The 40,374-nt window shown below is 51.6% G+C and carries 39 protein-coding genes and 1 tRNA gene; 38 read left to right on the forward strand and 2 right to left on the reverse strand.

Annotated features, from left to right (window positions below; all coding sequences use genetic code 11):
- The first annotated feature begins 757 nt into the window (after window positions 1-757).
- The 20 genes from NFR90_RS08840 (at window position 758) to hflX (ending at window position 18,955) form a co-directional block, all read left to right on the forward strand.
- On the forward strand, window positions 758-1,534 hold the full coding sequence (locus tag NFR90_RS08840; protein ID WP_160335684.1) for a radical SAM protein: 777 nt from the start codon (window positions 758-760) through the stop codon (window positions 1,532-1,534).
- Between the two features lie 74 nt (window positions 1,535-1,608).
- Complete coding sequence (locus NFR90_RS08845; RefSeq protein ID WP_202074597.1) at window positions 1,609-1,755, forward strand: hypothetical protein; 147 nt, start codon at window positions 1,609-1,611, stop codon at window positions 1,753-1,755.
- A gap of 192 nt (window positions 1,756-1,947) precedes the next feature.
- Complete coding sequence (leuC, locus tag NFR90_RS08850; protein ID WP_251452340.1) at window positions 1,948-3,354, forward strand: 3-isopropylmalate dehydratase large subunit; 1,407 nt, start codon at window positions 1,948-1,950, stop codon at window positions 3,352-3,354.
- Window positions 3,355-3,356: 2 nt separating this feature from the next.
- Entirely contained in the window at window positions 3,357-3,974 is a 618-nt protein-coding gene (leuD, locus tag NFR90_RS08855; RefSeq protein WP_160335686.1) for a 3-isopropylmalate dehydratase small subunit, read from the forward strand.
- Window positions 3,975-3,980: 6 nt separating this feature from the next.
- Window positions 3,981-4,733 (forward strand): 5'/3'-nucleotidase SurE, encoded by a 753-nt coding sequence (surE, locus tag NFR90_RS08860; RefSeq protein ID WP_160335687.1) that lies wholly within the window; start codon window positions 3,981-3,983, stop codon window positions 4,731-4,733.
- Window positions 4,734-4,813: 80 nt separating this feature from the next.
- Window positions 4,814-5,587 (forward strand): peptidoglycan DD-metalloendopeptidase family protein, encoded by a 774-nt coding sequence (locus tag NFR90_RS08865; protein ID WP_251452342.1) that lies wholly within the window; start codon window positions 4,814-4,816, stop codon window positions 5,585-5,587.
- A 24-nt stretch (window positions 5,588-5,611) separates the two neighbouring features.
- A complete protein-coding gene (gene rlmD / locus NFR90_RS08870; protein ID WP_251452344.1) occupies window positions 5,612-7,060 on the forward strand; it encodes a 23S rRNA (uracil(1939)-C(5))-methyltransferase RlmD in 1,449 nt (482 codons plus the stop codon).
- Between the two features lie 5 nt (window positions 7,061-7,065).
- Entirely contained in the window at window positions 7,066-7,623 is a 558-nt protein-coding gene (locus tag NFR90_RS08875) for a hypothetical protein (RefSeq protein ID WP_251452346.1), read from the forward strand.
- A 73-nt stretch (window positions 7,624-7,696) separates the two neighbouring features.
- Window positions 7,697-8,227 carry a hypothetical protein gene (locus NFR90_RS08880; RefSeq protein ID WP_251452348.1) on the forward strand — a complete coding sequence of 177 codons (531 nt, stop codon included), beginning with the start codon at window positions 7,697-7,699 and terminating at the stop codon, window positions 8,225-8,227.
- 5 nt (window positions 8,228-8,232) lie between these two features.
- Complete coding sequence (locus NFR90_RS08885; protein ID WP_251452350.1) at window positions 8,233-8,748, forward strand: hypothetical protein; 516 nt, start codon at window positions 8,233-8,235, stop codon at window positions 8,746-8,748.
- 146 nt (window positions 8,749-8,894) lie between these two features.
- Window positions 8,895-9,323 carry a nucleoside-diphosphate kinase gene (gene ndk, locus NFR90_RS08890; RefSeq protein WP_160335693.1) on the forward strand — a complete coding sequence of 143 codons (429 nt, stop codon included), beginning with the start codon at window positions 8,895-8,897 and terminating at the stop codon, window positions 9,321-9,323.
- 26 nt (window positions 9,324-9,349) lie between these two features.
- Window positions 9,350-10,531 carry a dual-specificity RNA methyltransferase RlmN gene (gene rlmN, locus NFR90_RS08895; RefSeq protein WP_251452352.1) on the forward strand — a complete coding sequence of 394 codons (1,182 nt, stop codon included), beginning with the start codon at window positions 9,350-9,352 and terminating at the stop codon, window positions 10,529-10,531.
- Window positions 10,488-11,591 carry a helix-turn-helix domain-containing protein gene (locus NFR90_RS08900; RefSeq protein WP_251452354.1) on the forward strand — a complete coding sequence of 368 codons (1,104 nt, stop codon included), beginning with the start codon at window positions 10,488-10,490 and terminating at the stop codon, window positions 11,589-11,591. The genes rlmN and NFR90_RS08900 overlap by 44 nt, the downstream gene beginning before the upstream one ends.
- 4 nt (window positions 11,592-11,595) lie before the next feature.
- The gene (ispG, locus tag NFR90_RS08905) at window positions 11,596-12,819 is read left to right on the forward strand and encodes a flavodoxin-dependent (E)-4-hydroxy-3-methylbut-2-enyl-diphosphate synthase (protein WP_251452356.1); all 1,224 of its coding nucleotides are present in this window, start codon (window positions 11,596-11,598) and stop codon (window positions 12,817-12,819) included.
- A gap of 2 nt (window positions 12,820-12,821) precedes the next feature.
- Window positions 12,822-14,099 carry a histidine--tRNA ligase gene (hisS, locus tag NFR90_RS08910; RefSeq protein WP_251452358.1) on the forward strand — a complete coding sequence of 426 codons (1,278 nt, stop codon included), beginning with the start codon at window positions 12,822-12,824 and terminating at the stop codon, window positions 14,097-14,099.
- An 82-nt stretch (window positions 14,100-14,181) separates the two neighbouring features.
- Window positions 14,182-14,823, forward strand: coding sequence for a YfgM family protein (locus NFR90_RS08915; RefSeq protein WP_251452360.1), 642 nt, complete (start codon window positions 14,182-14,184; stop codon window positions 14,821-14,823).
- Window positions 14,824-14,825: 2 nt separating this feature from the next.
- Window positions 14,826-15,944, forward strand: a complete 1,119-nt coding sequence (bamB, locus tag NFR90_RS08920; RefSeq protein ID WP_251452362.1) for an outer membrane protein assembly factor BamB — start codon at window positions 14,826-14,828, stop codon at window positions 15,942-15,944.
- 6 nt (window positions 15,945-15,950) lie between these two features.
- Entirely contained in the window at window positions 15,951-17,282 is a 1,332-nt protein-coding gene (der, locus tag NFR90_RS08925) for a ribosome biogenesis GTPase Der (protein WP_160335699.1), read from the forward strand.
- A 251-nt stretch (window positions 17,283-17,533) separates the two neighbouring features.
- Window positions 17,534-17,782 carry an RNA chaperone Hfq gene (hfq, locus tag NFR90_RS08930; protein ID WP_251452376.1) on the forward strand — a complete coding sequence of 83 codons (249 nt, stop codon included), beginning with the start codon at window positions 17,534-17,536 and terminating at the stop codon, window positions 17,780-17,782.
- Window positions 17,783-18,955 carry a GTPase HflX gene (gene hflX / locus NFR90_RS08935; RefSeq protein ID WP_251452364.1) on the forward strand — a complete coding sequence of 391 codons (1,173 nt, stop codon included), beginning with the start codon at window positions 17,783-17,785 and terminating at the stop codon, window positions 18,953-18,955.
- A gap of 93 nt (window positions 18,956-19,048) precedes the next feature.
- Here hflX and NFR90_RS08940 read toward each other — a convergent pair whose 3' ends face one another.
- Window positions 19,049-19,426 carry a lysozyme inhibitor LprI family protein gene (locus NFR90_RS08940; RefSeq protein WP_251452365.1) on the reverse strand — a complete coding sequence of 126 codons (378 nt, stop codon included), beginning with the start codon at window positions 19,424-19,426 and terminating at the stop codon, window positions 19,049-19,051.
- A gap of 206 nt (window positions 19,427-19,632) precedes the next feature.
- Here NFR90_RS08940 and rnr point away from each other — a divergent pair, with 206 nt between their 5' ends.
- The 17 genes from rnr (at window position 19,633) to NFR90_RS09025 (ending at window position 38,647) form a co-directional block, all read left to right on the forward strand.
- Complete coding sequence (gene rnr / locus NFR90_RS08945; RefSeq protein WP_277612805.1) at window positions 19,633-21,987, forward strand: ribonuclease R; 2,355 nt, start codon at window positions 19,633-19,635, stop codon at window positions 21,985-21,987.
- Complete coding sequence (rlmB, locus tag NFR90_RS08950; protein WP_277612806.1) at window positions 21,984-22,727, forward strand: 23S rRNA (guanosine(2251)-2'-O)-methyltransferase RlmB; 744 nt, start codon at window positions 21,984-21,986, stop codon at window positions 22,725-22,727. Before rnr ends, rlmB begins: the two co-directional genes overlap by 4 nt.
- 139 nt (window positions 22,728-22,866) lie before the next feature.
- A complete protein-coding gene (rpsF, locus tag NFR90_RS08955) occupies window positions 22,867-23,277 on the forward strand; it encodes a 30S ribosomal protein S6 (RefSeq protein WP_160335704.1) in 411 nt (136 codons plus the stop codon).
- 12 nt (window positions 23,278-23,289) lie between these two features.
- Window positions 23,290-23,577: a single stranded DNA-binding domain-containing protein gene (locus tag NFR90_RS08960; protein ID WP_251452366.1), complete on the forward strand. Its 288-nt coding sequence runs from the start codon at window positions 23,290-23,292 to the stop codon at window positions 23,575-23,577.
- A gap of 11 nt (window positions 23,578-23,588) precedes the next feature.
- Window positions 23,589-23,861, forward strand: a complete 273-nt coding sequence (gene rpsR, locus NFR90_RS08965) for a 30S ribosomal protein S18 (protein ID WP_251452367.1) — start codon at window positions 23,589-23,591, stop codon at window positions 23,859-23,861.
- A gap of 14 nt (window positions 23,862-23,875) precedes the next feature.
- Window positions 23,876-24,325 carry a 50S ribosomal protein L9 gene (gene rplI / locus NFR90_RS08970; RefSeq protein WP_160335706.1) on the forward strand — a complete coding sequence of 150 codons (450 nt, stop codon included), beginning with the start codon at window positions 23,876-23,878 and terminating at the stop codon, window positions 24,323-24,325.
- A 126-nt stretch (window positions 24,326-24,451) separates the two neighbouring features.
- Window positions 24,452-25,900 (forward strand): replicative DNA helicase, encoded by a 1,449-nt coding sequence (gene dnaB / locus NFR90_RS08975; protein ID WP_160335707.1) that lies wholly within the window; start codon window positions 24,452-24,454, stop codon window positions 25,898-25,900.
- A gap of 4 nt (window positions 25,901-25,904) precedes the next feature.
- A complete protein-coding gene (locus NFR90_RS08980; protein WP_160335708.1) occupies window positions 25,905-26,387 on the forward strand; it encodes a DUF456 domain-containing protein in 483 nt (160 codons plus the stop codon).
- Between the two features lie 45 nt (window positions 26,388-26,432).
- Window positions 26,433-28,100: a PhoH family protein gene (locus NFR90_RS08985; RefSeq protein WP_251452368.1), complete on the forward strand. Its 1,668-nt coding sequence runs from the start codon at window positions 26,433-26,435 to the stop codon at window positions 28,098-28,100.
- Between the two features lie 168 nt (window positions 28,101-28,268).
- On the forward strand, window positions 28,269-29,618 hold the full coding sequence (gene alaC / locus NFR90_RS08990; RefSeq protein ID WP_160335710.1) for an alanine transaminase: 1,350 nt from the start codon (window positions 28,269-28,271) through the stop codon (window positions 29,616-29,618).
- Between the two features lie 18 nt (window positions 29,619-29,636).
- Window positions 29,637-30,947 (forward strand): homoserine dehydrogenase, encoded by a 1,311-nt coding sequence (locus NFR90_RS08995; protein WP_251452369.1) that lies wholly within the window; start codon window positions 29,637-29,639, stop codon window positions 30,945-30,947.
- On the forward strand, window positions 30,947-32,383 hold the full coding sequence (gene thrC, locus NFR90_RS09000; RefSeq protein WP_160335712.1) for a threonine synthase: 1,437 nt from the start codon (window positions 30,947-30,949) through the stop codon (window positions 32,381-32,383). Before NFR90_RS08995 ends, thrC begins: the two co-directional genes overlap by 1 nt.
- Window positions 32,384-32,427: 44 nt before the next feature.
- Window positions 32,428-32,949, forward strand: coding sequence for a molybdopterin-guanine dinucleotide biosynthesis protein B (gene mobB, locus NFR90_RS09005; protein WP_251452370.1), 522 nt, complete (start codon window positions 32,428-32,430; stop codon window positions 32,947-32,949).
- On the forward strand, window positions 32,943-34,136 hold the full coding sequence (locus tag NFR90_RS09010; RefSeq protein WP_251452371.1) for a molybdopterin molybdotransferase MoeA: 1,194 nt from the start codon (window positions 32,943-32,945) through the stop codon (window positions 34,134-34,136). Before mobB ends, NFR90_RS09010 begins: the two co-directional genes overlap by 7 nt.
- Before the next feature lie 8 nt (window positions 34,137-34,144).
- Complete coding sequence (gene moaE, locus NFR90_RS09015; protein WP_251452373.1) at window positions 34,145-34,591, forward strand: molybdopterin synthase catalytic subunit MoaE; 447 nt, start codon at window positions 34,145-34,147, stop codon at window positions 34,589-34,591.
- Window positions 34,592-34,714: 123 nt separating this feature from the next.
- Window positions 34,715-37,312: an ATP-dependent chaperone ClpB gene (gene clpB, locus NFR90_RS09020; RefSeq protein WP_160335716.1), complete on the forward strand. Its 2,598-nt coding sequence runs from the start codon at window positions 34,715-34,717 to the stop codon at window positions 37,310-37,312.
- 99 nt (window positions 37,313-37,411) lie between these two features.
- On the forward strand, window positions 37,412-38,647 hold the full coding sequence (locus NFR90_RS09025; protein ID WP_251452374.1) for an MFS transporter: 1,236 nt from the start codon (window positions 37,412-37,414) through the stop codon (window positions 38,645-38,647).
- On the opposite strand, the gene dinB is transcribed toward NFR90_RS09025, so the two are convergent.
- Complete coding sequence (gene dinB / locus NFR90_RS09030; protein WP_160335718.1) at window positions 38,644-39,744, reverse strand: DNA polymerase IV; 1,101 nt, start codon at window positions 39,742-39,744, stop codon at window positions 38,644-38,646. The genes NFR90_RS09025 and dinB overlap by 4 nt on opposite strands.
- A 184-nt stretch (window positions 39,745-39,928) precedes the next feature.
- Between dinB and NFR90_RS09035 the strand changes: the two genes are divergently transcribed.
- Window positions 39,929-40,013 (forward strand) — tRNA-Leu (locus NFR90_RS09035).
- Window positions 40,014-40,374: the final 361 nt, after the last annotated feature.

A 40,374-nucleotide genomic window follows, 5' to 3' on the forward strand; every position in this document is an offset into this window, starting at 1 on the left:
TGGGAACTTTAAATTTATCGAAGATTCGGCATCTTTGCATCTAGACGTTCCGAAAAAATTTATTTTGGACAGTAGTGAAATAAATTAGTTTCTGCGAACCTAATCGAAAAGGTATATTCGGGGGTTGGCAGGCGTCCGTCTGTCTATAGATTCCCCGCTTTGCTTAAATTGTTATCTTAAAATCTAAATTCGTCTTCATTTAAATCCTCGGAAAAATCCAAGGCTTTGCCTTTTCTGGCCGTCCACACAGTGGCTTTTTTATTTCAGGACGCAGCTAAAATTAGAGGTAGAGATTAACGGGTCAGAAGAGCTGATTTCGAGAACTTCCGGCTAGGCGTGCCCGACGGAAACCCTCAGCTGAAGGCCGAGTGCACTTAGAACCGTGAAAGGTGTTGCTATCATGGCGTCTATTGAAAGTTAAAACTTACACGAAAAGAAATTAGAATGTTCAGTGCTCCGCTCAGCGGATCAAAAAATTCAAATGTGCCAATAAATGTACCAATTTGATTTATGCGTACATTAACCTATTGATTTATTAGTGTCGTTCGAAGCCTGCCGCCCGAGCACTTTTTAAATTAGCTCGTTAAACGATCTTTTTAGTGCCAACATTTTTATAAATTATTTAAAATCAGATGGATAAATTGTTCTATCTTTCTGATTTCAAAATTTTCTCCAGAGTTGTTTCCCAAAGCAACGCTCATAACTGAAATACTCGGCCCGGAACGTGCTAGCCTCAAGCATCGTTTTGGAGGTATTCATGTCCTGCATTCTTTTCCCGTCGCCGATTTTTGGGCCGATTCATTCTAGAAGACTCGGACTGTCTTTAGGCGTTAATCTTCTTCCGCCGTCGGCAAAGGTCTGTTCCTTTGACTGTGTGTACTGCGAGTGCGGTTTAAACGCTAAGAATGAGACCAAGCCGAAGCTTCCGACCAGGGAAGAGGTCAAGACTGCGCTTGAAAAGAAACTGGCTGCACTCTTGTCAAAAAACATGATCCCGGATGTCATTACATTTGCCGGAAACGGTGAGCCGACCTCGCATCCGAAGTTCCTCGAGATCATCAGCGATACGATTGAACTCAGAGACAAATATGTACCGAACGCCAAAATATCGGTCCTATCGAATTCCACCTTTGTGAATCGCCCTTCGGTTATGGAGGCGCTTCAATTGGTCGACAATCCGATTATGAAGCTCGATACTGTGAATGAGGATTTCATTCATCTGGTGGATCGGCCTAATGCGAAGTATGACGTCGAGGAGATCATTCGATGCTTGGAAAACTTCAAAGGGGATGTGATCGTTCAGACCATGTTCCTCAAAGGCAGTGTCGACGGAAAAGAAATCAACAACACGACGGATGAATATGTTCAGCCGTGGCTGAAGGTTTTGGATCAAATCAAACCCCGCGAGGTGATGATCTATACGATCGATCGTGAGACACCGCTGAAAACTTTGAAAAAAGCTTCTCCGCAGGAGCTGGATCGGATTAAAGATATTTTGGAGTCAAAAGGTTACAAGACGTTGGTGGCCTATTAGCGTTTATGCTAAATGTCATAAAGCTGTCATAAAGCAAGTTTAAATTACCCTCATAGAATTTTTATGAGGTGTTTATGTCTGAATCGCTTCCAATTAAGACGAGACTCTTATTGGCGGGAGCTTCTTTGCAGCTGATCTCTCTGGCTAAAAAAGCCGAGAAATCGAAAAAAGAACAGGTCAAGCCGGCTATGTCGACAAATATGAAGCTCGCGAAAGCATAAAAGAAAGCGTTCAATACGCTGTTTCGATAAGTAAGCCGTAAGGTGTTGTTCCTTGCGGTTTGTTTTTTTCTGCGCACAAAAACACGGCTTCCGTATTGCGCCTAATAGAAATAAAGTGTTTTAGCGGTTAAAGTTATTCGAATGTGCGCCCCACAGGCGGACCGCAGCAATAATAAAATTCCGGGAGTATCCATGAATCCGCGAACGCTATACGAGAAACTGCTCGATACACACACTATCCGCAAATACGACGAAGACGGCAGCGAACGTCTGCTGTTTATCGATCGGACAGTGGTCAATGAATACACATCCCCTCAGGCCTTTACGTTGCTTCGGGAGAACAAACTTAAAGTTCGTCGGCCCTCTGCGACACTCGGCACGATTGATCACGTGAATCCTTCCGCTGCGGATCGCCCGATTTATCCGACCGAAGAAAACGCGAGAAAACAAGTACAGTACCTCGAGGAAAACGGTCAGACATTTGGCCTCGAGGTTTACAACAACGACAGTCCGAATCAGGGGATTGAGCACGTCGTCATGGTTGAGCAGGGCAGAGTACAGCCCGGCATGGTCATCGGCGCCGGCGACAGCCACACCGCGATGTACGGCGCGTTCGGATGTCTGGGCTTCGGCATCGGCACATCCGACATTTACCATTACCTTGCGACGTCCGCTCTGAATTACAAATGTCTAAAAAATATGCGCGTGCATCTGGTCGGTAAAAAGCCCTCAGATATCAGTGCCAAGGATTTGATCATTCATGTCGTGCGCGAACTCGGTGCGGGAGGATGCGGCGGCTGCTGTGTGGAATTCACCGGCGAGGCGGTCCGTGAATTGAGTCCCGAAGGACGTCTGACGTTCTGCAATATGGCGGTTGAATGCGGAGCACGCTCTTCTTTGATCGCGCCCGATGAAAAGATTTTTGAATATCTTAAAGGTCGTCCGTACGCGCCAAAAGGCGAGAATTGGGACAAGGCGGTTGAATACTGGCGGACCTTGAAGTCTGACGAAGGCGCGGTGTTCGATAAAGAGGCTGTGATCGATGTCTCCGGCGCAAAACCGATGGTGACATGGGGAACCAGCCCTGATCAGGCTGTCTCGATCGACGAAGTGATCCCGGATCCGATGCTTGAACAAAATCCGGACAGAAGAGCCGATATGCAGCGAGCGCTCTCCTACATGGGACTGAAAGCCGGAGAAAAAATTGCCGGCATCCCGATCACCCACGCGTTTATCGGTTCCTGCACGAATTCCCGAATCGAAGATCTTCGCGCAGCGGCCTCCGTACTCAAAGGCAGAAAGGTACACCCCGGTGTCACCGCCGCGGTTGTGCCGGGTTCGATGCAGATTCGAAAGCAGGCCGAAGAAGAGGGCTTGGACCAAATCTTTAAAGACGCGGGATGGCAGTGGAGGAAATCCGGCTGTTCGCTCTGCCTGGCGATGAACGGCGATATCCTTCAGGCAAACGATCGCTGCGTGTCGGCGACCAACCGTAATTTTGAGGGCCGCCAGGGCGTCGGTACGCGTACGCACCTTGCCTCGCCTCAAATTGTGGCGAGCTCAAGTATTAACGGCTGCATCGCGGATTTCAGGAGCTAACCATGGATAAATTTATACAGCTGACGGCCGCGGCGGCTCCTATGCCTACGGCAAATATCGATACAGATGTGATAATGCCGAAGGCTTTTCTCAAAAGAATTGATAAGGACGGCGTCCTTGAAGGACTCTTTCATGACGTTCGTCTGAATCCTGACGGAACGGAAAATCCGGATTTTGTACTGAATCAGACTCCGTATCGACAGGCCGAAATTATCGTCACGGGACCGAACTTCGGATGCGGATCTTCTCGTGAACACGCGGTTTGGGGACTGAGAAAACGCGGCATCCGTGCGCTGATCGGCTCCTCTTTTGCCGGAATTTTCTTTGACAACTGCGCAAATAACGGACTGCTGTGCGTGGTGCTTCCGCAGGCGCAGGTCGATGAACTTCTGCGGGTTTTGGAAAACTCGGATAATAAGACGGTCTCAATCGATTTGGTTCATCAGACCGTGACGACTCCGGGCGGGAAAAATCTGAGTTTCGAGATAGAACCGCTTCGAAAAGATAAACTATTGAACGGATTGGACGCTGCGGCTGAAACGCTCAGACGCGAGAATGAAATTGAAGCGTTCGAAAAACAGTATTACAGCAGCTTCCCGTGGCTTGCAGAATCGGAGTAATTGCGAATGAACATTTTGATATCGAATGATGACGGATACTTGGCGCCGGGCATCCAGGAACTTGCCCGTCACATGAAACGCTTCGGACATGTGACGGTCGTGGCCCCGGAACAGAATCACAGCGGCGCAAGCAACTCTCTGACGCTAACCCGTCCTCTTTCGATTCGGCAGGTTCAGGACGATGTCTATTTCATTAACGGTACGCCAAGCGACTGCGTACATATTGCACTGACGGGGCTTTTGAAAGAAAAACCGGACCTGGTGCTGAGCGGCATTAACTGCGGTCAGAATATGGGCGACGATGTCCTGTACTCGGGAACTGTGGCCGCAGCCATGGAAGGTTATCTGTTCGGCTGCCCCTCGTTCGCGTTTTCTCAGGTGAAATCCGGCTGGTCTTACTTGGATTCGGCCGCTCAGACGGTAGAGCGGATTATTGAGAATTATCTGGATAATCCGCTTCCTGCGCCTTTCCTTTTGAATGTGAATATTCCCAACACGACGATTGATCGCTTAAACGGTGTTGTCGTAACGAGACTCGGACGCCGCCATTCGGCGCAGTCTGTGATTGAACAGATTAACCCGAGAGGAGAAAAAATCTATTGGCTCGGGGCGGCAGGAGATGCTAAGGATGACGCGCAGGGGACGGATTTCTGGGCGACGTCACACGGTTATATCAGTATGACGCCCCTGCAGGTCGATATGACAAATTATGCGACTTTAGACAGCGTTAAAAATTGGTGGAACAAATTCCCGGCGTAATGAAGGTAAACAGATCGCGCATTTGCGTTTAAACTTTATCCTTTTGCGGCGTGCATTAGAAGTTGGTTAATGGAGGAAGAATGAGTTGGTTGAAAGTTTTAGCCCCGGCTGCTGTAGCTCTTATTGCGGCGGGATGTTCCTTTACCGGGGGAAACGCTCCGATTTCAAACGGACCGACGACGACAACTGTATATACCGTAAAGCCCGGTGACACGCTCTACGCGGTGGCTCGCCGCTACTCTTTGGACCCGGTCGCGGTGGCCCGTGAAAATGGTCTGTCAGACCCAAGCAAACTGAGAGTGGGTCAGCAGATCAAACTCTCGATTTCTTCTGGCGTGCGGCAGGATATCGAAAGAATTCAGGCGCATCAGCAGGAAAAAACTTCCGCTTCGGCCTCAGCCGCGGCAGCGGCCTCCGCAGCAGCTAAACCTGTGACAGCTCAGAAGACAGAAACTCAAACGTCTTCTAATTCTTCAGCTGCGGAATCTTCCTCCTCATCTGCGTTTATCTGGCCGGTCAAGGGCAGAATCGTCCAGCCGTTCAGTATGCTTAATAAAGGCATCGATATTGCAGCCTCTGCCGGCACTCCGGTGAAAGCAGCCGCGGACGGCGATGTGGTCTTTGTCGGCAACGTCAAGGGCTACGGCAATCTCGTGATCCTTCGCCATACCAAAGAGCTCGTGACTGCATACGGACGCAACGGTACCATTACTGTGAAACAGGGTCAGAAAGTGACTAAGGGACAAAAGATTGCGGACGTGGGAGCATCTGATGACAAAGAGTCTCGTGTCCACTTCGAAGTACGTCGCAACGGAAAATCTCTGGATCCCACTACAATCCTCCCTAAACAGTAATTCGTCATTGGAAAGGATTGTCTGATGGTCCGCGCAAGAAAAGAAAGAGAAAAATTTACCGTCATTGTTGAAACACTCGATCAGGAAGGCAGAGGTGTTTCCCATCGCGACGGCAAGGTCGTTTTTATCGAGGGAGCCCTTCCGGGCGAAGAAGTGACTTACGAGCGGTATCGCAATAAGCCTTCTTTTGAACTCAGTCTCGCAACGGATCTTTTGACCGAGTCTCCGCTCAGAGTTACACCCAAGTGCCCTTATTTCGGCGTCAAGGACGGCAGCTGCGGCGGATGCGCTATGCAGCACATCGAGCCGCGCGCGCAAGTTGCGGTGAAACAGAAAGTTTTAATGGATGCGCTTTGGCATATCGGTCGAGTACGCCCTGAACAGGTGATCCCGCCGATCTTCGGACTGACCTGGCATTATCGACACCGCGCAAGACTCTCAGTGCGTGACGTCGCGAAAAAAGGTACGGTGCTCGTCGGGTTTCATGAAAAACGCTCCAGCTATATCGCGGATATGAAAAGCTGTGAGATCCTGCCGAAAAAAGTCAGTGATCTCCTTGTTCCTCTTCGTGATCTGATCGCCTCTTTAACCATTCGTCAGAAACTCGCGCAGATTGAGGTCGCCTGCACGGAAGACTGTACCGCTTTTGTGTTCCGTATTCTGGAGCAGCCAAGCGCGGAGGACGAGGCAAAAATCAAAGCCTTTGAAAAAGAGCACGACGTCGTTGTTTGGTATCAGCCTAAGGGCCCGGACAGTATTTATCCGCTTGAGCTGGAAAATGCGGATCGACTCAAGCTTCGCCACCGCGAAACGAATGTTGCCATTACATTCAAACCGACAGACTTCACTCAGGTGAATCACGTCCTCAACGAACTGATGGTTTCCCGTGCGCTGAGAATGCTGAAGCTGGATCATGACTGCAAGGTTGTCGATTTCTTCTGCGGACTGGGCAATTTCACACTGCCGATCGCGACAAAAGTCAAACAAGTCATCGGTATTGAAGGCAGTCAGGCGCTCGTTGATCGGGCTAAAGAAGGTGCTGAGCAAAACGGCCTCGCTGATAAGACAGACTTTGCCGCAAGAAACCTCTTTGACTGGAAGGACGAAGACTGGGACGCAATTTGGAAGTCTATAGGCGGAATTGATCGGGTGCTGATTGATCCGCCGCGAGAAGGCGCAATGGCAGTCTGTCAGTCCTTTGCTAATACCGAGCAGAGACCGAAACGTCTGGTCTACGTTTCCTGCAACCCCGCGACGCTTGCAAGAGATGCCGCGATCCTCGTCAGAGAGGGCGGATGGCATTTGAGAAGCGCTGGCGTCATGAATATGTTCCCGCATACGGCGCATGTAGAAAGCATTGCAGTCTTTGAACCCGGTCCTAAACCGGTACAGCAGGATCCCATCGAAGAAATGGAACTGCAGGAGATCAGCGAAGGAGCTCAGGCTGAAGACGCTCAGACCAACGGAAGTTGATCGGAATGTCTTTGTCGCTGTTTCTCTTACTGTTATGGCCGCTTATAAAGGCGATTCTGATTCTGCTCGCATGTGTTTTCACTATCGCTTGGCTGCTTAAGATCTCGAGCAAAGATCTGACATGGGGAATCAGCGCTGTAGTAACGGTTACGCTGATGCTTCTGCCGATTTGGTCCTACAGCATGAATCGGGATACAACCGAGATTCTGAAGCTTACGTTTTCAGGATGGTCGGTCCCGGGTATTCCTGTCTTTACGCAGATCAGCTGGGCTCTGACGGGCGGAGCAATCGCATCCTCACTGTTTGTGAGTCTGATGCTGTATTTTCTGCGTGACAGAACTGTTAAGCCGCTCTCGGTCCTGTTTCTTTGGATCGGTCTGGGACTGAATCTGCTTGCGCAGGCGGCTCTTCCGGTCCTCATATTCGGCTCCTACGGCTACACGATGATTTCGGACGCTTTTGTACCGCTTCTCATGCAGCTGGTTATGACGATTGCCTGCACGATCGCACTGTGTTTCGATGAATCGATGAATCGCATCTACACTAAAACGCCACCCAAATAAAATGGAAGAAAGCAGTTTTTTTAATTATTGGTTTACATTTTTCTTTGCGCTCGGATTTTGTTTCTGGTTCCCAATGTACGTGGTTAAGACACGCGGAAAAGGATTGCCCGACTGGGGACTGGCCTGCTGTATCGTTCTGCTTTTTCTTTTCCTGCCGCTGCTCTCGCTGAGTTTTATCCGTGATGTGTTCCCGGCTTTATGGCTTGGAGTGGAAAACGGCGGCTTGGACGCCGTTAATACGGATATGCTCTCTGAGTCGCTTTCTCAAATGAGCACCCTTGAACAAACCTTTATCGGTCTATCCGTTCTCGGCATCATCGGTTCAATGATTCTCAACGGGTTTTCGGCTTGGATGCTTTATATCCGAAGAGTCCGCCGCGGGCTCCTGACCGCGTTCCGACTGATGTGGATTTCCGCGCTGGTAATTGTTGTCTCAGTCGGGGTGCTTCCGCTTATTCTTCTCGGCGCTCAGGGCTTCGATTTGGTCCGTCAGAGTGCCCTTGCGCTTGCCGGATACTTTGTCCTCTTATTGGGTATCACTGCCTACTTAAAAACGAATAAAAATATAGCCTCTTACTATCCGTTGGAAAGAGACGATAAGTAGACGACATGGAATATTTTCTCAGTATGCGGGGCGCGGCCGCATTTCTATTATTGGGTCTTTTCAGCCTGTGGCTGGCGAGGACGCTGAAGATCAGAAGACCCGGAATGCCATCATGGGTCGCACTGGTGCTGGCTTTTATTCTGCTTTTTGAACCTTCGCAGCTTGCCTTTATCCTCTGGGACGTGCATGAGAAACTCATGGAAAACGGAGCGCTGATGATTAAGGCCTATACGTTCCTGAAGGCCGGCGCTCTTTTATACGTCCTCTTTATTGTCACGTCGATATTCTTTTCGTGGCAGTTCTACCTGAGACCAAGCCCTCTGACGCTGCGCTCTCTTCGATTCGGACTTTTTCTTCCTATCGCCTTTGCGGCAGTCACCTTCCTTGAAGCGCCGAAAATGATTTGGGGAGAACGCGCTTACTTGGTGGTTCTGGAGACGGATTGGATTGTTATCTGGGTAGCGGTTCTGAATTTAATTGTCCTGGCGCTCACTTTTATTCAGCCCGGAAAAAGTAAGTAAGAAGCCGTTTCCGTGAAAAATGCGGACTCGGTGGAAACTTTGAGCATGATAAAATTAAAAGATTGCCGTAAGGCAGAGACGGAGGGGAGGCGGATTGGTCCGCTTTTCCTTGTTTTATTTTTTTTATAACTCTTTAAGAGATTGAAATGGCAGTTGAACGCACACTTTCTATTATCAAACCCGACGCAGTTGCGAAAAATGTAATCGGACAGATTTACAGCCGCTTTGAATCCAACAATCTGAAGATCGTTGCTTCCAAGATGAAATGGCTCTCCCGTCAGGAAGCCGAAGCTTTCTACGCTGTTCACCGCGAACGCCCCTTCTTCAAAGACCTCGTTGACTTCATGGTTTCCGGTCCTGTCCAGATTCAGGTTCTTGAAGGCGAAAACGCCATTATGAAAAACCGCGAACTGATGGGCGCAACCGATCCGAAGAAGGCTGCTAAGGGCACAATCCGCGCTGACTTCGCTCAGTCCATCGACGCCAACGCCGTTCACGGTTCCGACAGCCCCGAAACAGCCGCTGTTGAAATCGCGTTCTTCTTCCCGCAGATGGACATCTACGCAGGACGCTAATCCAAATGACAGTTTCGGAAAAGGATATGCAAAAGGTTAATCTGCTCAACTTTGATGCTGAGGGATTAAAGAAATTCTGCGAGGATTTGGGCGAAAAACCCTTCCGCGCAAAACAGCTCGAGCGATGGATTCATCGCCGGGGCGCCTCTGACTTTTCCGAAATGACGGACCTCGCAAAATCTTTTCGGGCAAAGCTCGAGAAGGTCGCCGAGGTCCGCGGCCCTGAAATCATCCGGGATAAAACGGCTTCTGACGGAACGCGCAAGTGGCTGCTTTCGGTCGGAAACGGCAATGCGGTGGAAATGGTGTACATCCCGCAGGACAATCGCGGAACGCTTTGTGTTTCTTCACAGGCCGGATGCGCGATGAACTGCCTCTTTTGTTCAACCGGAAAACAGGGTTTTAATCGTAATCTGAAAACGTCGGAAATCATTGGTCAGCTCTGGCACGCAGAACATACGCTGCGCAGAGATCTGGGAATTACCGATGAAAACGAACGAGTGATTTCCAACGTTGTCATGATGGGCATGGGAGAGCCGCTTCAGAATTTGGACGCGGTGATTCCGTCGCTGCGCCTGATGCTCGACGATAACGCCTACGGCTTGTCCCGCAGAAGAGTAACCGTTTCTACATCAGGCCTTGTCCGTCAAATCGACAAACTCGGCGAACTTTGTCCTGTCGCACTGGCTGTCAGCCTGCATGCGCCTAACGACGTGCTGCGCGACAAAATTATGCCGATCAATAGAAAACATAATATTGAATCTCTTCTGGAGGCTTGCAAGCGCTACTTAAAGGTCGCGCCAAGAGACTTTATAACGTTCGAGTACATCCTGATCGGCGGCGTTAACGATTCCGTCGCGCAGGCTAAAGAACTGATTACTCTGGTGCAGGATGTCCCGTGCAAGTTTAATCTGATCCCTTTCAATCCGTTCCCAGGGTCCGGACTGAAACGCAGTGAGCCGGAGGCGGTGCAGGCCTTTGCCGATCGATTGAACGGCGCCGGCATTGTCACAACCGTGAGAAAGGTGCGCGGAGACGATATCGACGCAGCCTGCGGACAGCTCGCCGGTGAGATTAAAGACCGCACAAGACTCGCCGAAAAGAGGGCAAACAGAGAGATAATTATCAAAGAGATTTCGCAAGAAAAGGAAAAAGAGGAGCATCATGCCCGAAGGAATCCAAAATCAGGAAACGAACGTCGGGAGTGATCTCCCTCCCGAAGCGACGACTTACGGCGGACTGCTGAGAATTGCCCGTGAGGGAAAAGGACTCACGGTTGATCAGGTCGCCTCTCAGCTTCGCATCTCTCCGGCTCAGATCGAAGGGCTGGAGGCAGATGACTATAAAGTTTTTCCGACCCCTGTTTATGCTCGGGCCCATTTGAGAAGCTATGCCCGCCTGCTCGGCGTAGATGACAATAAAGTCATCGATATGTTTAATGTTGCGTTGCGCCCGGAAGATCGTGATCCCCGCACGTTTATTCGTAAAACGACCCAGGATTTGGCGCCGTATCAGGACGCTCAGCCGAAAAATGTCGGCGGTAAGGTGGTCGCGGGACTTCTTTTCCTCGCCGTGCTGATCGCGGCGGGCTATTTCGGTTATCAGTACATCCCGTCCATGCTGGCCAACTCAGACTCGGAAACTCAGACAGCCGCGGCTCCTGCAGCTTCTGCGCCTGCGGCGCCCGAGGCCAAGGAGCAGGAGGTGCCGGCTGCAAAACAGGAAGTTAAGACAGAACCTGAAGCTGAAAAGAAGGCTGAAGTCGCTGCGCCGTCTTCCGAAGCTGCTGCGGCAGCCGCTGCTGAAGAAGCAAAAGCAAAGCAGGAAGCTGAGCTGAAAGAGCGTCTGCAGAAGGAAGCTGAAGAAAAAGCAAAACAGAAGGCTGAAGAAGAACGCAAGGCTGCTGAAGCTAAAGCTGCTGAAGAGAAGGAAGCCGCTGCTCAGACAGTTGACACTTCCGAGCCGATGAGACTTGAGTACCACAAGACGGAAGATCGCTGGGAACTTCCGTACTCCGCTAAGGGCGAAGTTAAGATTAAGCTCGAAGGCAAAAACGGCGAATGCTGGTTTGGTATTTATAAAGACAATAAGCTGGAATTCAACACTCAGCTCAAAGCCGGACAGAGCAGAGAGTACTCCGTTGCGCTTCCCTTTAAGGTCTCTGTAGGCAACCGCCAGAACGGCGCAGTGCATTTGGACGGCCGTGCGGTTAACCTCGATGCAAGACCGAACAGTACTTCTACTGTGTTTACGGCTTACCAGAAGTAATTAAATGAATACGGAAGCAAAAGAACCGATGAAGGTTCAGTGGCTCGGCAATGTCGTGGAAATCGGCGCCGGCCGCCCAGTCGTCGTTCAGTCTATGACCAACACGGATACGGCCGATGTTGAGCGTTCCGTCGCGCAGGTTCTGGAATTGGCCTGGGCCGGAAGTGAACTTGTCCGTCTGACGGTCAACACTCCGGCTGCCGCGAAGGCAATTCCCGAAATTCGCAGGCGTTTGGATGCGGCCGGATGCTTTGTTCCGCTTGTCGGTGATTTTCATTACAACGGACATAAGCTGCTGAGCGAATACCCCGAATGCGCTCAGGCCCTTTCGAAATACCGTATTAACCCGGGAAATGTCGGTAAAGGGGAGAAGCACGCTGAGAATTTCGAGACCATGATCCGGCTCGCGCTGAAGTATGATAAACCGATACGCATCGGCGTGAATTGGGGCTCTTTGGATCAGGATCTGCTCGCGCGCATGATGAGCGAAAACCAGAAATTGGAAAATCCTCTAAGCGCAAAGGCGGTTCTGCGTGAAGCGCTGGTTCAGAGTGCTGTTCAGAGCGCGGATGCTGCTGTGGCCCTCGGTATGAAACCGAGCCAAATCGCGATTTCTGCTAAAGTCAGCGGTGTCACGGATCTGATCGCGGTTTACCGCGAACTTAAAAAACGCTGCGGCTATATTCTGCACCTTGGCTTGACCGAGGCAGGAATGGGACTGAAGGGTACGGTCAGCAGTACCTCCGCGCTTTCCGTTCTTTTGCTTGAAGGTATCGGAGACACGATCAGAGTTTCTCTGACGCCGGAACCGGATCAGCCCCGAAGCGCTGAGGTTGAACTCGCCTGTGAAATTCTGCAGGCGCTCGGAATGCGCAGCTTCACGCCCCAGGTCGTTTCATGTCCCGGCTGCGGACGCACCAGCAGCTGTCTGTTTCAGGAACTTGCTAAACAGACTCAGACTTATATCAAGTCCCGTCTTCCGCAGTGGCGCAAGTCTTATCCGGGCGTAGAAAACATGACGGTTGCAGTAATGGGATGCGTGGTGAACGGCCCCGGCGAAAGCAGGCATGCCAATATCGGTATTTCGCTGCCGGGCGCAGGCGAGAGCCCTGTCTCGCCCGTCTATATGGACGGTAAGAAGTGGGGCTCGCTCAAAGGTCCGACGCTTTCTTCGGATTTCCACGCACTTCTGGAAGATTACGTTAAAAGAACTTACGGAAAAGAATAGAAATGGCACAAGAGAAAATTCAAGCGATCCGCGGTATGAGCGATATGCTCCCTTCGGACGCGCCGCTTTGGCACTTCTTTGAGAAAAAAGCGATCGGACTGGCTAATCTCTACGGTTATCAGCAGATCCGCACTCCGATTGTTGAACAGACTCGTCTGTTTAAACGCGGTATCGGCGAAGTGACCGATATCGTAGAAAAAGAGATGTATTCCTTTGTGGACTCTCTGAACGGAGATAACCTTTCGCTTCGTCCTGAGAACACCGCGTCCGTCGTGCGCGCCTGTATCGAACACAACCTGCTTTACGATGCACCGCGTCGTCTCTGGTACATGGGGCCGATGTTCCGTCACGAAAGACCTCAGAGAGGCCGCTATCGCCAGTTCCACCAGCTCGGTATGGAAGCGATGGGCTTTAAGGGTCCGGATACAGACGCTGAACAGCTTCTGATGCTGAACCGGCTTTGGAAAGAACTCGGTATCGCGCCGGTACGTCTTGAACTGAACTGCTTGGGTCAGCTTGAAGAAAGAAAGGCCTATCGTGAAATCCTGATTCGCTACTTTGAAGAACACAAGGAAATTCTTGACGAAGACGCGCAGCGCCGTCTTTACAGCAATCCGCTCAGAATTCTCGATACAAAGAATCCGGATATGCAGGATTTGGTCAATAACGCTCCGAAACTTTATGATTCGCTCGGCGAAGAATCCAAAGCGTTCCTTTCTTCTCTTGAAGATATTCTGAAAGCAGAAGGCGTGGATTACACAATTAATCCGCGCTTAGTCAGAGGTCTTGATTACTACAATCTGACCGTGTTCGAATGGGTAACCGATAAACTGGGCGCTCAGGGAACCATCTGCGGCGGCGGCCGTTACGACCCGCTGATCGGCATGCTTGGCGGCAGAGATGCGCCCGCCTGCGGCTTTGCGATGGGCATTGAACGCGTGCTCGAACTGATGAAAGAGTGCGGCGTACATCCCGAAGAAAGAGAATGCGATGTCTACATAGTTTGGGACAAGGCCCTCTATCTGAACGCGATCGGTGCAGCTGAAAAACTCAGAGACGCCGGAATCCGCGTGATCGTCCACTCGGGCAGCATGAAGTTTGCCAACCAGTTGAAGAGAGCTGACGCTTCAGGCGCGCTCTATGCGCTTGTCATCGGCAGCGACGAAGCCGCTGCCGGTAAGGTCGGCCTTAAAGCTTTGCGTGAAGGTATTGCCGGCTACGGTGAACAGAAAACGCTGACCATTGAAGAAGCTTTGGAATTTGTCAGCAAAAACATATAATTGCGTTGTTCTTCCGAATTCTTGTATTTGAGGGTTCGGAAGATTCGTATTGAAAATTAATAGACCCGGAGATACATCGATAATGGCCTATGATTTAGAAGAACAAGAGTCCCTTGCCGAGATTAAAGCGTGGTGGGATAAGTGGGGAACGCTGATCCTTTCAGTGGTTACCGCGGTTTGCTTAGCGGCTGCTGCGATGCAGGGCTGGAGATGGTATCAGGCCAAGGAATCGGCTGATGCCGGGACACTTTATGCCCAGATGATTCAGGCGGTGAACGCAAAGGACAACGGAAGAGCTCAGGCAATTAATGAGCGTCTTCATACGGACTACGCCTCCACGGCTTATGCCGGAATGGGCGCACTTCTTGCCGCCCGCTCCGCCGAAGAAGTCGGCAAGAAAGACGAAGCCGTTAAATCTCTGACTTGGATCACGGATTCCGATAAGTATCCCGAACTTAAGACGATTGCAGCGGTTCGTTTAGCCGGTGTTTACCTTGATGAAGGTAAATACGACGAAGGAATTAAGCTGCTTGACAGCCTGAAAGACCTGAAGGATGAAGCAGCGCTTGTTGCAGATCGTAAGGGAGATCTTCTGCTGGCAAAAGGCGATATCGCCGCGGCTCGTCAGAGCTGGGAAGACGGCCTCAAAAAGACAGCCGCTACAAATCCTCTCGTCAACGTTATTCAAACAAAACTTAGCGCTACGCTTCAGCCCAAAGAGTAATCATGGTCAGTAAATTAACAAAGTTTTTTGTTCTCACAGCAGCGGCGGCAGCCCTGGCAGGCTGTTCAACTTCAAAACATGAACCGATGCCGCTCGTGAAAATCACGCAGGCAATCTCCGCCGACACCGTTTGGTCTAAGAGTCTCTCTTCTGCGGACGGCTTCTTGGTTCCGGCCGTCTATGACGATGTCGTTTTTGCGGCAGGCGGCAAGACGCTTTCGCGTATGAATGCGCGCAGCGGCGAAGTGGAATGGTCCGTTTCTTTTGATTCTCCGATTACGGCAGGCGTCGGCAGCGACGGCTATGTCACCGCGGTGGGCCTTGAAGACGGAACACTTCAGGTCGTTGACGCTGAGGGCAAAGTGAGCTGGAGCAAGAAACTCACAACTGATTTGGCTTCTCCTCCGGTTGTCGCGCAAGGTCTCGTGATCGTCAGAACGCTCGATACGCGAGTTTCCGCATTTGAAGCGTCCAGCGGAGATGAAGAGTGGATTTATCAGAAGAATCAGCCCGCTTTGACAGTCAGACTGCCCACAGGCATGCTCGCGCATGATACGGTTCTTTTTGTCGGACAGCCTAACGGTCATGTCGTGATTCTGGATATTCCGACCGGTAAAGCGGTATTTGAATTCTCTATCGCTCAGTCCAAAGGCATTACGGAGGTCGAACGTTTGGTTGACGTAGTCGGATATCCGGCATTCAGCCAGGATCTGGTGTGCGCGGCGGCTTATCAGGGCGCAGTGACCTGCATCGACAGTCAGAACGGACAGACCCGCTGGTCTCAGCCGCTTGATGCGGTTGCAGGACCAGCCATTGACGAAGACAATGTTTATGGAGTCGCGGTCAACGGCGAAGTCAAAGCGTTCTATCGCGAAAGCGGAGAGGAGCGCTGGACGAATAAGGAAATGCTCTACCGCGGACTTTCTGCCCCGGTCGTTGTGCCGGGTGCGGTTGCCGTCGGTGACGCCGAAGGCTATGTGCACTTGCTTTCTCCGAGAACCGGAGAAGAGATCGGAAGACTTCGTCTGAGCGGTCCGGTGGTTACCGCGGCGCAGCCGTTCAGCTCTGGCGCGATTTTCCAGACAAGTAAAGGAGATGTGGCGTATATCGCTACACGATAAAAGAATATGGTTCCAGTCATTGCTTTAGTTGGCAGACCGAATGTCGGCAAGTCAACATTATTTAACCGATTAACCCGTTCTCGTGACGCGTTGGTCGCGGATTTCCCCGGCCTGACGAGAGATCGGCACTACGGAGACGGCCGTATCGGAGATAAACCTTATCTGGTCATTGATACCGGCGGTTTTGAGCCGATCAGAACCGAGGGCATCGTTAAGGCGATGACTGGACAGGCTCAGCTTGCGATTACCGAAGCCGATGCCGTCCTCTTTCTGGTGGACGGCCGCACCGGTCTGACGCCTCAGGACAGCCGAATCGCGCAAAGTCTGCGAGAGTCCGGAAAAACGGTTTATTTGGTCGTGAATAAGGCCGAAGGCCTCTCTGAATCCATGAAGGCGGAGTTCTACGAACTTGCGCTCGGAGAGCCTTATCCGATTTCCGCTGCGCACGGCGAGGGGGTTCGCCCGCTCATGAACCTCGTTCTAGAACCTTTCCCGACCGAAGAAGAGATCGACGAAGAAGAGGATTTCCAGCATAAGATCAAAGTCGCGATCGTCGGACGCCCGAATGCCGGCAAGAGCACGCTGATCAATGCGCTGATCGGTGAAGACCGTTTGATCGCATACGATATGCCCGGTACAACGCGCGACGCGATTGAGGTTGAGTTCAATTACAAAGACCGCGAGTACACGCTTATCGATACCGCCGGCCTGCGCAGAAAAGGCAAGGTGTTTGAAGCGATCGAGAAATTCTCGGTCGTTAAGACGCTGCAGGCGATTGAAAGCTCGAACGTTGTAGTGCTCCTTTTGGATGCGCATGCGGGAATTGCCGAACAGGATGCCAATATTGCGGGTTACGTTCTTGAGAGCGGACGAGCTTTGGTCGTCGGCGTCAATAAATGGGACGATCTGGACGACTACGAAAGAAGTCGGGTGAAAGAAGAGCTCGAACATAAGCTGCACTTCTTACGCTGGGCGAAGATTCTCTACATTTCCGCGCTTCATAAACGCGGACTTCATCATCTGCTCAATGCGGTCAATGAGGCGCACGCTGCGGCTTTCATGAAGCTTTCTACGCCGAAACTGACAAGAGCGCTGATCGAAGCCACGTCTCGGCAGCTTCCTCCGCGAGCCGGCGGGGGACGTCCCAAGATGCGCTATGCGCATCAGGGCGGTATGAATCCTCCGGTGATCGTGGTCCACGGCAACGCGCTCGAAGATGTGCCTGAGAGCTACCGACGTTACCTTGAAGGATGGTTCAGAACGAAATTTAATCTGGCGGGGACGCCGCTTCGCATCGAATTCAGAACCAATAAGAATCCGTACGTCCAAAAAAGTTAGATAGGACGCATCTCAAAACGACAAACTTGTAAGCGTCGTTTGCCTGATTTTGGGATTGTCTGAAGTAAAATGTAAACGCAGCCGTGGAATAAAGTTAATTCCGTTTTTTGTTTTATTCCCTCTGCACAGTCGTTGCGGCGCATCGGATTTAAGCTAAGGCGCCCAAAATGATTGCATGGTATTTATTGTAGAGTTTTTCTTATCTACAATGCATTGAAGAGTATTTTGGCACTTTAGCCAGTTGGAGAAATATAATGACAAAGGGGCAACTTCTACAAGACCCGTTCTTGAACAGCCTTCGCAAAGGCCGTATTCCTGTATCGATTTACCTTGTAAACGGAATTAAACTTCAAGGCCAAATCGAATCCTTCGACCAGTATGTTGTTTTGCTTCGCAACACAGTGACTCAGATGGTTTACAAACATGCGATCAGCACGGTTGTGCCGGCTCGCGCAGTGCCGCTTGGAAACGAAGCTCAGACGCCTGAAGCTGAAGAATAAGTGACACTCGAAAATTATGAACAAAGGGACGAGCATGCCTTGAAGGTGTGGCTCGTCTCTGTTTTAATCGGACGTGATATTTATCGTGATGCGGCTCAGGAGCTTTCCGAACTGGCTTCCTCCTGCGGTTACGATGTGCTTGGTCTCACAGAAGCTAAGAGAGATCGTCCGGATCCTAAGACATTTCTCGGCAGCGGAAAAATTGAGGAGATAAAGGAGGAAGCGACCGCATGCGGCGCTCAGGCCCTGATCTTTGACGTTGCACTGTCTCCGGCCCAGCAGAGAAATATCGAAAAAGCCACCAATCTCCTCGTTTGGGATCGAACCAATTTAATTCTGGAAATTTTCCGCCAGCGTGCGAAAACCAGAGAAGGCCGATTGCAGGTTGAATTGGCTCGCCTGACGCACCTGTCCACCGGACTCGTCCGAGGCTGGAGCCATTTGGAGCGCCAAAGAGGCGGCCTGTCCAAGACCGGCGGCCCGGGTGAAAAACAGTTGGAACTTGACCGCCGAATGCTCGGTTCGCGAGTGAAGGCGCTTAAGGAACAGCTCAAGAAACTGGAAAAACAGCGAAACACCCAAAGAAAGTCACGTCAGAAAGGCGATCTTCTCACAGTGGCGCTAGTCGGCTATACCAATGCCGGTAAATCCACGCTGTTTAATCGCCTGACACGAAGCGGTGTGTATGCGGCTGACCAGTTGTTTGCCACATTGGATACAACAGCCCGGCGCTGCTACGTCGGAGAAGATACCGAGGTGGTTCTCAGCGATACGGTCGGATTTATTCGCGGTCTGCCTCACCAGCTGATCGAAGCCTTCAAGTCCACATTGGATGAGGCGGCTCAGGCGGATTTGCTTCTGCATGTGATTGACTCCTCGAATATCGCTCAGGAAGAACAAATCTCTGAAGTGAATAAAGTTCTGGAGGAAATCGGCGCAAAAGATATTCCGCGAATTCTGGTTTACAACAAGCTGGATGCGAGCGGTAAACCGCCGTTTCTGACATCCGATGACAGCGGTCGGCCGATCGCTGTAGGTGTCAGCGCGCAGAGCGGGGAGGGGCTCGATTTGCTTAAAGACGCGATTCGTGAAATCGCAGTTGCCGAGCACGAAAAAGTTCAAACCGAGGAAGAGCCGGACAACGAGGACTGGCTTGCGGAATTCGAACGCTAAACGTCATACAGCTGAGAAGCGCTTCTGCTTCTCAGCTTTTTAACCAAAGAAAGCACGACTTGTGCTAAGGCCTTTAGAGAAACAGCCTACGGACTAAAGCCCGCTTTTCATTGCAGCGAGCTCATCGGCGCGCTTTTTCGTCCACTCCTTTAGACAGCTGACATGGTTCAGCTCTGCAGCCTGTCCTCCGTCCTCTTCAAGTTTGCAGTCCGCGTCACGGTCTTTAATCCATTTCCTTTGCACGGAACGAAGCTCTTTCTTCTGCTTTGCATCAAGTTTAGCCATGACGGCTTTGTACTCGGCGTTAAGACGCTTGTCCTGCGCTTCCAGTTCCATAGAGCTGCATTCTGTCATGCCGGGCATGTTGCCGATAGCGAAGGCTTCCTTGCAGTAGTCCTGATCGGCAGCGTGTGCGGCAGAAAGAATAAAGAGGGCGGTCAGTAATGTTGCAGACCCGGCAGACTTGATCATTTGATTTCTCCAAATAAGCAGTAGTGATGAAGATTGTAGAGACGGATACGTCAATGGATGTCGTACCGAAGTCGTCCTCTTGAAACTTCTGTTCGTCTTAGGCGCTTCAAGCTCTCCACTATGAGCGAAAAGAGAGGAAGCTTTGCATCTTAAACAATTACAATCCATCAGATATTAATTCAGATATGACTGAATGAGAGAACTATATGGCTGTACAACAAAAATTATCTCGTCGGGTTTCCGCTGCCCGGGACAAGATACTGTCCAAATTGACGCTTAATTCAGGCGCAATGCCGCTGGCGCAATTAAAAAAGCAACTCGTCGGGGATGACAAATCAATGACGGAACAAGCGTTCGACAGCGCGCTTGCCGAAATCACCAAAGCCAAAAAAGCGGTTACACAGAAGGACGGGACGGTTATGCTTAAAAAACGAGCTGAAGCGCACGTATATCGGGGCGTTGTTCAGGGACACCGGGACGGCTACGGATTTCTGATTTGCGACGAAGATGTTCCCGATCTCTTCATAACGGAAGAGGAAATGACTAAGGTTCTTCCCGGCGATGTTGTTGAGGCGATTTCCCTGTCCTCTGATGCGCGGGGAAGACAGATTGCGGAAATTCAGAAGCTGATCAAGCGCAGAATGACCAAGATTGTGGGACGCCTAGCGCTGGGCCGCAATAAACTTGGCAGGATTATCAGCGCGGTTGTGACCGCGGAGGATATCCGCATCACACATCGCTTCACGCTTGAACCGAATACCGTCAGCAAAGAGATGGACGGCAAGATTGTCGTGGTAGAGCCGAATGAAACCGGGCTTTTCGAGGATGATGCCAAGTGGAGTGACATCAAGTCTAAACTCGTCGAAGTCCTCGGTGATATCGAAGATCCGGGAATGGAAATTGAAATTGCGGTGCGTAAATTCAATCTTCCTCATCAATTCTCGGAAGCCAACAAAGCGGAAATCGCCAAGTTCTCGGATCATGTGACAAAAGCCGATTTGCGCAATCGTGTGGACCTGCGCGACATTCCGTTTGTCACAATCGACGGCGCCGACGCGAGAGACTTTGATGATGCGGTATTCTGTCTGCCGGTCGAAAGAAAAAAGGGCTGGTACCGACTGCTCGTCGCGATCGCCGATGTCTCTCATTACGTGAAGCCGGGCAGCGCAATCGATAAGGATGCACAGCTGAGAACGACCAGCGTGTATTTCCCGCGCCGCGTCATCCCGATGCTCCCTGAAGAACTCTCTAACGGACTCTGCTCACTAAATCCGCACGTCGATCGCTGCACAATGGTTTGTGACTCGGTCATCAGTCCGGAAGGCGAGGTGACGGCCTATCAGTTCTATCCGGCAGTGATTCGCTCGGCAGCTCGTCTGATCTATGACGACGTTTGGGCGGCTCTGCAGGACCCGAACGGACCGGCTGCTGCCGCTATGGATCATGTGCTCGGTAATGTTCAGGATCTGTATGACCTGTTCAAGATTTTGTTAAAGAGCCGAACATTGCGCGGGGCTATGGATTTTGAAACGGTGGAAACCTACATCGTCGCAAATGAACAGGGCAAAATCGAAAAGATTCTTCCGCGAGAAAGAAACGACGCGCATCGACTGATCGAAGAGATGATGCTGGTCGCCAATACCTGCGCCGCCGATTTTCTCTTGAAGAACAAAGCGCCTTGTCTCTTCCGTATTCATGAACCGCCTTCTGAGGATCGCCTGGAGAAGGCCAGAGCGGCGCTCGCTCAGTTCAATGTCGGGCTCGGAGGCGGGAGCACCCCGTCGCCTTCTGATTACTGCGAAGCGCTCGATCAGATCCGTGATCGACCGGATAAGGCGGCGATCCAGATGATTCTTCTGCGCTCGATGCAGCAGGCGGTGTATTCGCCGCACAATGTCGGTCACTTCGGATTGGCCTACGAAGCGTATACGCACTTTACTTCTCCGATCCGCCGTTATCCGGATTTGCTCGTGCACCGCGCTATCAGAGGCGTGCTCAGAGGACGCAAGTACGTACCGAAGATCCTGGTCTCTCCCGACGAAGTGGATGTCCCGATCCAGACACGCGAACTGATTGTGAAAGAAGGCGAAGACAAACCCAAAGTGCCGCATATCGAAGTATGGGAAAAACTCGGACTTCTGTGCTCAGCCAATGAGCGCAGAGCTGATGAGGCAAGCTACGATGTGATGGGCTGGCTGAAAACTTATTACATGGAACAGCATATCGGCGAGGTTTACAAGGGTATTATCAGCGGAGTCAGCCCGTTCGGTATTTATGTCACGCTCGACGATCTTTATGTGGACGGCGCGATTCATGTCTCAAATCTCGGAAGAGAATATTTTGAATACAGCGAATCTGCAAACGCGTTGATCGGTCAGGATAGCGGCCAAAGATACAGCGTCGGAACGCCGGTTGTGGTTAAGGTAGTGCGCTGCGACTTGGATGCAAGACGAATCGAGTTCTCCATCGAAGAGGCTGTACGGGGAAGAAGAGTGAAAAAACAAAGGGCTTCGGGCAGAGAAACATTCGGCAGAGCGGCCGGTAAAAGGAAATCAAAGTGACGAAAAAAGACGTGGTACTGGCGGGTTTTCATTCGGTGATGAGCCGCCTCAAAAGAGATGCGGGATCGATTCGATCCGTCTATGTGGATCCGAAAAGACGGGATCAGAGAATGCGCAGAATGCTGGAAGCGCTGGAAAAAGAAGGCGTGCGCATTATGCAGGCGGACCATCGAAGACTGGAGGGCCTGGCGGGCGAAATCCCGCATCAGGGCATCGTCGCGCTTGCCGCTCCGGTGGATATCGGAATGAGCTTTGACGATTTGATGAATGATCTCTCCGGCAGTCCGCTTCTCCTGATTTTGGACGGTGTGACGGACCCGAGAAATTTCGGAGCTTGTCTGCGTGTCGCGGATGCCGCCGGTGTGGCCGCGATGGTTGTTCCTAAAGATCGCTCGGCGGATCTCACGCCTGCAGCGATTAAAGCGAGCGCGGGCGCGTCAGAAACCGTACCTGTGGTGCGTGTCACCAATCTTGCGGGCTCCATCGTCGAACTGGTGGATGCAGGAGTCCCGGTCGTAGGTACAGCGGGCGAGGCCCAGAAGTCCATCTATGAATTTGATCAGACCGGTCCCTTTGCCTGGGTGCTCGGCAACGAAGGCGACGGCCTGCGTCAGCTCACGCGCAGACGATGCTCGGATCTGGCAAAAATCCCGATGCTCGGCACGGTGGAAAGTCTGAATGTTTCCGTGGCCGCGGGCATTTGTCTATTTGAAACAGTGCGCCAAAGAATCGGCCGCTAAATCGTAATCTTGAGTAAAAAGCGCGGTAACTGCTTTCCAACATTGGAAATTTTCCAAAAAAGGGAGTAAAATCGCGCTCTTTCTAGTCCTTGTCACACCGGAAGACGCTCCGGGCGACTATTTCCCATAAGGAGGTTCAATGCGTCACTATGAGATTTGCTTCATCGTCCATCCTGATCAGAGCGAACAGGTCCCGGCGATGATTGAGCGTTACAAAGCTGCTGTGGAAAGCCACGGCGGAAAGATTCATCGTCTTGAAGACTGGGGTCGCCGCCAGCTCGCTTATCCGATCGAGAAACTGGTTAAGGCCCACTATGTTCTGATGAACATCGAATGCGGTCCTGAAGTTCTTGATGAACTCGAAAATAATTTCCGTTACAACGATGCCGTTCTTCGTCACCTCACAGTGAAGATGAAAAAGGCTGAAACAGAACCTTCTCCGATGATGAAGGCTGTTGAAAAGGAAGAAGCCCGTAAGGCCGCCAGCGCTGCGGCTGAAGCCGCTGCTGCACAGGCTGAGGAAAAAGCTCCGGCTTCTGCCGAGGCTTAATTCGGAATATTTGTGCTGAACTCGGTAGAGCTTGAGGGAGAACTGGAAAAGAAAGAGGCTTTGCGATATTCGCTGGCCGGCGTTCCGATCCTCGAATTCACGATCCGATACAAGGGCATTGTTCAGGAAGGCGGTGCCGAGAGAGTTTTAAACTTCTCCGCCGCCGCTATGGCAGTCGGTGAGACTGCGAAAAAAGTCTCTGAACTTGAACTTGGCTCAGAAAGAATCTTCAAGGGTTTTGTCTCCACCACCTCCGCTCGTTCATCCAAATTAATCCTGCACATAACGGAATACATTTAAGGAGTTACATCATGGCTTTTGGTGCCAAAGGAAAGGGTCGCTCTCGCAACCCGAATCAGCAGAACGCTCTCTTCAAGCGTAAAAAATTCTGCCGCTTCACAGCTGATCATGTTGATCAGATCGATTACAAAGATATCGACACACTTCGTGATTTCATTCAGGAAAACGGCAAGATCATGCCGGCTCGCCTGACCGGAACGAAGGCTCACTACCAGCGTCAGCTCGACACAGCAATCGAGCGTGCCCGCTTCCTTGCTCTGCTTGCTTACACAGATAATCAGTAATCGGGGGAAACAACATGCAAATCATTCTGCTTGAATCCATTCCTCACGTTGGTCAGCTCGGCGATGTGGTTAAAGTTAAAGACGGTTTCGCCCGTAACTACCTCATCCCCACAAAGCGTGCTAAACGCGCTACTGAAGCTGCGATCGAAGAATTCAAAGCCCACAAGGCTGAACTCGAACGCGCTCAGGCTGAACGTCTTGCTAAGGCTCAGGAACTGAAGACTAAGATCGACGGTATCGTTCTTACAATCGCTTCCAAGGCCGGCGTTGACGGCCGTCTGTTCGGCTCTGTCACCAACATGGACGTTGCTGAAGCTCTGGCTAAACTTGGCTACGATATTCATAAGAGCCAGGTTCGCACCCCGCTCGGCGCGATCAAGGCTATCGGTGAATATCCGCTGCAGATCGACCTTCACCACGACATCGTCGCCGACGTCGTTGTTCAGGTCGTCGCTGAAGCCTAATCGACAGGAATGCGCGAGGGCCTCAGGCCCTCTGAAAATCCCAAAAGGTCCTCGGACTGTTTTGGGATTTTTTTTCAGCAGCGAGCACTCGAATCCGCTATAGTTTTCTTTCCACCAGAGGAAAAAATGCCAGATAACTATTCAAAAAATGATGCTGAAATTCAGCAGTACCGTACCCCGCCTGCTGCTAAAGAAGCCGAAGACGCGGTCCTCGGCGCGCTCCTTCTCGACAATAAGGTCTTCGACCTGATCGGCGGCCGTATCGATGTTGAGGATTTTTATGATTACGGCAACCGCCTGATCTTTGAAAACATTAAAAAACTCATCGGAGAGGGCAGGCCCGCGGATATCCTGACCGTGCATGACCTGCTGCGCGAGGCGGGTCTGGAAACAGAAACCGGCGGTATGGAATACCTCAACCGCATCGCCGATTACAGCCCGGGCGCGGCCAATATCGTGCGTTACGCCGAAATTATCCGTGACCGCTCAACGAGACGCCGCCTCATTACCGCAGGCAACGAAATTGTCAGCGACGCTTTAAATCCCGGAGCTCGCGAAGCGAAAGATCTGCTTGATGAGGCTCAGGCAAAAATGCTCCGTATCAACGAAGAATTGGCTAAAAGCGGCAGCGGCTTCCAAAAGATTGACTCCGTGCTGGCCGATTACACGACACACCTGCGCGAGCTCTCCGAAATGGATAATCCGGGTATGGTCTACGGCGTCGGAACGGGTTTCCCGGACTTGGACCGCATGACCAACGGCATGCACGAAGGCGAACTGATTATCGTCGCCGGCCGTCCGGCGATGGGCAAGACCGCTTTTGCTCTGAATATCGCGCTGCACGTCGGCGCCAATCAGGCGCTGCCTGTCGGTATCTTTTCGATGGAAATGTCGGCTGAACAGATCGCGGGCCGACTGCTCAGCGCGCTCGGAGAAATCCCCGCCGGAGATCTGAAAACCGGTCAGCTCGGCAATAATTGGCGATCTTTCTATAACGCGGCCGAACAGCTCGAAAAATCTCCGATCTTTATCGATGACACCAGCGGACTCTCAATTCTCAGTCTGCGAAGCAGAGCGCGTCAGCTTTTAAACCGCGTCGGCGGCAAACTCGGACTGATCGTTGTGGATTACCTGCAGCTGATGTCGGGTGAAAGCTCTTCGCGCGGCGGAGATCAGAACCGAGCTTCCGAAATTGCGGAAATCTCGCGCGGTCTCAAAGGTCTCGCAAGAGAGCTGAAGGTTCCGATTATCGCGCTGTCTCAGATTAAGCGTGATGTGGACAATCGTCCTAATAAACGTCCTTTAATGAGTGACTTGAGAGAATCCGGTTCTATTGAGCAGGATGCGGACGTCATTATGTTCCTGTATCGGCCGGCCGCATACCAGCGCAAAGAAGATTCCGATGATCCGGATGCACCGGCACCGGCTGAGGAACCGGCAAACGCGTCGGAAGCCGAGCTGATTATCGGTAAACAGCGCAGCGGTCCGACCGGAACAATCCCTCTGATCTTCCAGGGGGCTTATACGAGATTTGTCAGTCGGGCAACCGACATGCAGATGCAGGCTGGATATTAACTAGATGCTGGATATTATTCTTTGGATCGCAGCAGTCCTTCTTATGGGTGTGGGAATACTCGGTACCGTCATTCCGATGATTCCCGGACTGCCGATGATCTTTGCCGGAGCTTGGCTCGCGGCCTTTATCGATCACTATGACAAGATCAATGTCTGGGTCGTCGTGCTTCTTGGGGTGCTGATGCTCTTCGGTCTGGCAGTCGACTGGATCGCACAAACGATGGGCGCAAAAAAGGCCGGGGCGACTAAGCTCGGGATTGTCGGCTCCCTGATCGGTACCTTTGTCGGTATCTTTACCGGACTCTGGGGTTTGATTTTTATGCCGCTCCTCGGAGCGGCGATCGGCGAGTTTATTGATCATCAGGACATGCTGCGCAGCGGTAAGGTCGGTTTTGCGACATGGCTCGGAATGATCATCGGCACCGTTGTTAAGCTTGCGCTCGCTTTTACCATGATCGGTGTTGTGATTGCCGATATTCTGATTTAGTCCGTGAAACGGACAGCGCAACAGAAATCGTAAGGATTTAAAAATATGCCATTACCAAAAATGCCTTCCGGCAAAGCAAGCAGATTGACGGATATCGCCGCCTCTCTGCCTCTCGAGGGCCCGACAGAGCAGGATAAAAAGACGGTTCGCCGTGCCAGAAAAAATAAAACGACTGAACTGCCGAAAAAGGAAGCGGCCTTGCTGAAACCCGTCGCCGCAAAAGAAGCAGTCAGGGAAGTTAAAGCGGAGATGAGCAAAGAAGCCGCCGCGGCCAAGAAGGAAGCCTGCGCGCCCGTTTCGCATCGCCGAAACAAAAATATTCCGGACGACGGGAAAAAGCGCCTTTATGTGCTGGATACCAATGTCCTCATGCACGATCCGACAAGTATCTTCCGCTTTGAAGAGCACGACGTTTATCTGCCGATGATCACGCTTGAAGAGCTCGATAACCATAAGAGCGGCATGACCGATGTCGCAAGAAACGTGCGTCAGGTCAGCCGCACGCTCGATCAGATCATGCAGCATCTTGAGGGCAGCATCGAGCACGGTGTTCCTTTGAATGTGCTCGGCAATAAAGAGGCTTTGGGAAGACTCTTTATTCAGACAACTCCATACCCGAATGATTTGAATATGCTTGAGAGCGGAAAGGCGGACAACCGTATTCTTTCCGTGGTCAAGGGGTTGGAAAAACAGCGCTCGGACCGCACGGTCGTTTTAGTTTCCAAAGACATCAATATTCGATTGAAGGCGGCAGCGCTCGGTCTGCTCGCGGAGGATTACTACAACGACAAGATGATCGAGGACTGCGATCTTCTGTATACCGGCCTGCTTAAACTCCCGGCGAATTTCTGGGAACAGCACGGCAAGGATCTGAAATCCTGGCAGAAGGACGGCAGAACTTGGTACCAAATCAAGGGCCCGATGGTCAGGCAATTCCTCATCAATCAGTTCATTTGGTACGAAGCTCCCGACGCCACTCCGTTCTATGGGGAAGTCAAGTCGATCGAAGGCGATACCGCGGTCGTCCGTGTTATTGATGACTACACCAACCCGAAACATCAGGTTTGGGGCATCAATGCGAGAAACCGTGAGCAGAGTTTTGCTTTGAATCTTCTTCTGGATCCGGAAATTGATTTCGTGACGCTGCTCGGTCAGGCGGGCACCGGCAAGACGCTGCTGACGCTTGCCGCCGCTTTGACTCAGACAATGGAGATGCGCCGCTTTAATGAAATCATCATTACGCGCGCGACCATTTCCGTCGGCGAAGATATCGGCTTTTTGCCGGGCACTGAGGAAGAGAAGATGGCCCCGTGGCTTGGCGCGATTGACGACAACCTCGAGGTGCTGAATCGAGGCGGAAACGGAACCGAGTGGGGTAGAAGAGCCTCCGAGGATCTGTTCCGTTCCAGAATCCGAATCAAGTCAATGAGCTTCATGCGCGGCCGCACGTTCCTGAATAAGTTCGTCATCATCGATGAGGCGCAGAACCTGACGCCGAAACAGATGAAAACGCTGATTACGCGCGCGGGTCCGGGCTCCAAGATCGTCTGCCTCGGCAATATCGCGCAGATCGATACGCCTTATCTGACGGAAGGCTCATCCGGTCTGACGTATGTCGTCGACCGATTTAAGAATTGGCTGCATTCCGGACATATCACAATGCAGCGAGGCGAACGCTCAAGACTCGCGGATTACGCAAGCGAAGCTCTTTAATCCTTATGCGCTCTCTGATCGGGAGCGCTTTTTCGTTTCCGACTGAAGATATTTGCGTTTCTGCCGCTGAAAGCGATAAAAAAGAACCTGTCTCACGTAAGGAGCGGGGAGAAATTTCGTAAAATCTTAAGTTAACTGTTTTTGAATTTACCTAGATAAAGGTTCCGTATGAATAACGATTTTCCTCGAATTAAACGTCTGCCGCCGTACGTCTTTAATATTACTAATGAACTTAAAATGGCAGCGCGTCACCGCGGAGAGGATATCATCGACTTGAGCATGGGCAATCCCGACGGGGATACTCCCAAGCACATTGTGGACAAAATGGTTGAAGTCGCAGAGAGAACAGGAACTCACGGCTATTCAGCCTCCAGAGGTATCCCGAGACTGCGCAAAGCGATCAGCGATTGGTACAAACGCCGCTGGGACGTGGATATCGATCCGGACAAAGAAGCGATCGTTACCATCGGCTCTAAGGAAGGTATCGCGCATCTGATGCTTGCAACGCTTGACCGAGGTGACACTATTCTCGTTCCGAATCCGAGCTACCCGATCCACATTTACGGCGCCATCATCGCCGGTGCCGACGTCCGCAGCGTTCGTATGGGCCCGGGCCTTGATTTCTTCGCAGAGTTCGAGCGCGCTGTTGTGGAAACAACACCTAAGCCCAAACTCATGATCCTGGGCTTCCCGAGCAATCCGACTGCTCAGTGCGTTGATCTGGAATTCTTCAAAAAGCTGGTTGATCTGGCTAAGAAACACGGTATTTATATCGTGCACGATTTGGCCTACGCCGACATCGTTTATGACGACTACAAAGCGCCTTCCATCATGGAAGTTCCGGGTGCCAAGGACGTTGCTGTTGAATTCTTCACTATGAGCAAGAGCTACAACATGGCCGGATGGCGTATCGGCTTCATGGTCGGAAATCAAGAGCTCGTGCATGCGCTGACTCGTATCAAGAGCTATCACGATTACGGCACCTTCACTCCGATTCAGGTCGGCGCGATTGAGGCGCTGAACGGACCTCAGGAGTGCGTGGAAGAAGTTCGCAAAGAATATCAGCACCGCCGCGACATTATGGTCAAAGGTTTGCATGACATTGGCTGGAATGTAGAAAATCCGAAGGCGAGTATGTACATCTGGGCCGAACTGCCCGAATTCTATAAGCCGATGGGTAGCGTGGAATTCTCCAAGCGTCTTCTGGAAGTCGCTAAGGTCGCTGTTTCTCCCGGTGTTGGTTTCGGTGAATACGGCGAAGGCTTTGTTCGTATCGCTCTGATCGAAAACGCCGATCGTATCCGTCAGGCGCTTCGCGGCATTCGCAAGATGTTCAAGGAAGACGGTCTGATTGAACCGAAGAGCAAGAAATTTCACCGTCACTGGAAGGGAGAACCGGCCCCTGCGCCGATTTCTGCAAAGAAAAAAGAAATTGAATTTAAAGGCGTCTCTAATCTGCCGACGAAAGCAAAACCTAAGGCAAAGTCCAAGGCTAAGCCTGCGAAAAAGAAAGCTTAATTTAAACGAGGGAGAATAATGGCAACACCGATCAAGGTTGGCCTGGCGGGCTTCGGCAACGTCGGCAGCGGAACATACAGCATTTTAAACCGCAACCACTCGCTGATTACTCAGCGAGCCGGTGCTCCGATTACCGTTAAACGCGTGGCCGTCCGCAATGTTGACCGCGTCAGAAAACTGGTGGATGAAGACGTGGCGGTCAGCAGCGACTGGCACGACTTGGTGATGGATCCCGAGATTAACGTGGTGGTCGAGGCGATCGGCGGTATTGAGCCCGCGAGATCTCTGATTCTTGCCGCAATCGACGCAGGCAAACACGTTGTTACGGCCAATAAGGCGCTGCTTGCCGAGCACGGTAATGAAATTTTTAAGGCGGCTGAAGAAAAAGGCGTAAACGTTGCGCTTGAAGCGGCAGTCGCCGGCTCTATTCCGATTGTGAAAGCGCTGCGTGAAGGCTTGGCCGCAAACCGCGTCTCAAGCATCGCGGGTATCATTAACGGAACCTGCAACTTTATTCTCTCGACAATGCGCGATACCGGCAGAAGCTTTGATGATGTGCTCGCTGAAGCGCAGCGTCTCGGTTACGCTGAAGCGGACCCGACGTTCGATATCGAAGGCATTGACTCCGCCCACAAGCTGGTGCTGCTTTCTTCGATTGCTTTCGGCGTGCCCGTCAATATGGATAAAGTGCATATCGAAGGCATCAGCCGTCTTGAAGCGAAAGACATTAAATTTGCCGAGGAGCTCGGCTATCGCGTCAAGCTGCTCGGTATTACGAAATATACCGATTACGGTATTGAACTGCGCGTCCATCCGGCACTGGTGCCGATGCGCCGGCTGCTTGCCAACGTTGAGGGTGCGATGAATGCCGTCGTGGTGAAAGGCGATGCAGCGGAAAGCTCTCTTTACTACGGTAAAGGAGCGGGCTCTGAGCCGACCGGTTCCGCTGTTGTTGCCGACCTGATCGATATTGCCCGCACCGCCGACGCCAACGTCAGCGAAAGACCGAAAATGCCGACTACGCAGCATAATCCGGGTGCAAAGGATTTTGCCGATTTCGGCGACACCGTTTGCTCCTATTACCTGCGTATCCCGGTGGACGATCGCCCCGGTGTCTTAGCGGACCTCGCCCGTATCATCGCGGACAACAACATCTCTATCGAGTCGCTTATCCAGAGAGAAGCGCCGCAGAAAGAGGATTCCACTGAAGTTATTTTGATGACGCACAGCACAATTGAATCGCTTATGCAGCGTGCGATCCGCACTATGCAGCAGCTCAAGAGCGTTCGCGGACCGATTGTCGTGCTTCGCAAGGAAGAATTACAGTAATGCAGTACGTATCGACTCGAGGCGGCGTTCCTGCCGCCACATACAGTGAAATCGTTCTTCAGGGACTCGCAAAAGACGGCGGCCTCTTTGTCCCTAAAGAATATCCTCAGGTCTCACGCGAAACGCTCGAAAGCTGGCGCGGCCTCAATTACGCGCAGCTTGCGACCGCGGTTACTTCGCTTTTTGCGAAGGATATGAACCGCTCGACGATCGCGCATCTGTGCGAAAGCACATATACGTCCGAAGTCTACTGCCACGGCAGAGAAGGTACCGACTTTTCAAAGATCGTGCCGCTCGTTTGGCTTGAAAAAGATCTGGCGATTCTGGAACTTTCCAACGGTCCGACGCTCGCTTTTAAAGACATGGCGATGCAGTATTTGGGCGCACTCTTTGAGTACATTTTGTCCCGCAAAGAGAGCCGACTGAATATCCTCGGCGCGACAAGCGGCGATACGGGCAGCGCTGCGGAATACGCTATGCGCGGCCGCAAAGGCATTCAGGTGTTTATGCTTTCGCCGGCAGGCCGCATGAGCGCTTTCCAGAAAGCGCAGATGTACTCGATTGAAGACAAGAACATCTTCAATATCGCGGTCCGAGGCAGTTTCGATGACGCTCAGGACGTGGTCAAGGCGGTTTCGCGAGATCTGGACTTTAAGGCCGAGCATCATATCGGCGCCGTCAATTCGATTAACTGGGCGCGAATCGCCGCTCAGGTGGTCTATTACTTCAGTGCTTGGCTTCAGGCGACAGAAAGCCCTGACGAAGAAGTCGCTTTCTCGGTGCCGTCCGGCAACTTCGGCGACATTCTCGCAGGATGGATCGCTAAGAACATGGGTCTGCCCGTCAAACAGCTGATCGTCGCGACCAACGAGAACGATGTGCTCTATGAGTTCTTCCGTTCGGGCCGCTACCGCGTGCGTGACTCCGCGCATACTTTTGTGACCAGTTCGCCTTCGATGGATATCTCCAAGGCGTCGAATTTTGAACGCTATATCTACGATATCTGCGGCAAAAATCCGAACCGCGTGACAGAACTCTGGGACGAACTCGGACAGAAGGGAGAATTCCTTCTGGACAGCGACGAATGGAATCGCGTAAAAGAAAGCGGATTCACCGCGGCCCGCAGCACGCATGCTGATCGAATCCGCAGAATTCGTGAAACGTGGGAAAAGCATCAGTTCCTCGTCGATCCGCATACGGCTGACGGCCTCAACGCGGCTGAGCAGATGCGTCTTCCGGGCGTCAAGACGATTTGTCTGGAAACAGCGCTTCCGGCGAAGTTCGCAGCGACGATTAAAGAAGCCGTAGGCTTTGAGCCTCCGATTCCCGCGGGCTACGAAGCGCTGCTGTCGCTTCCTCAGCGAGTCACGGAAATGGATCCGAATGTCGAGGAAATTAAAGCCTTCCTCAGCAGCCGAGATCGGGACGCAGAGTAACTTAAACAGAATAGGCCCGCTGAGTCGGGCCGTATTTTTATCACATGAAGATTGTTAATTTTGTCGGCTATTCCGGAAGCGGCAAGACGACGCTCATAGAGAAGCTGATTCCTATTTTCTGCGCTCAGGGTCTGCGGGTTGCCGCAATTAAAAATGCGCACCATAACTTTGATATGGATAAGCCCGGAAAAGACTCTTACCGTTATCGCAGGGCAGGGGCCTCTCAGGTCATTGTCCGCAACGCAGAGCGTTGGGCCATGTTTTCGGAAACGCCTCAGGGCGCTCCGCATTTGTCAGAATTGATTGCGCATCTTGATCCGGCGGATTTAATCGTGGTAGAAGGCTTTAAATCGGAAGATAGCGACGCGCTCAGATTGGAAGTCTTTAGAGAGATCGGCAGAGGCGAGCCTCCGATCTGTCAGAGTGACGAAAGTATCTGTGCCGTTGTCTCTGACAAAGCGCGAGAAGCGTTTCCCGCGCTGCCTGTGCTGGATATCAATAGTCCGGAAAAAGTCGCAGCCTGGATTACAGAAAAACTTCAGATAAAAGGGATTGAGAAATGCTGACAGTTGAAGAAGCAAAAGAAAAAATTTTAGAAGGCGCCGAAGTAGCCTCCGATGTTGAAGAGGTGGTGACGCTTTATGCCCCCGGAAGGATTCTGGCTGAAGATATTGTTTCTCAGATTCAGGTCCCCCCGATGGACAATTCGCAGATGGACGGCTATGCGGTACGCGCCGCGGAGCTCGTTGACGGCAGACGCGTCTTTTCGGTTTCGCAGAAGATTTTTGCAGGACACGTCGGCACAAAGCTTGAAAACGGCACCTGCGCCCGCATTTTTACCGGAGCGCCCATTCCCGAAGGGGCAGACGCGGTGATTCCTCAGGAAGAGGCGGTTGAACTCGAAGACGGAACGGTGGAATTCAAGAACGCGCCCAAAGCAGGTGACTGGATTCGTCGAGCCGGATGCGACATTGATATCGGCGACACAGTGCTTCGCAAAGGTGATCGTCTGACGCCGCCCGCACTTGGTGTGGCGGCAAGTATCGGCAGAGCGACGGTTAAGGTTTACCGTCCGATTCGTGTTTCCCTGTTTTTCACAGGCGACGAACTTGCGATGCCCGGTGAAGAGCGAGTCGAAGGCGGAATCTACAACTCCAACCGCTTTGTTTTGCGCGCGCTCTTGCATCAGCTCGGCTGCGATGTCGTGGACTACGGCAATATTCCGGACTCTTTCGAGGATACGCTTGAAGCTTTCCGCAAGGCTGCAAGAAAATCCGATCTGATCATTACCAGCGGCGGTATCAGCGTGGGAGAAGCCGATTACACGAAGAGAGCCGTGGACTCTTTAGGCAGCATGCAGATGTGGCGCATTGCTGTTAAGCCCGGAAAACCGGTAGGTAAGGGCAGCGTCCTTGGCGTACCTTTCATCGGCCTGCCCGGAAATCCCGTCTCCGGCTTTGTCACGTTCCTGCTTTTTGCTCAGCCTTTGATCCTGAGACTTTCGGGCAGAAATCAGGTGGACGTGAAAGGGTACATGCTCCCGCTGAACTTTGATCTTAAAGGCGGAAGCCGCAGAGAGTTTATCCGTGTCCGCCGCAACGCCGAGGGCTCCCTTGAGAACTACCGGACACAGAACTCTGCGGTTCTCTCCTCCTGTACCTGGGCGGACGGTCTCGCGGATATCCCGGCGGAAGCTCAGCTGAAGAAAGGAGATTTGGTGCGCTACATTCCTTTCAGCGAATTTAATCTGTAGGTCGTGTCATGAAGATATTGGTTCAGAAAGAAGACTTTGGTTTGGATGCAGAAGTTCGCGAGCTTCGCAAAAATCCTTCCGTTGGCGCGGTCGTCACTTTCCTTGGCACGGTGCGCGATCTGAATGACGGAAAGGATGTGAGCGGCATGACGCTTGAGTATTATCCCGGCATGACGGAAAAAGCGCTGACAAAAATTGCTAAGCAGGCGCTTGAGCGCTGGGATATTGAAGATGTGACGGTGATTCATCGTGTTGGCGAACTGCGCGTCACCGATCAGATTGTGCTCGTTGGCGTCTCAGGTAAGCATCGCGGCGAAGCCTTTGACGCCTGCGAATTTGTGATTGATTACCTTAAGACGGAAGCGCCGTTTTGGAAGAAGGAAACGCTTCCCGAAGGCGAGCGCTGGGTTGAAGCGCGCGACAGTGACGAGACCGCTAAGGAGCGGTGGGACTAAATTTCCTATTCCCAAATTAAGGGCTCGGCAGAGCCCTTAATTTATTTTCTTGTCACAATACAAAGTCATGAGTTTGCCGGAGATTCATCGGCGAACTCTTGAAAAAAGGAGATTTAAACCTTTATGCGTCAAGACAAACTAACCACACGGTTTCAGGAGCTGTTAGCTCAAGCGCAGTCTATGGCGGCTGAGAATTCCCAGCAGTATATCGACCCGCTGCATGTGCTCCTTGCGGTTCTTCACGATGATGAGGGAACCGGCCGCACGCTTCTGGAACGATCGGGAGTTCGAGTTCAGCAGCTCGAACACAAGGTCAGGGAGGCGATCCGCAAGATTCCGGAGGTGTCCGGAGCGGCGAACAATATTCAGGTCAGCCGAGAGCTAATGTCGATCCTTAACGCGACAGAGCGTGAAGCGCAAAGACTCGGCGACGAGTACATCTCGACAGATCTGTTCCTTTTGGCTTTGTGTGACAGCAGCTGTGATGCTGCCCGTCTTGCGAAAGAAGAAGGCTTAAATAAGGAATCGCTTGAAAGAGCCATACTATCTGTTCGTGGAGGAGAGAAAGTGGACAATCCCGATGCTGAGAACAACCGCGAAGCTCTGAAAAAGTACACGGTTGATTTAACTGAAAGAGCGCGTCAGGGCAAGCTTGATCCGGTTATCGGACGCGATGATGAAATTCGTCGCGCGATGCAGATCCTGCAGCGCCGCAGCAAGAACAATCCCGTTTTAATCGGTGAGCCGGGCGTTGGTAAGACCGCAGTCGTTGAAGGTCTTGCTCAGCGTATTGTTAACGGTGAGGTTCCCGATACGCTGCGCAATAAACGCGTTTTAAGCCTTGATATGGCCGGCCTGGTCGCCGGTGCTAAATATCGCGGTGAATTTGAGGAGCGCCTGAAAGCGCTTCTGAAAGAAGTGGTCGCCGAAGAAGGGCGCATCATTCTCTTTATTGATGAAATTCACACAGTGGTCGGCGCCGGTAAAACCGAAGGCGCGATGGACGCGGGCAATATGCTCAAGCCTGCGCTCTCTCGCGGCGAGCTGCATGTCATCGGTGCAACAACGCTTGATGAATACCGCAAATACATTGAAAAAGATCCGGCTCTTGAGCGCCGCTTCCAGAAAGTGATCGTTGACGAACCGAGCGTTGAAGACACGATTGCGATTCTGCGCGGACTTCAGGAAAAGTATGAAGTCCACCATGGTGTCGAAATTACCGACCCGGCAATTGTTGCGGCGGCTGAACTTTCCGCACGCTACATAACGGATCGATTCCTCCCGGATAAAGCAATTGACCTGATTGATGAAGCGGCAGCCAGAATCAAGATGGAAATTGATTCCAAGCCGGAAGAGCTCGATAAGCTTGACCGTCGTCTGATCCAGCTGAAGATCGAAAGAGAAGCAGTCAAGAAAGAGAAGGACGAAGCAAGTCAGAAACGTCTCTCGGCTTTGGAAGACGAGATTCAGAAACTGAGCCGCGAATATTCCGATCTTGAAGAGATCTGGAAGAAAGAAAAGAACGCCGCAATCGGATCGAAAGAAATTCGTGACGAGATCGACCGTCTTAAGACAAAGATGGATGAACTTCGCCGTCAGGGTAAGTATGAAGAGCTCGCGGAGATTCAGTACGGCGAACTGCCCGAGCTTGAACGCCGCCTGATCAAAGAAGAGGATCGTGAGGAAAAAGTTCATGAAGAGAAACCGAAACTTCTGAGAACACAGGTTGGCGCAGAAGAAATTGCTGAAGTGGTGTCGAGAGCGACCGGAATTCCGGTTTCCAAGATGATGGAAGGTGAACGCCAGAAGCTCTTGGATATGTCCAAATACATCGGCAAGCGGGTTGTCGGCCAGAAAGAAGCGGTCAATAAGGTCGTTGACGCGATTCTGCGTTCACGCGCCGGATTGTCTGATCCGAACCGCCCCTACGGCTCATTCCTCTTCCTCGGCCCGACAGGCGTTGGTAAGACTGAGCTGACAAAGGCCTTGGCGGAATTCCTGTTTGATACGGAAGACGCGATGATTCGTATCGATATGAGCGAGTTCATGGAAAAGCACTCCGTAGCTCGTCTGATCGGTGCGCCTCCGGGATATGTCGGCTATGAAGAAGGCGGCTATCTGACAGAGGCCGTCCGCCGCAAACCTTACAGCGTTATTCTGCTTGATGAGGTCGAAAAGGCTCATCCGGACGTATTCAATATTCTTCTGCAGGTTCTTGACGACGGCCGTATGACCGACGGACAGGGCCGCACGGTGGACTTCAAGAATACGGTCATCATCATGACTTCGAACCTTGGCTCGCATGAAATCATGAATCGTCAGGGCGAAGATTCTGCGGTGATCAAGGACGCGGTCATGGAGCAGGTTAAACAGCACTTCCGTCCTGAATTCATTAATCGTATTGATGAAATCGTGGTCTTCAATGCACTGGACGAAAAGGCGATTCGTGAGATTGCAAGAATTCAGATTCGCAAACTCGCAAAACGCATGGAAGCTCAGAACATTGGTCTTGAAGTGACAGACGCGGCTCTGGATGAAATCGGCAAAGTCGGCTTTGATCCGCTCTTTGGCGCTCGCCCGCTCCGTCGCGCGGTTCAGGATTATCTTGAAAACAGCATCGCGGTCAACCTGCTCAAAGGCAAGTATGCGCCCGGAGATACGGTTTTCGTAGATTACAAGGACGATAAGTTCATTTTTGAGGACAAAAATGAACTGAGTTAAGTAACCATTAATTGATTGACGGGGCGCTTCGGCGCCCTAATTTTTATCGCTTGGGCGCTAGAATTGATAAAAACAAATTTTCGTCCCGAGAGATCATTTATGCAGGATCAAACCACCAGAGCGCACGACATTTTGGCCATATTTTTGGTTTCCATCGCGCATGCGAGCTCCCACTTTTATCATCTTGTCATTCCGTCTCTTTTCCCTTGGATACTTCCGCACTTTAATCTGAATTACCTTCAGGGCGGGACATTAGTTTCGACCTTCTTTGTCACTAGCGCGCTTGGGCAGTCCGCGACCGGTTTTTTGGTGGATAAAATCGGCCCTCGTCTGTCGATGTATCTCGGGCTGATTTGTTTGGCATCAAGCGCTTTTGTTTTAGGTCTTGCTGACAATGTGCCCATGCTGTTTGCGGCTTCGATTCTCGCCGGTCTCGGCAATTCCGTCTTTCATCCGGCCGATTACAGCCTGATGAATTACAACATTTCTCAGCGCTATCTCGGACATGCATTTGCTTGGCACAACATTACCGGTAATATCGGCTGGGCTATTTGTCCCTTCTTCATGGTTCTCATGGCTGAGAATGTCGGCTGGAGAGAGGCCGCTTTTGCGGCTTCGAGCGTGGCATTGATTGTTTTAGGGTTCCAGCTCTTTTTCAGGGATGTGTTCTCAATCGATCAGAGTTCCAAGAAATTCGTTTCTGAAGAAAAGGACAGCGGCGGCGCATTCAGCTTTCTTGCGGTTCCCTCCGTATGGATGTGCTTTTTCTTCTTTTTCTTTACTTCCGGTGCCTTTGGCGTACTGCAAAGTTTCTCGCAATCGATCTTTAGAAATGCTTACGGACTGAACTTGGCCGGAGCTTCGGCCGCGCTGACGGCGTACCTGATTGGTGCGGGCGCCGGAGCACTTGTGGGCGGCTTCATTGCCGGTCAGTCCCGCTTTTCTTCGAATCGTGTTGTCGCGGTCTGTATTGCTTTCTCTGCTCTGATGGCGGTGGTTTTGGCATCCGAGATTCTTGTCGGATACTGGGCTGTTGTTTTGATGTTCCTGATGGGTGCGGGCACAGGAGTTGCCGCGCCGAGTCGGGACATTATGATTCGATCGGCCACGGTGGCAAAGCTTGGTCAGCGATCATTCGGCCGTGTTTACGGATTTACTTACTGCGGAATGGATGTCGGGCAGTCTCTGTCGCCCTTAGTCTTCGGCCCGCTTCTTGATAAGGGCATGTTTTCTCTGGTTCTCTTTGGCGTGGCAGCGCTTCAGACAGCGGCTATTTTCACAGCGCTTCAGGTGTCAGACGGAGAAAAGAAAGCGGATGTTCCGAGTGGGGCCTAGAGCGGCAGTTCGGTTTGCTCTCCGATAGAAAGCGGGAGGAGTGTTTCCGGATTTTCTTCTTCTACCCGGTTTCCGATGGAAACGCCCAGGAGACGGACAGTTTGTCCGCCTCTATCCACGTTCTCGAGCAGTTTTTTCGCCAGTTCAAGGATATGAGGTTTATCGGCCAGAATCCTGTCGGTTGTTTCGGAGCGGGTTATGGTCTTGAAGTTATGGAATCTGACTTTCAGCGTCAGGGAGGTTCCGGAGAAGTTATTCTTTTCAAGCCGGGTTATCAGCCGATCGACGATGCCTTCGAGCGCTTCTTCGAGTTTCTGCAGATTTCCTTCGTCGTGGCTGAAAGTGACTTCGGCCGAGACTTGTTTACGGATTCGACTTGTCGTGACTTCTCGATTATCGATGCCCCGGGCAAAGTTGTAGAAAGAGATTCCAGCTTTTCCGAACTGCTGATTCAGAAAAGAGATATCTTGTTCTCGTAAGTCTTTTCCGGTTCTGATGCCGAGAGATTCCATTTTCTTTTGCGTCACCGGTCCGACGCCCCAGATGGCTTTAACCGGCAGGCGGTCAATAAAAGCGGCGGCGCGGTCGGGATGAATGACGCAGAGCCCGTCCGGTTTTCTCCAATCGCTGGCGATTTTGGCTAGGAATTTGTTGTAAGAAACACCGGCGGAAACGACCAATCCGACTTCTTCCCGAACATTTTTGCGAATCAGTTTAGCGATCTCCATGGCGTATGTGTATTCCTCATATACGCCGGTCACGTCAAGGAACGCCTCATCGATGGAGACCGGTTCGATGATGTCTGTGTATCTGGCGAAGATCGAAAAGATTTCCTGAGAGATTTTTTTGTACTCTTCCATTCTTCCCTTGACAAAGATCAGGTCAGGACAGAGTTTGAGTGCCTGAGAGGAGGGCATAGCGGATCGCACTCCGAACTTTCTGGCCTCGTATGAAGCAGACGCGACCACGCCTCTGACCGCGTTAAGGCCGACGGCGATAGGTTTGCCGCGTAATTCAGGGAAGTCCCGCTGTTCGACGGAAGCGAAGAAAGCGTCAACGTCGATATGGAGAATTCGGCGGTATCCGTCTTGGCTCATACGGTTTCGTTTCTATAGTTCAAGCGTAGCGACAGAATGGAGTACATCCTTCAATGTTAGGGGCAAGCTCTGTGTTCATCAATGGAGGAGTGAAATTTTTTCGTTAAGATTTTTCGCAGAGGAATCTGTGGTTCATTTAGTTCAGCAAAAAAATCGTTTTTAGATTAAAATTCAACTCCTGTCTGGCCCGATGGTGAAATTGGTAGACACAAGGGACTTAAAATCCCTCGGCGCAAGCTGTACCGGTTCAAGTCCGGTTCGGGCCACCAAGTTCATATTTTTCCTAGTTGTGAAAACAATGGAATTTAGAGGAAAAGAAAGTAAATTTCCCTGATGGACACGCTCTTCGGTCCAAACCTCCGCGACATGGCTCTACATTGACTTGAAGGTCATAGACGGTTTAGGGAGATCTAAAAGCTCAAGCATGTCCTGGGCTTTTTTCGATAGCGGCTCTACAACCCAAGTTGCTCTAGTTGGAGCCCTTACAGCTCTCACTCGCTTTAATGCGGATAATAATTTCTCCACCGAGTCATCGGGAAACTTTAATTCCGAGGCAGGTCGGACGCATCAGAAATTAAATAGAAGACCACGATAAGGGTTTCCTTTTGAAGGGAGACCTTAGCCCAGGGA

The organism is Parasutterella muris (assembly GCF_943193095.1).
Taxonomy (GTDB): domain Bacteria; phylum Pseudomonadota; class Gammaproteobacteria; order Burkholderiales; family Burkholderiaceae_F; genus Parasutterella; species Parasutterella muris.

What these genes read in the sequence shown, in the direction of transcription:
- NFR90_RS08865 (WP_251452342.1), top strand. Translation starts at nt 4,814, where the DNA reads ATGAGTTGGTTGAAAGTTTTAGCCCCGGCTGCTGTAGCTCTTATTGCG.
- alaC (WP_160335710.1), top strand. Translation starts at nt 28,269, where the DNA reads ATGAATAACGATTTTCCTCGAATTAAACGTCTGCCGCCGTACGTCTTT.
- surE (WP_160335687.1), top strand. Translation starts at nt 3,981, where the DNA reads ATGAACATTTTGATATCGAATGATGACGGATACTTGGCGCCGGGCATC.
- NFR90_RS08915 (WP_251452360.1), top strand. Translation starts at nt 14,182, where the DNA reads ATGGCCTATGATTTAGAAGAACAAGAGTCCCTTGCCGAGATTAAAGCG.
- NFR90_RS08885 (WP_251452350.1), top strand. Translation starts at nt 8,233, where the DNA reads ATGGAATATTTTCTCAGTATGCGGGGCGCGGCCGCATTTCTATTATTG.
- rpsF (WP_160335704.1), top strand. Translation starts at nt 22,867, where the DNA reads ATGCGTCACTATGAGATTTGCTTCATCGTCCATCCTGATCAGAGCGAA.
- NFR90_RS09010 (WP_251452371.1), top strand. Translation starts at nt 32,943, where the DNA reads ATGCTGACAGTTGAAGAAGCAAAAGAAAAAATTTTAGAAGGCGCCGAA.
- bamB (WP_251452362.1), top strand. Translation starts at nt 14,826, where the DNA reads ATGGTCAGTAAATTAACAAAGTTTTTTGTTCTCACAGCAGCGGCGGCA.
- rnr (WP_277612805.1), top strand. Translation starts at nt 19,633, where the DNA reads ATGGCTGTACAACAAAAATTATCTCGTCGGGTTTCCGCTGCCCGGGAC.
- NFR90_RS08985 (WP_251452368.1), top strand. Translation starts at nt 26,433, where the DNA reads ATGCCATTACCAAAAATGCCTTCCGGCAAAGCAAGCAGATTGACGGAT.
- NFR90_RS09025 (WP_251452374.1), top strand. Translation starts at nt 37,412, where the DNA reads ATGCAGGATCAAACCACCAGAGCGCACGACATTTTGGCCATATTTTTG.
- ndk (WP_160335693.1), top strand. Translation starts at nt 8,895, where the DNA reads ATGGCAGTTGAACGCACACTTTCTATTATCAAACCCGACGCAGTTGCG.
- NFR90_RS08845 (WP_202074597.1), top strand. Translation starts at nt 1,609, where the DNA reads ATGTCTGAATCGCTTCCAATTAAGACGAGACTCTTATTGGCGGGAGCT.
- rlmN (WP_251452352.1), top strand. Translation starts at nt 9,350, where the DNA reads ATGCAAAAGGTTAATCTGCTCAACTTTGATGCTGAGGGATTAAAGAAA.
- dnaB (WP_160335707.1), top strand. Translation starts at nt 24,452, where the DNA reads ATGCCAGATAACTATTCAAAAAATGATGCTGAAATTCAGCAGTACCGT.
- moaE (WP_251452373.1), top strand. Translation starts at nt 34,145, where the DNA reads ATGAAGATATTGGTTCAGAAAGAAGACTTTGGTTTGGATGCAGAAGTT.
- NFR90_RS08880 (WP_251452348.1), top strand. Translation starts at nt 7,697, where the DNA reads ATGTACGTGGTTAAGACACGCGGAAAAGGATTGCCCGACTGGGGACTG.
- rlmD (WP_251452344.1), top strand. Translation starts at nt 5,612, where the DNA reads ATGGTCCGCGCAAGAAAAGAAAGAGAAAAATTTACCGTCATTGTTGAA.
- clpB (WP_160335716.1), top strand. Translation starts at nt 34,715, where the DNA reads ATGCGTCAAGACAAACTAACCACACGGTTTCAGGAGCTGTTAGCTCAA.
- mobB (WP_251452370.1), top strand. Translation starts at nt 32,428, where the DNA reads ATGAAGATTGTTAATTTTGTCGGCTATTCCGGAAGCGGCAAGACGACG.
- leuC (WP_251452340.1), top strand. Translation starts at nt 1,948, where the DNA reads ATGAATCCGCGAACGCTATACGAGAAACTGCTCGATACACACACTATC.
- NFR90_RS08900 (WP_251452354.1), top strand. Translation starts at nt 10,488, where the DNA reads ATGCCCGAAGGAATCCAAAATCAGGAAACGAACGTCGGGAGTGATCTC.
- NFR90_RS08980 (WP_160335708.1), top strand. Translation starts at nt 25,905, where the DNA reads ATGCTGGATATTATTCTTTGGATCGCAGCAGTCCTTCTTATGGGTGTG.
- dinB (WP_160335718.1), bottom strand. Translation starts at nt 39,744, where the DNA reads ATGAGCCAAGACGGATACCGCCGAATTCTCCATATCGACGTTGACGCT.
- ispG (WP_251452356.1), top strand. Translation starts at nt 11,596, where the DNA reads ATGAATACGGAAGCAAAAGAACCGATGAAGGTTCAGTGGCTCGGCAAT.
- NFR90_RS08875 (WP_251452346.1), top strand. Translation starts at nt 7,066, where the DNA reads ATGTCTTTGTCGCTGTTTCTCTTACTGTTATGGCCGCTTATAAAGGCG.
- hisS (WP_251452358.1), top strand. Translation starts at nt 12,822, where the DNA reads ATGGCACAAGAGAAAATTCAAGCGATCCGCGGTATGAGCGATATGCTC.
- rplI (WP_160335706.1), top strand. Translation starts at nt 23,876, where the DNA reads ATGCAAATCATTCTGCTTGAATCCATTCCTCACGTTGGTCAGCTCGGC.
- leuD (WP_160335686.1), top strand. Translation starts at nt 3,357, where the DNA reads ATGGATAAATTTATACAGCTGACGGCCGCGGCGGCTCCTATGCCTACG.
- NFR90_RS08940 (WP_251452365.1), bottom strand. Translation starts at nt 19,426, where the DNA reads ATGATCAAGTCTGCCGGGTCTGCAACATTACTGACCGCCCTCTTTATT.
- NFR90_RS08840 (WP_160335684.1), top strand. Translation starts at nt 758, where the DNA reads ATGTCCTGCATTCTTTTCCCGTCGCCGATTTTTGGGCCGATTCATTCT.
- der (WP_160335699.1), top strand. Translation starts at nt 15,951, where the DNA reads ATGGTTCCAGTCATTGCTTTAGTTGGCAGACCGAATGTCGGCAAGTCA.
- thrC (WP_160335712.1), top strand. Translation starts at nt 30,947, where the DNA reads ATGCAGTACGTATCGACTCGAGGCGGCGTTCCTGCCGCCACATACAGT.
- rpsR (WP_251452367.1), top strand. Translation starts at nt 23,589, where the DNA reads ATGGCTTTTGGTGCCAAAGGAAAGGGTCGCTCTCGCAACCCGAATCAG.
- NFR90_RS08995 (WP_251452369.1), top strand. Translation starts at nt 29,637, where the DNA reads ATGGCAACACCGATCAAGGTTGGCCTGGCGGGCTTCGGCAACGTCGGC.